This is a genomic window from Paenibacillus silagei, from assembly GCF_017874735.1.
GTDB classification, from domain to species: Bacteria; Bacillota; Bacilli; order Paenibacillales; family Paenibacillaceae; genus Paenibacillus_AQ; species Paenibacillus_AQ silagei.
The window spans coordinates 230,685-288,355 of sequence record NZ_JAGGLV010000003.1 but is presented as its reverse complement, the minus strand read 5'-3'; the positions used below and the strand labels follow the sequence as shown (position 1 = coordinate 288,355).

At 52.3% G+C, this 57,671-nt stretch carries 46 protein-coding genes and 1 pseudogene (2 of these 47 cut by a window edge); 9 read left to right on the top strand and 38 right to left on the bottom strand.

Annotated features, from left to right (window positions below):
* From J2Z70_RS06720 to J2Z70_RS06670, 11 genes are all read right to left on the bottom strand, one after another.
* A protein-coding gene (locus J2Z70_RS06720; protein ID WP_209870749.1) for an NUDIX hydrolase crosses the window boundary here: on the bottom strand, window positions 1-6 show its start. The gene continues 411 nt to the left of window position 1, outside the view; the window shows 6 of its 417 coding nt (coding positions 1-6); it begins with the start codon at window positions 4-6; the stop codon falls past the left edge of the window.
* Between the two features lie 271 nt (window positions 7-277).
* Complete coding sequence (locus tag J2Z70_RS06715; RefSeq protein WP_209870746.1) at window positions 278-1,369, bottom strand: PRK06851 family protein; 1,092 nt, start codon at window positions 1,367-1,369, stop codon at window positions 278-280.
* A gap of 119 nt (window positions 1,370-1,488) precedes the next feature.
* Complete coding sequence (locus tag J2Z70_RS06710) at window positions 1,489-2,247, bottom strand: ABC transporter ATP-binding protein (protein ID WP_209870743.1); 759 nt, start codon at window positions 2,245-2,247, stop codon at window positions 1,489-1,491.
* 3 nt (window positions 2,248-2,250) lie between these two features.
* Window positions 2,251-4,581, bottom strand: a complete 2,331-nt coding sequence (locus tag J2Z70_RS06705) for an ABC transporter permease (protein ID WP_209870741.1) — start codon at window positions 4,579-4,581, stop codon at window positions 2,251-2,253.
* 33 nt (window positions 4,582-4,614) lie between these two features.
* Window positions 4,615-5,733, bottom strand: a complete 1,119-nt coding sequence (locus tag J2Z70_RS06700; protein WP_209870739.1) for a HAMP domain-containing sensor histidine kinase — start codon at window positions 5,731-5,733, stop codon at window positions 4,615-4,617.
* Window positions 5,730-6,419, bottom strand: a complete 690-nt coding sequence (locus J2Z70_RS06695; protein ID WP_342592994.1) for a response regulator transcription factor — start codon at window positions 6,417-6,419, stop codon at window positions 5,730-5,732. Before J2Z70_RS06695 ends, J2Z70_RS06700 begins: the two co-directional genes overlap by 4 nt.
* A gap of 186 nt (window positions 6,420-6,605) precedes the next feature.
* On the bottom strand, window positions 6,606-7,316 hold the full coding sequence (locus J2Z70_RS06690; RefSeq protein ID WP_209870736.1) for a Crp/Fnr family transcriptional regulator: 711 nt from the start codon (window positions 7,314-7,316) through the stop codon (window positions 6,606-6,608).
* A gap of 40 nt (window positions 7,317-7,356) precedes the next feature.
* Window positions 7,357-7,539: a rubredoxin gene (gene rd / locus J2Z70_RS06685; protein ID WP_076075525.1), complete on the bottom strand. Its 183-nt coding sequence runs from the start codon at window positions 7,537-7,539 to the stop codon at window positions 7,357-7,359.
* 32 nt (window positions 7,540-7,571) lie between these two features.
* On the bottom strand, window positions 7,572-8,783 hold the full coding sequence (locus J2Z70_RS06680) for an NAD(P)/FAD-dependent oxidoreductase (RefSeq protein ID WP_209870733.1): 1,212 nt from the start codon (window positions 8,781-8,783) through the stop codon (window positions 7,572-7,574).
* 16 nt (window positions 8,784-8,799) lie between these two features.
* Entirely contained in the window at window positions 8,800-10,038 is a 1,239-nt protein-coding gene (locus tag J2Z70_RS06675) for an FprA family A-type flavoprotein (protein WP_209870730.1), read from the bottom strand.
* A 383-nt stretch (window positions 10,039-10,421) separates the two neighbouring features.
* On the bottom strand, window positions 10,422-11,126 hold the full coding sequence (locus J2Z70_RS06670) for a class I SAM-dependent methyltransferase (RefSeq protein WP_209870727.1): 705 nt from the start codon (window positions 11,124-11,126) through the stop codon (window positions 10,422-10,424).
* 202 nt (window positions 11,127-11,328) lie between these two features.
* Between J2Z70_RS06670 and J2Z70_RS06665 the strand changes: the two genes are divergently transcribed.
* Window positions 11,329-12,477, top strand: coding sequence for an epoxide hydrolase family protein (locus J2Z70_RS06665; RefSeq protein ID WP_209870725.1), 1,149 nt, complete (start codon window positions 11,329-11,331; stop codon window positions 12,475-12,477).
* A gap of 90 nt (window positions 12,478-12,567) precedes the next feature.
* Here the strand turns inward: J2Z70_RS06665 and J2Z70_RS06660 are convergent, their stop codons facing one another.
* From J2Z70_RS06660 to J2Z70_RS06635, 6 genes are all read right to left on the bottom strand, one after another.
* Entirely contained in the window at window positions 12,568-14,007 is a 1,440-nt protein-coding gene (locus J2Z70_RS06660; protein WP_245368056.1) for a M56 family metallopeptidase, read from the bottom strand.
* 3 nt (window positions 14,008-14,010) lie between these two features.
* Complete coding sequence (locus tag J2Z70_RS06655; protein ID WP_209870719.1) at window positions 14,011-14,385, bottom strand: BlaI/MecI/CopY family transcriptional regulator; 375 nt, start codon at window positions 14,383-14,385, stop codon at window positions 14,011-14,013.
* A gap of 185 nt (window positions 14,386-14,570) precedes the next feature.
* The gene (locus tag J2Z70_RS06650; RefSeq protein ID WP_209870716.1) at window positions 14,571-19,529 is read right to left on the bottom strand and encodes an S-layer homology domain-containing protein; all 4,959 of its coding nucleotides are present in this window, start codon (window positions 19,527-19,529) and stop codon (window positions 14,571-14,573) included.
* A gap of 25 nt (window positions 19,530-19,554) precedes the next feature.
* A complete protein-coding gene (locus J2Z70_RS06645) occupies window positions 19,555-20,661 on the bottom strand; it encodes a peptidylprolyl isomerase (protein WP_209870713.1) in 1,107 nt (368 codons plus the stop codon).
* A 211-nt stretch (window positions 20,662-20,872) separates the two neighbouring features.
* On the bottom strand, window positions 20,873-23,038 hold the full coding sequence (locus J2Z70_RS06640; RefSeq protein ID WP_209870710.1) for a GH92 family glycosyl hydrolase: 2,166 nt from the start codon (window positions 23,036-23,038) through the stop codon (window positions 20,873-20,875).
* A gap of 67 nt (window positions 23,039-23,105) precedes the next feature.
* Window positions 23,106-25,280 carry a beta-galactosidase gene (locus tag J2Z70_RS06635; RefSeq protein WP_209870708.1) on the bottom strand — a complete coding sequence of 725 codons (2,175 nt, stop codon included), beginning with the start codon at window positions 25,278-25,280 and terminating at the stop codon, window positions 23,106-23,108.
* A gap of 227 nt (window positions 25,281-25,507) precedes the next feature.
* On the opposite strand from J2Z70_RS06635, the gene J2Z70_RS06630 reads away from it, so the two are divergent.
* From J2Z70_RS06630 to J2Z70_RS06620, 3 genes are read left to right on the top strand one after another with little or no spacing between them, the layout of a single operon-like run.
* A complete protein-coding gene (locus J2Z70_RS06630) occupies window positions 25,508-26,752 on the top strand; it encodes a response regulator (protein WP_209870705.1) in 1,245 nt (414 codons plus the stop codon).
* Window positions 26,745-28,511: a cache domain-containing sensor histidine kinase gene (locus J2Z70_RS06625; protein WP_209870702.1), complete on the top strand. Its 1,767-nt coding sequence runs from the start codon at window positions 26,745-26,747 to the stop codon at window positions 28,509-28,511. Before J2Z70_RS06630 ends, J2Z70_RS06625 begins: the two co-directional genes overlap by 8 nt.
* On the top strand, window positions 28,508-28,747 hold the full coding sequence (locus J2Z70_RS06620; protein WP_209870700.1) for a class I SAM-dependent methyltransferase: 240 nt from the start codon (window positions 28,508-28,510) through the stop codon (window positions 28,745-28,747). The genes J2Z70_RS06625 and J2Z70_RS06620 overlap by 4 nt, the downstream gene beginning before the upstream one ends.
* Before the next feature lie 153 nt (window positions 28,748-28,900).
* Here J2Z70_RS06620 and J2Z70_RS06615 read toward each other — a convergent pair whose 3' ends face one another.
* The 10 genes and pseudogenes from J2Z70_RS06615 to J2Z70_RS33135 form a co-directional block, all read right to left on the bottom strand.
* The gene (locus J2Z70_RS06615; RefSeq protein WP_209870697.1) at window positions 28,901-29,836 is read right to left on the bottom strand and encodes a cysteine peptidase family C39 domain-containing protein; all 936 of its coding nucleotides are present in this window, start codon (window positions 29,834-29,836) and stop codon (window positions 28,901-28,903) included.
* A gap of 272 nt (window positions 29,837-30,108) precedes the next feature.
* A complete protein-coding gene (locus J2Z70_RS06610) occupies window positions 30,109-31,104 on the bottom strand; it encodes a hypothetical protein (RefSeq protein WP_209870695.1) in 996 nt (331 codons plus the stop codon).
* A gap of 615 nt (window positions 31,105-31,719) precedes the next feature.
* Window positions 31,720-34,254 carry an alpha-L-rhamnosidase-related protein gene (locus J2Z70_RS06605; RefSeq protein WP_209870692.1) on the bottom strand — a complete coding sequence of 845 codons (2,535 nt, stop codon included), beginning with the start codon at window positions 34,252-34,254 and terminating at the stop codon, window positions 31,720-31,722.
* A 1-nt stretch (window position 34,255) separates the two neighbouring features.
* Complete coding sequence (locus J2Z70_RS06600) at window positions 34,256-35,683, bottom strand: ABC transporter substrate-binding protein (protein WP_209870690.1); 1,428 nt, start codon at window positions 35,681-35,683, stop codon at window positions 34,256-34,258.
* A 139-nt stretch (window positions 35,684-35,822) separates the two neighbouring features.
* Complete coding sequence (locus J2Z70_RS06595; protein ID WP_036728412.1) at window positions 35,823-36,707, bottom strand: carbohydrate ABC transporter permease; 885 nt, start codon at window positions 36,705-36,707, stop codon at window positions 35,823-35,825.
* A 5-nt stretch (window positions 36,708-36,712) separates the two neighbouring features.
* Window positions 36,713-37,543, bottom strand: a complete 831-nt coding sequence (locus tag J2Z70_RS06590; RefSeq protein WP_209870687.1) for a carbohydrate ABC transporter permease — start codon at window positions 37,541-37,543, stop codon at window positions 36,713-36,715.
* A 193-nt stretch (window positions 37,544-37,736) separates the two neighbouring features.
* Window positions 37,737-39,839 carry an alpha/beta hydrolase family protein gene (locus J2Z70_RS06585; RefSeq protein WP_209870684.1) on the bottom strand — a complete coding sequence of 701 codons (2,103 nt, stop codon included), beginning with the start codon at window positions 39,837-39,839 and terminating at the stop codon, window positions 37,737-37,739.
* Entirely contained in the window at window positions 39,832-42,477 is a 2,646-nt protein-coding gene (locus J2Z70_RS06580) for a glycoside hydrolase family 2 protein (RefSeq protein WP_209870682.1), read from the bottom strand. The genes J2Z70_RS06585 and J2Z70_RS06580 overlap by 8 nt, the downstream gene beginning before the upstream one ends.
* Window positions 42,478-42,794: 317 nt before the next feature.
* Window positions 42,795-42,938 (bottom strand): hypothetical protein, encoded by a 144-nt coding sequence (locus tag J2Z70_RS06575; RefSeq protein ID WP_209870679.1) that lies wholly within the window; start codon window positions 42,936-42,938, stop codon window positions 42,795-42,797.
* Window positions 42,939-43,034: 96 nt separating this feature from the next.
* Window positions 43,035-43,241: pseudogene (locus J2Z70_RS33135) on the bottom strand (protein tyrosine phosphatase).
* On the opposite strand from J2Z70_RS33135, the gene J2Z70_RS06570 reads away from it, so the two are divergent.
* Window positions 43,224-43,529, top strand: coding sequence for a hypothetical protein (locus J2Z70_RS06570; RefSeq protein WP_209870676.1), 306 nt, complete (start codon window positions 43,224-43,226; stop codon window positions 43,527-43,529). The pseudogene J2Z70_RS33135 and the gene J2Z70_RS06570 overlap by 18 nt on opposite strands.
* A 53-nt stretch (window positions 43,530-43,582) precedes the next feature.
* Here the strand turns inward: J2Z70_RS06570 and aldA are convergent, their stop codons facing one another.
* Complete coding sequence (gene aldA, locus J2Z70_RS06565) at window positions 43,583-45,028, bottom strand: aldehyde dehydrogenase (RefSeq protein WP_342592993.1); 1,446 nt, start codon at window positions 45,026-45,028, stop codon at window positions 43,583-43,585.
* A 176-nt stretch (window positions 45,029-45,204) separates the two neighbouring features.
* On the opposite strand from aldA, the gene J2Z70_RS06560 reads away from it, so the two are divergent.
* The 3 genes from J2Z70_RS06560 to J2Z70_RS06550 are packed head-to-tail and all read left to right on the top strand — an operon-like array spanning window position 45,205 to window position 48,073.
* Window positions 45,205-45,954: a (Fe-S)-binding protein gene (locus tag J2Z70_RS06560; protein ID WP_209870673.1), complete on the top strand. Its 750-nt coding sequence runs from the start codon at window positions 45,205-45,207 to the stop codon at window positions 45,952-45,954.
* Window positions 45,951-47,378 carry a LutB/LldF family L-lactate oxidation iron-sulfur protein gene (locus tag J2Z70_RS06555; protein ID WP_209870670.1) on the top strand — a complete coding sequence of 476 codons (1,428 nt, stop codon included), beginning with the start codon at window positions 45,951-45,953 and terminating at the stop codon, window positions 47,376-47,378. Before J2Z70_RS06560 ends, J2Z70_RS06555 begins: the two co-directional genes overlap by 4 nt.
* Window positions 47,375-48,073 carry a LutC/YkgG family protein gene (locus J2Z70_RS06550; protein ID WP_209870667.1) on the top strand — a complete coding sequence of 233 codons (699 nt, stop codon included), beginning with the start codon at window positions 47,375-47,377 and terminating at the stop codon, window positions 48,071-48,073. The genes J2Z70_RS06555 and J2Z70_RS06550 overlap by 4 nt, the downstream gene beginning before the upstream one ends.
* Before the next feature lie 38 nt (window positions 48,074-48,111).
* Here the strand turns inward: J2Z70_RS06550 and J2Z70_RS06545 are convergent, their stop codons facing one another.
* The 3 genes from J2Z70_RS06545 to J2Z70_RS06535 are packed head-to-tail and all read right to left on the bottom strand — an operon-like array spanning window position 48,112 to window position 50,333.
* Window positions 48,112-48,723 (bottom strand): sugar O-acetyltransferase, encoded by a 612-nt coding sequence (locus J2Z70_RS06545; protein WP_209870664.1) that lies wholly within the window; start codon window positions 48,721-48,723, stop codon window positions 48,112-48,114.
* Between the two features lie 28 nt (window positions 48,724-48,751).
* Window positions 48,752-49,438 carry a bacillithiol biosynthesis deacetylase BshB2 gene (gene bshB2 / locus J2Z70_RS06540; RefSeq protein ID WP_209870661.1) on the bottom strand — a complete coding sequence of 229 codons (687 nt, stop codon included), beginning with the start codon at window positions 49,436-49,438 and terminating at the stop codon, window positions 48,752-48,754.
* Between the two features lie 22 nt (window positions 49,439-49,460).
* On the bottom strand, window positions 49,461-50,333 hold the full coding sequence (locus J2Z70_RS06535) for a LysR family transcriptional regulator (RefSeq protein ID WP_209870658.1): 873 nt from the start codon (window positions 50,331-50,333) through the stop codon (window positions 49,461-49,463).
* 111 nt (window positions 50,334-50,444) lie between these two features.
* Here J2Z70_RS06535 and J2Z70_RS06530 point away from each other — a divergent pair, with 111 nt between their 5' ends.
* The gene (locus J2Z70_RS06530; RefSeq protein WP_209870655.1) at window positions 50,445-51,845 is read left to right on the top strand and encodes an MFS transporter; all 1,401 of its coding nucleotides are present in this window, start codon (window positions 50,445-50,447) and stop codon (window positions 51,843-51,845) included.
* Window positions 51,846-51,883: 38 nt separating this feature from the next.
* Here the strand turns inward: J2Z70_RS06530 and J2Z70_RS06525 are convergent, their stop codons facing one another.
* The 7 genes from J2Z70_RS06525 to J2Z70_RS06495 form a co-directional block, all read right to left on the bottom strand.
* Entirely contained in the window at window positions 51,884-53,215 is a 1,332-nt protein-coding gene (locus tag J2Z70_RS06525; protein ID WP_209870653.1) for a serine hydrolase domain-containing protein, read from the bottom strand.
* Window positions 53,216-53,311: 96 nt separating this feature from the next.
* On the bottom strand, window positions 53,312-53,620 hold the full coding sequence (locus J2Z70_RS06520) for a hypothetical protein (RefSeq protein WP_209870650.1): 309 nt from the start codon (window positions 53,618-53,620) through the stop codon (window positions 53,312-53,314).
* A gap of 56 nt (window positions 53,621-53,676) precedes the next feature.
* Complete coding sequence (locus J2Z70_RS06515; protein WP_209870647.1) at window positions 53,677-54,219, bottom strand: GNAT family N-acetyltransferase; 543 nt, start codon at window positions 54,217-54,219, stop codon at window positions 53,677-53,679.
* 16 nt (window positions 54,220-54,235) lie between these two features.
* Window positions 54,236-54,952, bottom strand: a complete 717-nt coding sequence (gene bshB2, locus J2Z70_RS06510) for a bacillithiol biosynthesis deacetylase BshB2 (protein ID WP_245368026.1) — start codon at window positions 54,950-54,952, stop codon at window positions 54,236-54,238.
* Window positions 54,953-54,975: 23 nt separating this feature from the next.
* Window positions 54,976-55,320, bottom strand: coding sequence for a YojF family protein (locus J2Z70_RS06505; RefSeq protein ID WP_076075603.1), 345 nt, complete (start codon window positions 55,318-55,320; stop codon window positions 54,976-54,978).
* Between the two features lie 117 nt (window positions 55,321-55,437).
* Window positions 55,438-56,508, bottom strand: coding sequence for a hypothetical protein (locus tag J2Z70_RS06500; protein ID WP_036728437.1), 1,071 nt, complete (start codon window positions 56,506-56,508; stop codon window positions 55,438-55,440).
* A gap of 137 nt (window positions 56,509-56,645) precedes the next feature.
* Window positions 56,646-57,671, bottom strand: the 3' portion of a protein-coding gene (locus tag J2Z70_RS06495) for a sensor histidine kinase (RefSeq protein ID WP_209870644.1). It continues 399 nt past the right edge of the window; the window shows 1,026 of its 1,425 coding nt (coding positions 400-1,425); its start codon lies off the right edge, out of view — the gene reads right to left on this strand; its stop codon occupies window positions 56,646-56,648.

The following is a 57,671-nucleotide window of genomic DNA, read 5'->3' as shown; positions in this document are numbered from 1 at the left end:
CTGCATGATATCCCCCTTCCTGCAAACCCAGACCCTGCCCGGTCAATTATTCTCAAGTCTATCTATCGTATCAGACCTATGTGGCGTAAACAATCCATTGTTCTCGTACCTGAACTAAATACCCGCAGCCGTCATCCAGGCTAGCACACTCTCTCCTCTCGCTTGGTATTCTGAGCAGGAGGAGACGCTCGCTTTTCAGGCCGAAAAAGGCTTACTCTACGGATGGCAAGTGCCTCCGCCGAGTAAGCCCCAAAGCTGGTTCGGATCATTGTAAGTGCTAAGCCAGCATATTTGCCAGTTCAGCGGAAATCCGGTTCCTGGCCGCATCCACCATGCTAAAATCCATTGCGGCGATATAAATTTCCTTTAATTCATCCCGGTGCACCTTGGCCTCTGCCAGAGCGGCTATTGCCGTTTTCATTGTGGCCTTATATTGTGCGCTTATTTCCTCCAGCGGTCCGGCGAGGCGCTCATCCGTTCCCGGTGCAATAACAGCTTCATACGTATCGATGATTACGTCTCCTTCCCGCTCCGGATAATATTCATGCGGGCTGGTGCTGTCAAAGACCGCAAAATCAAGCTCACGCACAATAACCATATCCAGACTGTGGGGATCGAATCCGCAATGATAGATTTCCGTATCAAAGCCCCTCTTCTCCGCCTCGGCGGCGATTTTGCGGAGTATGGTTGATTTGCCTGTTCCGGCCCGGCCTTTGAGGAAGAAGCGTCTGGATAGCCCTTCGGTCAAATTAGGTACAAAGTCAACCGATCCTGCCGGCGTTGCTGCGCCCAAAAACCGGTGCTTCACATCAGCATGCCTCTGAAGCTGCGCTTCGCCAAACAACTGTTCCAGCATCCGGGCCGTTAATTGATCCGCCTGGCCGAAGTCCATATGCTCGAAGTACATCTTTTCCCATTCGTCATGAATGTTCAGAGCCACCGCAAATCTGCTGTACGCTGCCACATAGGCATCCGCAGCCTTCAGGTTAAGCTCCTCAATGATCTCCCTTTGGCCGATAAGCGCTGCCGAGTCCCACGCTTCCCCCAGGTTCACGTATTCCCGGGCCGCTCCGGGAGCCTTGGGCTCGATCACATGGGGCGCCGTCCCGTCAACAATGCCCACGCCAAGCGCCGGAATAATGACCCCGTCAATGGAATCCTTATCGGATGAACAATGGATCAGCTCAATAGCGTATCCCCGCTCCGCCCATTCCGCGCCGATTGCTTTCATCAGCGAGGATTTGCCGGTACCGGGACCGCCTTTCAAGATAAATATCCGCCGGAGTCCTTGAAGATTCGATTCGAACAAACTGAAGTAGCCAAGAGCCGTATTCCCATCTGCAAAATATCTTAATATCCCCGCAGCCATACACCCACTTCCTTTCCCGTTGCAGCCTGATAGGCTTATAACCATACAATATGCGTCAGGTATTTGTAAGGTTCCAGCCGCGGTGGAAATTCCGTCCATTCCACGTGAAGATGCTGAAACTAAATGTTCGCAGCCGCCATCCGTGCAACCACCTTCTCCCCTCTCGCTTCCAGCTCCCCGCCGCTGAACTTTGGCAGTATCAGTTCGGAAACGATATTCCCGTCCCTCGTAAAAAGAACCCTGTCCGCCCTGGCGGCGACTCTCGCATCATGAGTCACAAGCATTATGGCGGTGCCCGCTTGATTGATCGACACCAGCAGCCCCATGATGTCCTCTGCCGTCTTCGAGTTCAGCGCACCAGTTGGCTCATCGGCAAACAGAATCTCCGGCGTATTGATTAGTGCGCGGCAGATCCCGGCCCGCTGGAGCTGCCCGCCAGATACCTCAGTAGTATCCCTGTTTTCCAGCCCGGCAATGCCTGTCTGGATCATTAGGTCTCTCGCTTTTTGCACGAGTTCCACTGTATTTCTCTTGCTGTCCTGCACGGCGGGAAGCATGATATTATCCAGCAGATTCAGGTTCCTCAGCATCGTGGGCTGTTGAAAAATAAAGCCCATGCGGGTCCGGCGAAGATCGGCAAGCGCATTTCCCTGGAGCCCGGCTAGTTCAGTATCGCCAAATTTCACGGTTCCCTCAGTAATCTCATCCATGCCGCTGAGTGCGAACAGCAGTGTGGTTTTGCCTGAGCCTGAGGGCCCCATTACGGCAACAAATTCACCTTCTGTTATATCTACGTCTACTCCATTCAATGCCATGGCTTGCTCTGCACCCTTACCGTAAGTTTTCACTATATGGGTACCTGTAATGATGCTGTTCATCTGCTAATCCTCCTTGATATGCCCGGAAATTTGCAAAGCCTGGATGCCGGTACTGCCTAACCTGGTAGCTGCAACGACACAGCCTGCAATCAGCAGGGGCGAAAAAAGATAGACAAACCACGGATTTACCTCGAAATGGAAGGCTGACGCGCCGAAGGACGACACGATCGCCACACCGGCAAGCTCTCCGAGCGTATTTGCCAATAGCGTACCGGTGATGACACCCATCCCCAGCACGGTAACGGAGCGTGTAAGATATTGCCTCCGAATATCCCTGCTAGTGAAGCCTATGGATTTCAAGATGGCAATGGAATAACGGTCCTTCGCCACAAGCAACTTCATGAATAGCGTTGTTATCAGCAGTGTAAGCAGGACGGTTGCCAGAGTTGCGACGATGGATGCCTTTTGTATAGCCTTGCGTATAGGACCAAGCATCTGCCCGATGGTCTCGTCGATCCCGGTAATTTTGGCAAAGGGGAATTGTTCCCGGTACTGTGATATAGCCGCCTGAACACTCTGACGGTCACGGAACGTAACCGCAATTGAGGCGCTTAGAATTTCCCCGTGCTTCATCTTGAAATTAGCCTGAGCTGTACGCCCGCCGTTCGTGACATCGGAGTAAATTCCGCACACCTTCAGGTGCTTTTCCGTACCGTCAGCGATAACAACGATTTCATCTCCAACATTCATTTCAAGGTCTTCCGCATTTAGTACCGAGACGGCGATCTCCGCTTCCGCTTGCGGTGCACGGCCTTTGGAGTACGTAACCGGAAAAGCGGAATAGTCCCCGAAGGTCACCCGCAGCTTCTCTGGCGTTCCGTCATCCGTTCTCCTCTCTAGCATCCGGCTGGTGAACATAGCATATTTCTCAACGTTCTTATCTTCATCCAGCCGAGCTGCAACCACCTCCGCCTTCCCCTGAACATCCTCCACCTGCGTCCGCAGCACTCCGATATTAACATCGCTGATGCCCATCCCCATATTGGTGATGAAACCGGGTGCAGAGATAGTATTGCTCATATTGTAAGGTACAATCATAATGAATGAGGAGATGACCAGCACCATCGTCATGGTGACATACAGCTTCTTACGGGACAGCACATCCTTGATGCCTAGAAAGATATTCCGGGTGAACAGCCTGTTGTGACTCAGCTGGAAGCTTCTGCCCGGTTTCGAGGATTCCCGCGATGCGCCGAACCTCACCGCCTGCGCAGGGGAGATGTTACGGAAGCGCCGCAGCACACCATTCACATATAGCATGACCACCGCGAAGATGAGCACCGCCCCCGCAAGTCCGCTAAGCAAGCCGGGAAACCGGCTCCCACTATCACCCATATACAGACGAATATTGTGCATAAAAGGGATCTGGAGCGGGAGAGAAGCCAGAAAACCCAGCATACAAGCTACACCTGCGATTACGCCGTATTTCGCAAGGTACAGCTTTTTAATCTGCGATACCCGTATCCCGATAGCCTTCAGTACGCCTATCTCCTTGTAATCCTCTTCGATCGTTGCCAGTAGTGTAAAACGGATACACAAGAACCCTACCAGGATAACCAGCATGCCGATCAACACCAGCACAGCAATCATAATGCCGTCCGTAATGCCGTTAATCATCTTCACCTGATTGTACGTGATCGCAGGCGGACCGTTGGCCGGGAGACCCGCATCCAGATACGCTGTCTCAAAAGCGGGATAGTTAACCCCCTCAGACAGGCGGAATTCAATCAGGTGCTCCAATTGTCCGAACTCACGGACCCTCTCGAAATCCGTCTGGCTGACCAGGAACCTTTTGGAGCTTACCAGTGCCGCGTTCATAGTCGAATCCCGCAAAAACCCGGCAACGTGGAAGGAAATACCGTGGATCGTCAGTGTATCTCCTAGTGCTGCGTTTCCTTCCTGCCTGTAATAGACAGGGACATAGATTTCACCGTCTGCCGGATAAATCACCCCGCCGTTTAAGTCCAGCAGATAGTCGAATTTCTTGCCCTGTACGGAAAGACCATTGTCCTGAATGCTTCCTGCAAGCGAATCGTTCCCGATCACTATCTCTGCACCCTCAATATTTAGGAACTCCTGCACCTGATATTCCTCAACACTTCCATTCGTGTCTGCGAAGCGCCGCAACTGGTCCATATCAACATTGCCAGTATGCATCTGCATGAAATGGAGCGCCTTCGCCGATCGAAGCATGTTATCAATTGCGCCGGACAGATTCACTGTAAGCGATGCAGCGAGCGAGGTTAGCATGGCGGCAACGAGGATGAACGTCATAATCGTGCCGGTAATCAGCTTGCTTTTGCGCAGATCATTTTTAATTAATTTTAGATACATGTCACTCCTCCGTCTATTTGTGACCTTACAGGTTTAACCTTTGGGGAAAATGAGGACGAACTCCTTGGTATAGGGTGAGACTGCGTCTATTACGCTAACTCCCCCGGAATGCTGTTCCATCACCTTGTGCACAATAGCCAGTCCTAACCCGGTTCCACTGCTGGTGGTTCTTGAAGTGTCGCCGGAGACAAACGGCTCGAAGAGATTTCCGGTGATGGCCTCCGGGATCGCTGCTCCATTATCGGCAATATGGATTGTAATCCGGCTGGGCTCATCCGTCAGTCCTACGAATAACAGGCTGCCTGACGGGTTATGGCGGATTGCATTAGTCAGCAGATTGCCGATAGCCCGGCTAATTTCCAGCGGATCTGCTATATAAAATACGGGCTGGTCCGGTAACTGCAGTTCTAAGCTCATCTGTTTGCTTTCGATTTCACCAAACAAAGCAGCGCAAGATACGCGAAGCAGTTCCACAAGATCAACCTTCGCCAGCTTCAACTTGTATTCAGGCGCACCCAGCTTGGAGTAGGCCAGCAGCTGGTCAATCAATTGGTTCATCTGTCCCGATTTCGCTTGGATCGCCAGATGGTATTCCCGCTGTTTGTCCGGTTCCTCAACCAACCCGCCTGCCAATGCCCCTGCATAGCCGGAAATCGTAGTCATGGGAGTTCTCAGATCATGGGCAATATGCGAGAACAGCTGCATCCGCTCATTCTCCATGCTCATCCGCTGTTCTTCGGCATTCTTCAGCCTTTGGGCCATATAGTTGAACGCATCCCGCATTTCTGCAAATTCCGTTTCCGTCTCAAAATCCAGCCTGGTATTCAAATGGCCCGAGGTCACCGCCTTGAACCCTTCTTCCATCTTCCTTACAGGCTCCATAAGCTTCCTGTTGATCCCGTGCCCGAACAGGACAATCCCGATAAAATACACGGCGGCTGTAATAAGAATCCAGATCACGGACAGCGTGATCTGAAGCGATTCCGTTCCCTTGGCCAGCGGGGAAGAGGCCAGCTCCGCGAAGTTCATCCCGTTCTTCCATGTCAACAGACCGTACAATAGCTCCAGAACCAGGAGCGTCAGCGCAATGCCGAAGGTGCAGCCTATGAATCTGCGCATGATGACTCTTCTGAAGCTCCGCTTGTTTTTCATGGATGCACCTCCAGCCGATACCCTAATCCCCGCACAGTTCCAATGGACACCCCGCTGCCGCCGGGAAGCTTGGCGCGCAGCTTACTGATGGCCACCATCACCGTATTATCATCCACGATAGCCGTCTCCTGCCATGCCGCCTCATACAGCTGCTGTTTGGTGTAGACGCGTCCTGGACTTTGCATGAACAGCTTCATCATGTTGTATTCTGTAGCGGTAAGATGGATTGCGGCGCTGCCCAAGCGGAGACTGCAAACAGAAATATCCATACACAGTTCCCCAGCCGTCAGCACCGCCGCTGCGGAATCCGCTGCACCACCGCTATAGCGGCGTAATTGGGCTTTGATTCGGGCAAGCACCTCAAGCGGGTCAAATGGCTTAGTCACATAATCATCCGCACCAAGGTCAAGCCCCAGAATTTTCTCGTGATTCTCTGTCTTGGCACTGACAACGATAATGGGCAGATTGCTGTGCTCTCTCAAGCCCTTAATCAGCTGATAGCCATCAAGCTCCGGCATCATAATGTCGATGACAGCCAGATCAACCCGTACAGCTGCAGCCTGCTTCAGTGCTTCCCTTCCATTCCCGGCCTGGATCACGGTATATCCATCCTTTTCAACATACAGGCGCAAAAGCTCCCGGATCTCCTGCTCATCATCCACAATCAGAATCGTTTGGTTCATCATTTCACCTCTCCTCCCGCCCATCCCTCAGGGCTGTAAATCCATTATGTTGACCCTACCTTTCAGTTAAACACGGGTAACCTTAACATTGCCTTAAGATTTATCATAGGAAGCGGTTATCCATGCCAAAAAGCGGCATTCCCCATCACCGGATGGTAGAAATGCCGCTTAGCCTATATTCAACTCCCCTTATATTCCCATGAAACGCTCCACACCAGCCAGGTCCATGACGACCATCTGCTTGTTGCCGATCAGCTTGATCAGGCCGGAGTCCTCGAATCGGGAGAACTTCCTGCTGATCGTCTCGCGGGTCACTCCGACATAACTGGCCAGCTCTTCGCGGGACAGCGGCAGGTCGATATGTACGCGTCCGCCGCGCGGCTTACCGTATTTCTCACTCAGCTCCATGATCATATACGCGATCCGGATTTCCGGGTCCTTGGTCGCCAGACTCTGTGCCAGATTCTCGGTGTGGGCAAGGCGTTTGGTTACGCTTGAGAGCAGGCGCAGGGAGATGTCGGGGTTCTCGGTCATTAACTGCTCCATATCGCTGCGGGTCAGCAGGCAGATATTGGTGTCTTTCAGCGCATAGGCACTGAAGTTGCTAAGCTCATCGCTGTTGAAGATACTAAGTTCCCCGAAGAAATCCCCGTTCGTCAGGATATGTAAAATCTGTTCCTTCCCTTCGGGTGTGATCTTGGATAATTTCACATGTCCCTGCTGAATAATGTACAGCGTATCGGACGGCGCGCCTTCAAGAATTAGCGGCTGGCCCTTGGTGAATTTGCGGTGCTTAATCATGGCGCTGATCCGGGTAAGATCCTCATCGGTCAGCGCGGCAAAAATCGGTACCTTGCGTGTACAAGGTTCTGCGGCGTGCTGGCAGGAATGCTCTTTCATACCGTTCCCCCTGTAATGTGAAATGTGAAGCCTTAATCCTCTAATGGGCAATTGTGTTCTTTTCCTCAACGGGCACGAAATGGCTGGTATCCTCTCCGCAGACCGGGCAGACCCAATCTTCCGGCAGATCCTCGAATGCTGTGCCGGCAGCTACATCCTCATCGGGATCGCCTACCGCCGGGTTGTAGATGTAGCCGCAAGGGGTACAGATATATTTTTTCATCGTAATCAGCTCCTGTTATTGTGGTTAGTGAATTAATTCAATACAGACTGCGCTTCCGCTATAATCTCTTCAATGCTCTTGCCGTCAGCACTTCCGCTCAGCCGGACGCCTTGCTCAACAGCCGCCTTGTAAGCCAGCGAAGCCGCAGCACCCTGCCAGGACAACGCCCCTACAATGACATGATCCTTCACAAAAATTCGTGTATACGCCCCGTTCTCTTCACCGCATACCGACTCATCGCAATTCCGCTCATCAGTGTTGCCGATGGAGAACAAGGACACCCCGAACGCATTGAACAAGGTCACCGGAACCGCTCTGCGGTATACACTCCGGGCTTCAACCATATTGCTCCCTGCGATCTTCCCCTGTTCCATCGCTCCGCCCCACAGGCCTTCCACCAGCCCGCAGAACTCGGCAACGTCACCTGCTGCATAGATATTCGGAGCACTCGTCTGCAGATGCTCATCCACAATAATGCCGCTGCGGACCTCAATCTCCGAGCCGTCAACCAGAGCAGTATTCGGAACAATCCCAATGGAGTAGACCACATGGTCACACGGGAAGCTCGTGCCGTCATTCAGCGTAACCCCGGTGACATACTCTGTCCCCTCTATGGCAGCCACACCCGCTTGAAGAATCACCTTCACTCCGGATTGTTCGAGGGTTTCTTGCAGGCGCTTGGATGAGTAGCTGTCCAGCTGTCTGCCCATCAGGGCAGGTGCGTATTCAACCACAGTTACCTTATACCCTGCTTCGTGAAGCGCCCAGGCGGTCTCAATTCCCTGCACCCCTCCGCCAATGACGGTTACGCGGCTGCCTTCCTTAAGGCTGTTCTTCAGCCGGTCTGCGTCAGCCAGCTCCCGGATGCTGTGTACATTGGCAAGTCCGGCACCCTGGATGGTTAATGCGCGGTTCTTTGCCCCCATGCAGAGCAGCAGCTTATGGTATTCCACACACTGGCCGCTCTCTGTCTCTACCGTCTGGCGCTCCGGGTGGATGGACACGATGCGGGTGGACGACTGTACGGTGATGCGGTTATCGCGGTACCATTTCTCCTTCTTGATCAGAACCTTCTCGCTGTGCAGGTCGGTGAACAGGCCCTTGGTCAGCTTGATCCGGTTATACGGCAGGCCGCTCTCTTCCCCGATGATTGAGATTTCCGAATCCGCGTCCTGATCGCGGATCGCTTTGGCGGCATGGACGGCGGTTACACCGCCCCCAACGATTACGTAATGCTTCGTCATGTTCGCTTCCTCCTCCCTAGATTGAACTGAGCAGCAGATCCGAGACAAATTCGGTGGCATGCTTAATCTTCTGGACCTTCTCAGGCTCTCTTGGGGAGAATCTTACCCGTACGGGGAACTCCACATGGGTCATGCCTGTGGTTTTGATAACCTCGGAGGTGCTCTGTACAGTCATGTTCGTTCCGTTCAGGTAATCCTGAATGACCTCGATCGCTTCTCCGCTCCAGCCGTAGGAGCCGAACGCCGTAGCAAGCTTACCTTCCAGATTCATCTCCTGCATGCCTTTCAGCACTTCCTCCAGGTTCCCGATCATATCCGCATATTTCGTGGAGCTGCCGATGAAGACGGCGTCTGCCGATTCGATGCTGTGCAGGATGTCTGCGGTGCTGCTTTTATCTGCGTTCCAGACTTCTGTCTCAATATTGTTCTCCTTCAAGCAATTCTCAATGATCGCGGCCATCTTCTTCGTACTGTTCTTGATGGTAGTGTAGACAATGACAGCCTTCTTGCCCTGGGTGGTCTCCCGGCTCATTGTAGTGTACAGCCCGATGAACTTAGGAATGTCCTCGCGGATCAGGAACCCGTGGGATGGCGCAATCATACGGATCTCCAGATCCTTCACGGCTTCCAGCAGCGTTCTTACATATCTTCTGTGCGGGTGGATAATCGCTGCATAATAGCCTTTGTAATCTTCAGTGATATCGAAGCCTGCTTCATCGCTGAACAGGTGCTCAGCTGCCACATGCGTACTGAAAATATCGCAAGGGAACAGGATCTTGTCTTCCACACAGTATGTAATCATCGTCTCTGCGGTGTGGAGGTACGGTGTTTCTTTGAACAGCAGGGTTTTGCCGCCGATATCCAGGGTGTCTCCGTCCTTCACCACCAGGAAGTTGCGGCTGTGCAGCTTATACATCTCCTGCAGCTCCGGTACAGCGATCTCGGTGCAGACAATCGTAGCATTCAGTGCCTGTGCGGCCAGTGCCGCCAGTCCGCCGGAGTGGTCAGGCTCCGTATGGTTAATGACGATGTAATGAATATCCATGAGATCAATCATTCCGGCGAGGCACTCGGCATATTCGCGGCCGAATTCCATATCCACCGTATCGATTACGGTCGGCTTGCCGGTTTTGAGGAGATAGGAATTATAGGTGGTGCCTTTGGCGAGAATCAGGCGGTGGAACGGGACTTCACGATTGTCTATTTTGCCTACCCAGTGGATGCCTTCGGCGATTTGTCTGGTTTGTGTACTCATTTGTATTAGCCTCCAATATTTGATTGATAATCCTTATCAGCAACCTCATTCTATTACGCCAGCTGCTTAAAAAGGAGGATTCAAATCAAATTCCGGAAGTTTGTGAAAGCTTTCGTTTGGCCTACTCTTAATGTAGCCGATTCCGCAGAAGATGTGGTGCGTGTGGTCACAGGCGGGGAGGGAAAATCTAATTTAAGTGGATTTGAGCAACTGCTTGCTTCAAATTAAAACTCAAAGCTTGGTCGTCGCTGCGGTGAACATTTGGCCGGTAGAAATCCAAATACAAAGGCGGACGCTACCGCTCCTCCAGTTCCAAATTTCCTCTCCGCTTCTTTTTGCTTTTTGCTATCATAACTTATCAAAAAAAGCCGATCTCTATAAGATCAGCTTTTCTTGGCAACAAAGGTTATACAATCAGAGGTCAGCTTGACGGGCTGCCCGTTTCTGTTAATCTCAAATGCTAAGGATTTAACGATCAGTTGCTCTATCTCCCATCCGGCAAACTGCTGTTTCAAAAGGTCAATCATTCTCTCAGTAGACAGATTCACTTCAAACATGGGATCCAGCTCTTGCTTATTCTCTACAAGCATTTCCAGGATATTGGACGCGATAATAATACAAATCGCCCCGCCTGTTCTTGTCCCGGCATTCATTTCACACAGCTTCTGCTCCAGTACCTGTGCCGAGCTCACATGTTCAAGTGAAGATACGGCTACGATAATATCATATTCATTTGGTTCAATAGAGAAGTGTTCAATATCAGATAGAATGGGTACAATGTACGGCTCTACACCAAATTCCTGACTGTAACTCTTCAGCTTCTCTATGGCTGATTCCAGCAGGTCCACACATACCACTTTTCCATTCCTAGGCTTAATCGATTCGGCGATCGGAATGCTGTTCCGGCCAACCCCAGCTCCCAGATCCAGTATGCTTATGTATTCTTGATCCTTATACTGATTAATAAGATTAATAACTGTAGTAACGGGTTTGTGCAGCCAGGAGCCTGGCTCGAATAGCTTGCTGCTCTCGTAACATTGATCATGATATTTCTTCTCTTCCACTCTTATATTGGTTATTCTATCCATTCCCTCACCTCGTAATCTTTGATTCCGTCCACAAAGTAATTCTCCAGTGAGGAGTATTTTCCTCTAACAGCTTCTTCTCAAGCATTCAGCTTCACACTTTCGATGAGATATATTCCTGATTAGCTTGCTATGTCTAACATTACTCCAGGTGATATAGTTATCCCATTGGTACTGAAGTTATTCCACTTAAGGAGCGATTGTAATGACGGTTGAACGTTATCAAATTCATGTTGCCGATGAAGTCCTGGAGGATCTGAAATACAGACTGGGGCATGTCCGCTGGCCCGGCTTGTTCGAGGAAGCTGCTTGGGACAGGGGGACAGATCAGGCATATTTGAAGTCTCTTATTGCCTATTGGCGGGATCAGTTCGATTGGCGGGCCCGGGAAGCGGAGCTGAACAAGCTGGCACATTATCGCTGCAAGGTGGAGGGGCTAGATATCCATTTTGTGCATGAACGCGGCAAAGGTCCTAATCCCCACCCGCTGATCCTCACCCATGGCTGGCCGGACAGCTTCTTGCGCTACGAGAAAATCATTCCCATGCTTACCGACCCTGCGAGCTACGGCGGAAATCCCGAAGATGCCTTCGATGTCATTGTCCCTTCTGTCCCCGGGTTCGGCTTCTCAAATAGACTGCAGCGTAAAGGAATTAACAATTCCAACATAGCCGGGCTGTGGGCCACATTAATGACCGAGCATCTCGGCTACAGCAAGTTTGCTGCGGCTGGCGGAGATATCGGCTCCGGTGTGACCCGGTATCTGGCCTTCAACCATCCTGAGTTGCTAAGCGGAATCCACCTAACTGACATCGGCCTGATCAAGAATCTGCTGGCGGTGCAGGATAAGTCGGGGCTGACGGAAGAGGAGCAATTGTATATCCAAAACACCTCACAATGGATCGCCGAGGAAGGCGGATATATGCAGATTCAGTCGACGAAGCCGCAGACGATTGCTTACGGGCTTACCGACTCCCCTGTGGGTCTGGCGGCTTGGATCATCGAGAAATTCCGGGCATGGAGTGATTGTAAGGGCGATCTGCGGCAAAGCTTCAGCGAGGATGAGTTACTTACGAATATTATGATTTATTGGATTACAAATACGGCAGGCTCGTCCGCGAATTTGTATTATGAGAATACTCATACTTTGCCGCCCTTGGGACCCTTTGAGGTGCCAACAGCTGTAGCTCTATACCCTGGGGATGTCTGCCTGCCGCCCAGAGCCTGGGCTGAACGCAATCTGAATATTACACGGTGGACCACGATGCCCCGCGGCGGACATTTCACAGCGATGGAAGATCCGGGACCGCTGGCGGATGACATCCGTGAATTCTTCAGACCTTTCAGGGACTAGAACGTGCTTGTGAAAAAAAACTGGGGCAGCCTCCGCTTGGGAAGCTGCCCCTGGCTGTGATTATATACCGGCAGGTTGAATGCAGGATGTTTACTTTGCCGGTGCTGGAACGATCTCAGCAGGAGCCGGCACCAGCTCGGGAAGTGCCTCTACATTGGCCTCTTTCTGGTCAGGGACTGGTGCAGGGGCAAGCCCGGAATCAGATTGGACAGCGCTTGCTTTCGGCATCGTTACGGGAGCACCTTCAGCAGGGGCTGGTACAAGCTCAGGCAGCGGCTGGGCAATTATCTCTGCTTGAGCAGATCCTGGAGACTGCTCAGCGGGAACCGTTGCAGAATCATCAGATTCAGCTGGCCCAGCAACAAGTTGTCCTGCTTTATATTTCTGGGCGGGGATGGTGCTGCTCTCGGCAGGCTGGGTTCCAGATACTTTGGCTGGCTCGGTTATTTTACCTTCGGGCACTGTAGAAGCCGCAATCTCGGAAGCGGCATTATCAGAAGAAGTATACTCCGAGTCGGCGACTACTTGCGGTGTCATCTTGGAGGCCAATGCCGCCGTAGAGGTGCCGATCCCTGCAATTAACAGGGCTGCGGTAACCGATAGGAAGAGGGTCTGTCTGTTTAGTTTTTTGACGTTAAGCATATGGGTTAATCTCCTTTGTAATTGTTTGCCGTCACCGGATAATGAGGCGTAGAAAGCTCCGGGTTGACTGGTGGGCCCTGCCATGACATTCAGAATCGTCCCGCCGTAACGTTTGCGGTCGGCATGAGACATCTCTTGCACCACTTCCTGATCACAGGTCAGCTCGCTCCAGGTATGAAGCTCATGACGAACCGTGTGAACTAGCGGGTTGTACCAATGTAATGTACGGACTACAAGCAGTGCAGCCTTGATCCACAGATCCTTCCGCTTCAGATGAACCAATTCATGGCGCAGGACCATCTCCATATCCAGATTGGCATGACTCTGTATAGGCAAATAGATCGACGGTCTCCATAGACCGGCCAGAAAAGGACTGCGTGCGACAGAACTGTACGCGAGCTTCACGCTACATGTGAGGCCAAGCTCCTCCTTGATGCTCCTTAGCATCTTGGCTGGTTCACTATTCTCCGGTACCATGGTACGGTTACGCTTAAGTACTCTGGTAAACCTGCGGTACGCATACCCTTGCCAGGCGGCAAAAATGATAGCTCCCGCTGCCCAAATGCCCAGCAGAATATAGGCGGTACTTGTTGTTAAAGTTAATGCTGCATGCTGTAGTGATTCCGTTATAATTCCGGTTACCCTACCACTCTGAGGATTCTGTACACTTGTGACTACGCGCGGCGCGCTCAGGTGTTGGGATAACCACCGCAGGATCAGAGCTATAGGGATCAAATAAAAGACTAAGGACAGCTTAATGAGTCCGTAACGCCATCGGGCCGGGAAATGTCCGGTAGAGAACCTCCCTAGTGCGTAGATGCTGATGGTTACTACACTTCCGGCAGCGGTTAGTGAAATCAGAAGATTCAGCAGAGTGTTCATCGTCATCACCTACTTTTCCGAGAACCATTGCTTCAGCTCGTCAATATCCTGGTCCGACAGCTTGTCGCCGTCATACATGGCAGAGATCAGGTTCTTGACCGAACCCTGATACAGCCCGTCCAGGACATGCTGAGTCTCCACCAGCTTATAGTCCTCAGGCGAAATGCCGGGCACATATTTGTTCAGCCGCCCATGCCGGGTAGCCGTCAGAAACCCCTTATCCACTAACCGTGACAAAAAGGTAGATATCGTCTGCGCCTTCCAGTCCCTTCCCTTATGCGCGAACAGGTTCAACAGCTCCGTTGAAGTAACTGGCGGTGTACTCGCCCAAATGGCTTCCATTAACTCTAATTCTGTATCCGATAGCTTCTGAATCTTGTTCACCGTGAACACCTCATATGTCTGTTATGCGTCCATAACATTATTACTACACTACGTAGTAGTTATAATCTACTACAGAATGTAGTGGTTAGTCAAATGTATAGCTGCAATCCGTCTAGAGATTATCAAATTGAACTGAAGCAGTAAAAGACCGCCGGGAAATCCCGGCAGCCTCCACTAGAATGAAATCACAATCCCATGATTCTGTATATTACCGCTGCAGCCTCTTCACGCGTGGTCAAACCCTGCGGTTTGTAAGTACCGTCACCATAGCCCTTGATGATACCGGTCTGCCGCAGATAGTTAACTGCTTCCAGAGCGTACGCTCCGATTTGCTTGTGATCCGTAAAGGACGCGGCAGGGCTGGAAGCCTCCGGCTGAGGTCCGTTCAGACGCATAGCGCGGAATAGCATAACAGCGATCTCCTGGCGGGTAACCGGCTCCATTGCACCGAAGAAGTCCTCGCTCCGCCCGTTAACAACACCTAAAGCCTGAGCCGTAGTAACGGCTTGGTAGTACCAGGCACCTGGAGTGACATCCTTGAACTTCCCTTGGTTATTCCCTCCTTGAAGCTCCAGTGCGGATACCAGCAGTTGAATGAATTCTGCCCTGGTGATCTGCCGGTCAGGTTCATATTTGCCCTCCCCTGTACCGCGAACCAGGCCACGGGCAGCCAATGCCTCCAGGATGATGGAGTTACTAGAGTCCGTATCGGAGAAGTGAACCCCTGCATTGGCAGTGCCATAGAGGCCAAAGTTTGGTGTTGTAAATGTAATGCCGCCTGCTCCTGCTACATATTTAGAGTTCTTAATTACTTCGGTTTGCCCTCCACCAGTGATGGAATAGGCGATAGCTTGATGCTGCGCTTCTCCCGGCTTCAATTCGTATGCAACGGATACCTTCATGGATGCAGACCTGCGTAGTCTTTCTATTTGTTGTCCGTCCACGGCCAGAGATATCCGGTGCACAGAATCCGTTGTCCATTTCTTATTCATGTCCGCTGGCTGCTGTGAAGCATTTGCAACATGAACGGAAAGCGCAAGCTGCCGGGAACCCTCAGGAATACTATCTACCAGAGAAGCCACGGGAATCGTTAAGGTCACTCCGCCAGCTTGTATGGTCAGCGAGGTTACATGATCCTTCAGCTCTTTTACCGGTAGTTGAAAAGCACTTCCTTGGGTCATAGCATTCTCTGCTGCCAGCTTAAGCACCAGTGCTCCACTCTGCACACCATCCATGGCTTGCCGGATCTCTCCGTCCCGAAGCTGCGCGTGAATGATTCCATCGGCTCCCGGTTCAGCTTGTAGCTGAAGGAGTCCCGGTGAATGAGTAATGATCTCACCACCTACTGTGCCGGGAGTACCTTCATTACTTCCGCCGCTGTTATTATTACTGTTGCCGTTATTGTTGCCGTTATTGCTGCCGGGCGTAGGTTCAGGCGTATCCGTCCCCGCGTTGTCCCCGCTCCGAACCGCATTTACGGTGTAAGTCTTGGAAGTAGTTCCGTCGGCAGCAGTCACTTTGATATCAATCCTGTTGTCTCCTACCTGAAGCCCGCTCCCGCCTGTTACTGTCACTGTGGCCCCGGCATGAGCAGGAGTCCCCGTTACATTCACCTCAGTCTTGGAAAAGGGAAGGTTGATGGTGTAATTCAGCTTATCCTGCCCGAACCCTGTGATATCTGTACCGTCAATACTCAACCGGCTCAAATCGGCATTGCTGCTCAGCTCCGGCTCTTCTTCCCCGCCGGTATTCATCAGCTGAAAGGTGCGGAAGAGAGTCGGGTCCTTCACACCGCCAATGCCTGAGCCCCATTCGATATAACCCTTGCGGCCTGCTCCGTCATTATCATTGACCAGCATCGAGAAGCTCAACACTTCACCCGCCGCTGGCCGGACCGGGCTGACTTCGCTCCAGGGCAGTGCCAGGGCATAGGAGGTTACCTTATTCTGCTCATCTCTGGTCACCTTGAGCGTTCCTGTGGTCAATACTCCGGTGGCTGCCCCCTTCATGGACAACCAGCGGTAAATCTGCGGACCCTCCGGCGTCTGAGAGATCCCGTATTCATACCAGGACTGGCTGTCTCCCGGTACACCGGGAGCAAGGCTGAACTGGATGCTGTCATTCTGCCAGATATTAATTCCGGAAGCCTTATGAGTGAATACATCATCACGGATATCGGCTGTCAAATACAGCTGATCCTTATCCCAGCGCAGCTGCGCTGTTCCACTGAGATCATCAACACCGTTGTAATCCGTCAGTAGGGGGGTTCCGTCCGCAAGATCAATCAGCGCCGGTCTGCCTGTGTCCGACTGATTCGGCATCCGGTTAATATCTATATTCCGCTTCACGTGGACATCCTCGTACCCCTCCAGATCAACGGTCAGCTCCAGAGGATACTTCACGCCTTCAGAGAATCCCGGCAGTGGAATGGAATAAGGGAATTTGCTGCCCGGTGCGATCCCGGATAACTTCGATTCGCTGCCTGTAATCTGCTCTTTGCCTTCACCGATAGACCAGGTAATCTTCTTAATGACCAGAGGGTCTGCGGCCGAGCTGTTCGTGAATTGAAGCTGAAGCGATATCCCGCCGCCGCTTCCGTCCTTAATATGCGGGACAATCTTCAGGCCTTCATAATACAGCCGCAGATCATCTATGGGTGCTTCAGGCAGCGTTGCCGAATCAAGTCCGGGACCGTTATACGCTCCGATATTCGGCGGAGCATCCGCTGACACGGCATTGCCCCAGTAATCCAGTCCACCATTGTCGGCAATAACAGCTCCGGTCCCGAGTGCAGGCGAGTTGTCTCTCAGCTTATAGCCGTCCACCGTGATCCAGCCGGTACCGCCGCTGCCTTGGGCGACAAGAAGCGGATTCGCTGTGATGGAATTAGCATTCTCCGGCTCACTTGCAGGATGGTTGCCATACAGCAGATTATGATCGAAGGTGCCGTTCACCCCCGGCAGATTATATCCTCCCTGTCCAAGGTTGTAGACCAGATTATTCTTGAAGGAATAGGGAGCGTTGATATTGCCGCCGTCATCCCATTCATGGTCGATAATCCTGGTGTTTTGCCCTGCTCCTATATAGATCGTATTATTATAGATTTGTGTATCCGGCGTAACCCCGCCCGCGAAGTTGAAGGTGTGCGTCAGATCATTTTGGCTGATATTGTAGCGTACCACATTGTTAGAGGAGCCTGTCAGCACCCCCGGAGTCAAACGCGCATCGACGAAAAGCATGAATCCGCCTTTGTTGCCATGGCTGTAATTATATTGAACCACACTGTCTATGGTATCAATATCCAGATTGAAGCCCTGGCCGTCGCCTTCCGGCTTGTTCGTGTTGAAGGACTCATTGAACTGTACAACGTTATTCCTGCCCCGGGTCGGCCAGATCGCGGCGGAACCGTTGAACTCACCTTCCTCGGAATAGTTCCCCCCTTCCTCTGCAATGTTATGTTCAATCAATCCCCCATTCACACCAAAGGTGAGAATACCGTCACTGTCCGCCTGCTTGACATAGTTCCCGCGGATGGTGACATTGACCGTAGCATAATCCGTTCCGTTGAACCGCTGATCCCATACCACAATCCCGGTACGCCCGATCCGTTCCACCGTGTTGCCTTCGATCCATACCCCGTCGAACTTGTCAGTACCCGTTGTTCCTCCGACATAGACAGAGATGCCGCCGAACGCATGCGGACCTCCTTCGGCCCCGGATACGGTAGGATAGCGGAAGCTGCTGGATACATCATGCACATAGTTATCCTTAATGTGTATATTTCTTAAGATTCCTCCATTGGCGTTCTCTACCATAATCCCTTCGCGGTAGACCGTTCCCCTCTCGGAGGCATAGTTGGTAACCTCCAGATCGCGGATCATCCAATTCGAGGCATTGCGTAAATATATGGCCCCGCCGGCCATACCACCGCCATTAATAACCGGCTTGCTTCCGGTGCCGTATGCACCGATAGTGATCAGTTTCTCGTCCGTTCCACTGCCTTTGGGATATAATTGTTCGTTCCAGATGCCGCCCTTCTTCAGCAAGATCCGGTCCCCGGCCTCAAAGGTAGTCTGATTGACTATAGTAAAGGTCTTCCACGCCGTCTCCGGTGTTCGCCCGTCATTACTGTCGCTGCCCGTCAGTGCATCGACGTAATAATCCCCGTCTCCGCCACTGCTTCCGCCGCCTCCCTGCACTCTATTGGATAAGGAGACCGAGCCTAGCTGCATCTGCCAGGGAGCGGAATCGTCACTTAGTTCGATTTTCAGATAATGAATCCCTGGTGGAATAACCGCTGCAGGCGTATAATTGCTTCCTGTCCAAGCTCCGTCACCCGTGGACTGAGGAGCATCTTGAACAGCGGGCAGTTCCGCCCAGGCGGAGGCATCCGCTGAACCATAGAACCTGATGCTTCCGCTGGAGCCGGCAAAGGAATGCAGGCGGGCTTTGAAGGACTGCAGGTTATGCAGATGGTATACGATAAATTCAGCGGATTCGGCCGTTCTTACCGCCCGGGAAGCATCTCCGCCAAAATAATCGGGATTGCTGGTATCCATGGTCCAGTTATCACTGTATGAAGAGAGCTGTGAGACATCATCCAGCTCATCGGTCACCGTTAGCGGAGCTGTGGATACATTGGAGAGCTTAAGGCTTCCGAGCTGCGTCATCCAGGTATCGAGATCGCCGCTGACTTCAATTTTGAGATAATTGACACCATCCGGCAGTGCTCCTGACGGTGTATACATGGTTCCGTACCAGCCCGAACCGGTCGCCGCCGGGCTGTCATTGACGGCCGGAAGCTCCGTCCAGTCTGCGGCATCCTCTGATCCGTAGAACTTGACTACGGCGGTTGAGCCGGAGAAATAATACGTTTGAAGCGAGAACGACTGGATGCCTGTCATTGGATAGACTGCATATCCGGCATCCATTGAGGTCCTGACCATTCTGTCAGCATCTCCGCTGAAGAATTGAGGGTTGCTGCTGTCAATCACCCAATTCTCCGAGCGTAACTCCGCTGCCGGAAGGGCCGAGAACTCATTGGTCACCGTCTCTTCAGTATGGGCTGAGACGCCCATTGCGGGGAGCATCGCTGTGCAGATCATCACCAGCGCAAGTATGGTTATTGTCAGTTTTTTCAACATTATTGCGTAATTCCTCCTTAGATTGTTATTGAATCGCCTGCCGTGCCAGATCCTCAGCCATCTGGTTATTCCATTCCACGACGGCTTCGGACCGCTTGTGATCCACAAGAGCTCTGAACTTCTGCTGTGCCAGATCCTGTGCAATCTTATCCTTAACCTGATCGAACGGCAGAACTTCCGGCTCAGCTTCGGACAGGCAGTACAGGAGGTGGACAGCCCCGTTCTCTACAATCAAGCTACTCATCTGTCCCTGTGCAAGCTGCTCCGCAGCAAGTAACACCATTGGATTCTCCAGCGCTGCTGTCCGCCGTGAGGTGCTGGTAACGGTTAGCTCGCGGGCATAGACCCCAAGCTTGTCCGCCTGTTCACGGAGAGTTGTTCCGGTAAGTTCGGTTCCGGTCGATTCTGTTCCGGCCAGTACTGTTGCCTGGAGGTCTTTCATTCTGTCCATGGCCCCGCTCTGATTTTTGTATTCGGATTCCGGTCCGTAGGGCAGCGTAACCCATTCCAGACGGATAGTTCCCTGCCTGGAATATTTCGCAGCCAGATTAGCTTCATATTCCAGCCTCTCCTGTTCAGCAGTGATGACGATAGAGCCATTACGGCGCATCGCATCAATCGTTGCATCCTCAAGATTGCTCATGTAATAGCTGTAGTAAGCCTGTCCATCCAGATGCTTAGGACCATACACCACCTCCTTGTTCACTGCCGCCTGACTCCGCCGTATATTTTCGCGCTCCATTCCAATCAGGAATGCCTCAAAGCTGATGTCTGATATCACTCCAGCTTCCTCTGCAAGCTGCAGCTCTGCTTGCTTGGTCAATAGCTGAGTCTGAGCGTCCCTGATCCATCGTTGCAGCGGAATCTCGCCGGAATAATCGGTCAACCAGAAGTCCTCCGAATAACCGGCATTATAAGTCTGCATGAAGTAATCGGCAGTAAGCGCCCGGTTCAGCTGAAGATGCCAGTTGAACTCAGCGGTGGTGGCCTCCTGACCATTGACGATCAGAAGCGGAGCTGCTTCATCGGGCGTTGCCGTGCTCATTGCTCCAATCATTATCAGGCTTCCGGCGATCAATGCAGCCAGAACAGTGGCGAGCACTTTCCTTTTGGAATGAAACCTTTGAGCCATGGGTTGATCTCTCCTCCCCGCTTTTCTGTTAAGCGCTTTCAACACCTTCGATATTAGACAGATTGCTCATGAAAAGACAGGTGTGAAACCTGCGAAATGGTTTGCCATTTCACGATTTGACAGCAGTGTCTGGTTCTTCCTTCCTTAGCTGGAAGGGTCTATAAGGTAGAACAAAGGCAGCCTGGAATATCCGGACTGCCTTGACTGGTTCTTATAGCGGGGCAGGCCCCGGAACCATATTGAAGCTTAACACTCCGCCTCTCATAATCTCGTCATGCGGCAAGGAGTGATGCTCCCATGGCTTACCGTTCCAGTGAACCGATGCACTATATACATTGGCGGGACTATTATTCTCCGCTTCAATGACCCATTGCCGCCCGTTGTCAAGCTGGATAGTAACCTTGTCAAACAGGGGGCTGCCGAGTACGTACTCAGGAATTCCGGGACTTAACGGATACAGGCCGAGGGCACTCCAAATATACCAGGCCCCCATGCTGCCGTTATCCTCATCGCCGGGCAACCCGTCCATCCTGCTGTTGAACTGTCCGGACATGGTTTTGCGAACCCAGTACTGTGTTGTGGGCAACGCCCCGAGTCTGGAGAATAGATAAGGAATGTGAAAGCTGGGCTGATTGCTGATGGCGAATTGCCCGAGTCCGGCCGAAGCCATCTCCGACATTTCATGAATTTCCTGTCCATAGGTGCCTACTTTGAATACCGGTTCTTCAGCCATTAGCTGGTCCAGCTTGCGGACGAATGCCTGCTCTCCGCCCATCAGTCCGGCCAGCCCCGGGAAGTCATGGGGGACCGCCCAGCTCCCCTGCCAGGCACCGCCCTCACAGAAGGGATCGCCCCATTGCAGAGGATCAAAGGCCTCTTGCCAGGTCCCGTCCTCGTTACGGCCTCTCATGAATCCGACTTCCGGATCAAATAACTGCTTGTAATTCTGTGCACGGCTCATGAAGCGCTCATAGTCATCCATCTTGCCAAGTGTTCTGGCAATCTGGGCAATACAGAAATCCCCGTACACATAATCGAGTGTATTGCTTACACTTTCATGGAACCGGTCATGAGGCAGATAGCCATACTGTAAATATAATTCAAGTCCGCGTCTGCCCAGTCTCTCATCCGCAGCCGGATGGTCCGCGTGCTTCAGCAGGCCCTCATACAGCAGCTCCGCATTGAAGCCCCCGATTCCCTTGACGATGGCATCCGCCGCCGCAGCATCAATCAGTGTCCCGGGCATCGCACTGCGTTCACCCGGAGACAGCCACTTCGGCAGCCAGCCGTTCTCTTCATAAGCCAGCGTCCACGCCTGCATAATCTCGCCCAGCAAAGCTGGGAACAGAACGCTGTACAGCGGGAGGCTCGTACGGTATACATCCCACAGACCGATATCTGAATACATGGGACCTTGGCAAATGCTGCCGTTAAATGGACTGTAATGAATCTGTTCGCTATGCTCGTTATATTCATGCCATGTTCTGGGGAACAGGCAGACCCTGTACATGCAGCTGTAAAAGGTGCGGAGATTCTCTTCATCTGCGCTTTCTGCCGTAATCCGGCTGAGCCGCTCTTCCCAGCTTGCCTCTGCTGTGCTTAAGTTCTCCCCGAAGCTCCGGTCACCAATCTCCCGTTCCAGATTCAACAGAGCCTGCTCCCCGCTGATGAAGGAGGTGCCGCACTTGACCCCTGCTACGCCGGATTCCGGCAGGGCTAATCCTGCATAGGCACCCAGCCGTTCTCCTGTTCCCTCATACGTCCCTAACGGCTGATACTCTCCATCGAAGATTCCCGACTCCTCCATGATCAGGTCTGTATCGAACTGGAAGACGAAATACATGGCGAAGTTATCGGGAACCCCGGCAGTATGGCCTCTGGTATAGCCGGTAATTCTGCGCATCTCCGGCTGAAAGATAAAATGTGACTCCCCCTTCAGCGGCGCTATAATCAGCCTGTTCTGGTGCGGCTCATCATAAGTTATTCTCAGCGCTGCACAGCGTTCGGTGGGCGTCAGCTCCAGCCGGGTCCGGTAACGCTGTAAGTGTACACTGAAATAGTGGGGGGAGACCTGCATCTCCCCCGGTTTGAAGGAGGAGGAGCGTGCGCCGGGGCTGAGCAGCAGCGGCCCGCTCTGCGGCAACAGCGTCAGATGTCCATAGTCCCCGATCCAGGGACTGGGCTGATGGGTCAGGCGGATGCCCTCCAGGTGGCGGTGACGGGGATGGAAGAACCAGGTGCCGCCCGCTTCATGAGTTTGCGGGCACCAGGCTGCCATACCGAACGGCATTGCTGTAAGCGGCAGTGTGTTGCCGTTGGAATACCGGAAATCCGATTCTGTTCCCTGCATGGGATTCACATAATCTAATAACTTCATACCAATACACTCCTTAAGCCGGATCGCACCGGCCGGCTCTATAATATCTGTCAGTACCTCTGCCGCCCTAAGTTAAGCGGAATACCTGAATATCCCCGGCTTGCATCTGTACAGTCAGGCGGGTTGTTGCAGGCTCCTTCCTGTCCGTCGGCCGAATTTCCGCGTGGCCGCAGGTGAACCAGGGTTCGGCTGAGGTATACACAGCACGCAGCTTAATTTCAGTCGTGGTCTCTTCTTGCCCTTCATTGTGCACATATAGAAATGCGCCCCGGTCCGTTCCTTCGCCCCATTCGGACAGATCCGCACGGACTTTACCGCTTGCCTGCACATAAGTCTCCAGCTTCAGCTCCTGCTGCAGCAGATCCCGTACCAGTTGAAGCGTACCGGGATGCTCATCCTTCCAATAGGCAGCCGCAAGCAAGGTGCCTAACCATACAGCGCGTCCTGTGCCGTAATCAGCGCAGGTTAAGGCAGGCATGAGGTCTTCGGTAAACTGGGCCAGCACCTTCACATGTGCTTCCAGCCCGATATCCGATTTGTAATAGGAGCCATGAGCCAGATCGCTTGCGGCAGGCTCTTCTTCCCCGCTATGCCCCATCACATTCCGCAGCGGAATCTCCGTCCGGGATTCGAAGGCAACCTGATGATAGCTGTGATCCAGATTCTCGGCGGAATGAATCCAGGTCTCGCGGACGCCGAACACTTGATCGAATCCGTATCCCGGAACGTTATAGCTGTGACAGCCATTCTCTGCCTGAAGAGCACCGAAGGAGCATTCCGAGATCAGAATTCCGCCGTTCTCCACCCACACACGCAGGATGGCGCACAATTTGCGGCTCAGGTAGAGCGGATAAGGCATCCACAGGCAGCGGTATGGCTTCAGTGACTCCTCTGTAACATCAGACTCATGCAGGAACTCTACTTTATAATTAAGCTCATGCAGCAGCTTATGGGCGCCTTGTATAGAGTCGTTGTAGGTATCCAGATGATCATGCGCTGCGAAGTTGGCAATCTGATTCTCCGGGCTGAACAGAATGGCAATCCCGTCCCCGCGGCGTTTGGCCAGCATCAGCTCCCGCTTGTTGTCCTGTACCAGCTTGTTAAGCTGTGCCATGTCCTTGTACCAGGGCGTAGCGCTGCCGTCCAGATAGACACTGCCCCAGGCCGGAGCTTCCTGACCCAATATCTCTGGCCTGTATTGCCAGAACAGATATCCGGTGATGCCGCGGGCAAGCGGGGTCAGAATATGCCGTTTCATCTCCAGAAGATCCGGCTGGCGCGGCTTCATCGCTGTATTGCCCGGCAGCGCGTGAATTTCCGAGTTAATAATCGGTTTGCCCTTGGCAGCCGAGATCAGCAGATCAGCCGACCACGCCGAAGACCCCAGGCTGTTGCCTGTCAGATCACAGGGCTCTGCCAGCTTGAAGTCATCCGAACCGGCCGTAATCATATTGAAGATTGGCGCCGGTACCGTATGAGCCATAACCGGATGCTGCACATCCAGCGACTTCACCACTTGTACCCGGCTCCGCAGCTCCTCCGTCAGGGTGTCCGACATGAACAGCCGCCAATCTATCAGATCGTTGAAGACGCCTTGACCCCGCGGTGCCTCCACTTCCTCCCAGTCCCCGTAAGTCCGCTGCCACGATTCGTTGAGTGCTTCCAGAGAACCATATTTATGGATCAGCCAGTCATGAAATGCCGGAATCGAATGCTTGCAATAACAGACCTGGTTGTCAAAAGACAGCTTACGCTTAATCCCCGTAGTCAGCTCCGGCTCATTCCACAAATCCCAGACCCAAAGCGCCGGATGATCTTTGAAGGCCTTGACGGTCTCCTCCAGAAAGCGTGCTTTCTCCGCAGCGGCTGGCGCATGATGATAGCAAGGTCCGGGCGCTCCGCCAATCTGGCGGCAGTTAATCGCTCTTGGCTCCAGAATGGAACCGTCGGCCGTGACCATTTTGGAATCCGGATATTTTCTGTAGAACCAGGCCGGAGCTACGTCGAAAATCACATTCAAAATGACCTTCAGCCCCTTCCGGTGAGCTATATCCATCAGCTCCTGAATATCATCGAACACGAATGTCCCTTCCCTGGAGACGCTGGACCGCCACTGCACCCAATACTTCACACAATTGAACCCCTGCCCGGCAATGTTGCCGAGGTCTTGTTCCCATTGGTCCTTGAAGGGGGTTGGGGAACGGTAATATTGAAACCCGAATGGAATAAATGGATCTTGCATGACGTAACTCCTCCTACAGCGTTCAATTTCGATAGTCTTTCATCTATTAAAGCGCTTACTGCTTATTCACGCTTAAAGTCTATCACAGTGTATTTTACGAAAGTTAGGATAGAATCCTATGAAACGGTTTGCGATCCTGACCACCTGATTATTTACGGCTACTCTAAAAGACAATTCATGTTTATACTGACTGTAAGACACAGAAAACTACTACGGGGTGAAAGCTAATGTTGAAAGCGCTTGTAGTCGATGACGAATACCTGGTACGTATGGGCATCACACAAACTATAGATTGGGCAGAATACGGCGTTGAGATCATTGGAGAAGCCAGCAATGGCGAAGAAGGCCTGGAGCTCGCCCTCCAGCACCGCCCGGATGTGATTATTACGGATATCCGCATGCCGTTCATGAATGGTCTGGAGCTTATAGAGCAAATCCGCGAACAGGACATGCTGGTGGGCATTGTCGTCCTTAGCGGCTATGATGAATTTCAATATGCGCAGGCAGCTCTCCGTTATGGAGCTTCCACTTATTTGCTGAAGCCCATTAATATAGAAGAACTCGCAGATACGGTACGCTGTGTCGGCACAGAAATTCTGGAGAAGAAGCTGCATTCCAAGCGGTATTCCCAGCTGAACGGGGAAATCGCTTCGATCTCCAAGCAATTCTGGCAGGATCTGCTGCACGGCCAATTGCAGGATGAGGCATTTGTTGCCGGTAAGCTGAAGCTGTTGAACCTTGAGCTGGCACCTGGAGAGGCTGTCATGCCTCTATCTCTCGCCTTCCCTCCCGACAATGGCATGGATCGGACGGCCGAGGCAACGGGAGCACTGGAGGATGCCGCAGCGGACTTCGTGGAAGCGCATTCTTTGGAGCAGCTCTGCCTCTTCCGGGACAGCCATCTGGAGTGGGTTATGGTACTCAGAACCAGAGATATCAACACTGCCGGTGATGCTGCCCGCAGCTTGGGCAAACAGCTGTCCGAATGGAGCCAGCAGCACTTCGGGCAGGCGCTCAGTATAGGTATTGGCAAGCCTGAAGGAGATTGGCACAGAATCGCAGACTCGTACCGGCAGGCTGTACTTGCCGCACAGCGGGCCTTAACTGGTGTTGAACGCGTGCTGTATGCCGAGGAAGAGGCCGGGATGCGCTGCCGGCGTGAAATCAGGGAAGCGCTCGCTTTTATCCGGGAGCATTATGCCGGGAATATTAGCGTTGAGCGGGTCGCTTCGGCGGTATTCGTGAGTCCGACCCATCTGATGCATCTGTTCCGCAAGGATCTGAATAAGACCTTCTACGAGTGTCTGACGGAATACCGCATTGAGGAAGCCAAGCGAATGCTGCGTAATCCGATGTACCGGGTCTATGAGGTGGGCAATCAGGTCGGCTTTAGCGATTCCAAGTATTTCAGCCAGATCTTCAAAAAAATGACCGGTATCCCGCCAAGTGAATACGCGAAAACCTATGGTTAAGCCGAATTTGGAGAAATGGATGAACTCCCGGCTGCGGCGGTTCAAGATCAAGGGCCGGATTGTGATTGTTCTGTTAGCGGGCTTGTCTCTGCATCTGTTGCTGATGCTGGTTATTTTCAATTTCTACTCCTATACCTATCTGCAAAAAGACTTGTACCGCCATGTCGTTCAGACGCAGCGCCAGATTGGACTGAGCGTGGAGCTGATGGCCGATGACATCCAGATGCTGTTCCTGCGGTTTCTGGTGAACAGTGATATCTATCAGATCATCAATAATGACCACCTCCCGGCGGCAGACAAGGAATTGCGGATTGGAACCATTATTGACGATATGCTGGCCGATAATGACCTGGCAGGCAATGTTATCATCCATACCAATGACAATGTGCTCTATTCTTACCAGACCAAGCAGCAGATGCTGGAGGTACCCGAGGCCCTGTTCATCAAGCGTATCCAGGAGAGCAGTATGCCTGTGGTCGGTGAGATCAAACGCGATGGCGAAGGCAATGCCTACATTCCCTTCGGACAGCAGTTTCGCAACTTCAATACGGGGCAGAATATCGGTGTCGTGATTATTTATGTCAGAGAATCGGCCTTGGCGGCGCTGTATTCCTCCAGCTTCACAGGCATCGGCTACTCCTTCCTGACGTCCGGCAACCGGATTGTATCCCATCCGGACAAACGGCTGCTGGGCAATTATCTGGAGGAGAGCGCCCCGCTTCGTCCGGGTAAGGAAGAAGGCTACCGCACCTGGTCGGAGAATGGCAACACTTATATCATTGCGACTTATCCACTGAATCCCCGGCTGGCGAGCCTTGGGGTCAGCTGGGAATTCACCAGTGTGATCTCCAGCCACAAGCTGTTCGCGGGCATCGTCAAGGGTAACCGCAATGCGCTCCTGTTCGCCAGCGTAACCTTCATTGTGCTCCTCTTGCTGTCCTTTTATCTGGCAGCGCAGATTACCCGCCCGCTGCTGAATTTGAAGAAGAAGCTGGGGCTCTTTGGCAAAAAAGATCTGGCTGCTGTCTATGACCCGCGGGGACAAGTCGATGAGATCAGTCAACTGGAGAACAGCTATTACCAAATGGTGGAGCGGATCAGCCAATTGATGCTGGAGAAGGATGAGGAGAAGGAAAAGCAGCGCAAGGCCGAATTAACTGCGCTTCAGTCGCAGATTAATCCCCATTTCCTATACAATACCTTGGATGCGATTGCCTGGATTGCCCGGCTGAAGAAGCAGCCGGACATTGAGCGGCTGATTTCCTCCCTGGCTACCTTTTTTCGGATCAGCCTGCACAAAGGGGACAAGTTCGTCACGGTCGAAGAGGAAATCCGTCTGGTGCAGAGCTTCGTGACGGTCGAACAAATGCGGTTCCCGGATAAGTTCGGAGTTGAATATGAGATAGATGAATCCCTGCAAGGCGTCCGCATATTGAAGCTGATTCTCCAGCCTATTGCCGAGAATGCGATCAAACATGGCATCAGCGAGAAGCGCGGCGCAGGCCGGATCTGGATTAAGGGCGAGCTTCTGGGGGAAGAGATCCGGTTCACGGTGACCGATGACGGCGTCGGATTCGCAAATGGGGCCACACTCAGCCAGGCCAAAGAGGATGTGCTGTTTCAGAGCGGATACGGTCTGCGTAATGTGGACGAACGGATTAAGCTGGAATATGGTCCCCAATACGGGCTTAGTATCTCCAGCACTCCCGGGCAAGGCACCACCGTGACCATCCGCTTGAAGAAGGAGTTGTCTAAATGATATCAGGGCAGTGCGGCAATTTCCTGGCATTGCCGTACCTTGACGGGAAATTTGATTTTATTGTTTCGAGTTTTGCCCTGCATCATCTGACGAGTGACCAAATGCTGCTCGCTATTCAGGAGAATTATATCCTATTCCCCAAGCTCATTGATTTATTAGAGGATAGCGGCTGCATCACGAAACACCTTAAAGTGAATCAATTGTTGCATGTTGTTTTAGCCGTACCTATTCGGTAAGGGGAAAACCTTGCCCCAGCATTAAGGTTCACCACGATAGCTGAAGGGGCGAGTTTTAAGAGCCATCCCGCAAAGGATGGCTCTTTTTTAAAAGATATTTTCCAACTATCTTTGTAGATCGTCATGATTCTCAAAATTTAAATGCCTCTGGTTTTAGGTGAATATAGCTTCTTGAAACTTAATTTCTAGCTCTGCTAAATGACTTAAAGCTTCACCTATCATAAGCCAATCACTGTTTACCGCCAGCGAGTGGCACCTGCCATACACTTCTGACTGCAACAGCTTAATTTCGGCTAAACCACCATACTCACCTCGGAAGAATTCGCTAAAGTTCAATGCACGTCTTGCCCCTACCTGAAACGCAAAATGTGTCAAATGACCCAGCAAACTAGGGTTAATATCGCCACCCAGAATATATCTCTTTAACTCTGCTATGGCATCACTTCCTATTAACCAGTTACGTTCCGAGTATTGTTTTTCTATATCGTTATAAACTTGTCTGAAATACCGGATAGCCTCAACGCATATTTCCTGATGACTCGGGTGCTTAACTCGTTTGGGGGCACACCAGTAATGATAGGTCATATCATGTGGATACAATCGGTATTGAAGATGACTTGTTTTACTTGCTTTTATCAAGTCTTCCATTGGAAGCATTGCATAAGGATATCCTGCAGGGTCATGGAGTCTAACCACTCCATTCTCTATCCCAAAAGCCAGCACATAATGATCGCAGCCATGTAGATAACTATGATTAGGCATATATCTTAAATAACCCATATCCAACGGTCCTAGCAATACTGGATGTTGTTTGATTGCAGTTGTAAGTATTCCTTCAATATTTGAACTATCTATGCTTGAATGTTCGGTAATGGTGAATCCCAGTATATCCAGTGCCTTGCTTACTCCGATATGTGGAACTCCGTTCGAAAAGAATACCATGTTGTCCTCTTTGAACCAGAGCGCTCCAAGTCCAACGCCAGACAAGACTTCAATAGATTCCGCGGGTATTCTTTCACCGACAGTGTCAAGAAGCATGGAAGTGGAATTGGAATAACAATACGCACCATTTCCTATATAGGTAAACATGAATTTATCCTCCTTCCTCAATTGGCAGACAATAATTACATTTCATTTACCGCGTGAAAACATGGAGGAAGATGAAAAAACGCAATAAGCTTATTCATCCTAGTCCAACCAATCCATCGTATTCCCTCCCTTCAAGGTTATTTTATCGGAAATAAAAAATGAATACCTTGCAATTTCTGCACGAAAAAGTCAGCAAAAAACTCACCCCTACTTGCGATACGGTTCGCCGTAATGCATGTGCTTGGATCGAAGCTGGATTTCTTTTGTGTCGCCTACTCCTTCATCGTTGAATTGATCTTCAGGTACAGCTGGTTCAACGGATTCACAATACTGCTGCTCAGCATAGAGATCAGCAGCCAGAACAATATGAATACTGCGATGTTCAATGCCAGCATTATATATTTGAACGCCTGGAGCTCTGCCTTCATGCCGTCCGCAGAGATATAGGTGACAATCTGATCAGCCGAATCGGGCAGCGGGTAGAGCAGAATTAGGCCACCGGCTGTTTCGCGCACCATGAAGTCCGTTTCGTTCAGGCTGTTCTTTCCCGGTGTGGCCAGCGCTGCTCCGATTTCCTTAAGGCGCACCGGAGGCATGTCCGCTGCCATCAGCAGCTTCCCGTCTTCCTTCAGCAGGTAGACCTCATTCTCCCCGTAGATCGAATTCTTGTCTGACAGGTAGAAGCTGTACAGCTTGCCAATCTCCACTTCAAGGGAGAGCAGACCGAGGATCCGTCCTCCCGCTTCCTGAATTTTCACTTCAAGCAGCAGACGGTCACGCAGATCTGTAGGCGCATTCATCAGTTGTTCGCGGTTCAGGACTGTCCAGCGTAAGGTCTGCTCACGATCTCCCAGGAATTGCTGCATTCCCGGGTCCTTCTTAATCTCGGTGAACGGGAGCAGTCCCGACACATTGCTGGAAGAATAAGCCACGCCTGCTTCACCCCAAATGTAAATGCCGAGTATATCACTGCTGGAAGAACGTATCCCTTCCAGTATCGGGGAAATGGCCCCGTCATACGCTGGTTTCTTCAGCGCTTGCTGCACCACCTGATTATTGGAGATCAGCTTGGAGGTCTCTTCCAGCCAGTTCATGAACAGCAGTGTATTCTTATGCTGCTGGCCGGTGTACTGGACAGACAGCTGCCTGAGCATATCCATGCTCCTGTGCTCCATATTGCGGTACAGAATGAAGCTTGAAGCAGAGATATAGACCGTAATGAACAACACCAGGACCAGGCGGATGTTGCGGCCGAACGATCTGAACATAGGGCTTCCCATCCCCTTCCGGTGTAAATCAAGCTGAAATAAGACCCAATTCAACGATAGCTGTAGAATGTACAATTAAAACCAGCCAAAAGGCATAAGAGCAGCGTATACCTGTAGTCTGTGCAACTAAATCAGCCCGAAGGTGTGAGAATCAAGGTACAGTGATAATTTAAATGTACGAAATACATCTAAACGAATAATTGGTTTGAAATCAGGCGTTCTAGTTGTACGAAGTACAATTAAGCCTGCCACTAGTTTAAATCTGACCATATACTAATGCAGAGTCAGATTTAAAAAGGTGGAGTGGGCGCGATGAGGCCTGAAGGACTATAAGAGTGAAGTCATTGAGCCAGATGTATGCGAAAAATCGTGCTCATTATGCTGGAGCAAAGAAAAACCGATCACAATTGGACTGGGAGCGCTGCGTAGGCCAAATGTAATCGGAAAACCGATCACAATTGGACTGGGAGCGCCACGTAGGCCAAATGTAATCGAAAAACCGATCACAATTGGACTGGGAGCGCCACGTAAGCCAAATGTAATCGAAAAACCGAACATAATAGTAGGTGGTTCGAGCTTACTGATTCAATTTACCGTATAAAGTCTGATGCTATACTAGCAGTTAAAGCCCCTAATGTCGATCTCTATCCGGCCGATGTCACTCTTCTGAACCTCTCCATTCGGAAGAATAACAGTAATGGCTGAGCCGGGTGTCCAGACGGCTTCCATGTGGAACACTTCGATCTCCGCCTCTGTAGTGATCTCCCAGCTCACGGTGATAAGGCCCTGTTCTGTGCTTACGGCTCCGCTGGCGTATTGTAGCTCTCCGCAATGAGGCTGCAAAATAATGCCATCTATGTCCTGCCGGACCCCCAATATCCCTCTGGTGAATTCAGTAATCGGCAGTGCGCTCCAGGCATGACAGTCGCTTCTGGTGTCCGCAGAGTCGATCTCGGGAAGTGTGGTCAGACCCAGCGCCAGCTGCTTCATCCAGCGTGCCCATAGCCCGAAAGACCGGTCATACATTCCGCTAAGCTCCAGTGCGCGGAACAGATAATAGCTCATTGGCAGCGAGAGCTTAGCCATTGACGTATCGGTCAATACCGTTTGCAGCAGAGCCTCTCCCTCCGCAGCAGACACAGTACCGGCAAGCACTGCCCAGACCTGCGTGTGCTGGCTGAGCTGTACCTCTGGTCCTGCCTCCGGGCTGTCGCGGAAGAGCGGACTGTCCGCTTGGCGGCAGTTATCCAATACCGCAGCGTTAACTGCGGCCTTGCGCTGGCGCAGTTCTGCGGCAATCTGTGTCCAACCGCTCGCTTCCAGCAGCTCGGCCGCTTGCCCCAGCGTAAAGGCATACATTAGACTCATCAGAGTGGCAGGTGCCTCATTCGTGCAATCCGGAGCGCCAAGCGGCCATTCTTGTACCCAGTCGTAATAATTCCAGTACTGGCGCGGAGTCCGGTCAACCAGTCCTTGCGGCGTCAAGCGCTGATCGAACCAGTCCAGCACGGACAGCATGGCCGTCCGGTAATGCTTCACCAGCGTCAGATCCCTGAAGACCCTGTAGTGGTCATGAATCATTCCGATCCAGTACAGGGAGAAGGATGGAATGACCTGCGGCAGCACTGAGGGATAGCGGCTTTGCAGCATCCCGCTTGGCAGCTGCGAAGCTCTGTAGTCCTCCATGGCCCTGCGGGCCAGCCTGTCGTCTCCTGACAGCAGGTACGTAAATTCCATCATCAGCCTGGTATCCATTGTGTATTGCAGCTGTTCATAATAGGGAGTGTCCTCATAGGTCTCGTGCATACAGCGGCTGAGCGTCCGTACACTCAGCTCCCAGAGACGGTTATACCGTTCATCCGAGCAGTGAAAGCTCCCTTGCAGCTGGAGCGGGTAACCGGTCTCCCTGTAGCTGATTCCGGTTATCCTCAGCGGTTCGGTTCCGGCATGAACCTCCAGCCGCATATAACGGAAGGTACGGAACCAGAACGGCTCATAAACTTCGGGCTGGTCTTCTGTGCCGTAACCGGCTGGCCGGTAGCTGTCGTAACCGCCCCGCAATACCTGCTCCCTCATCTCATCGCGGACGGCTTTGCGGCGGACTTCCTCATCCCCTGTCTCTTCTTCATAGCATTCGGCGTATTGGAGTGTAATGAGACTGCCTCCTCCGCCCTGGAGCTTAAGCTGCAGATAACCTGTGGTCAGCTCGCCTGCATCCAGCTCCAGCCAGAGCTGCTGTCCCGCCTGGACAAGTACACCTTCAGCAGGAGGCCCTTCAATAGAAGGGGCAGTGCTGCTGGCTCCATCGCGCAGCTCCAGACGATGCCCGGCCGTGAAGAGGGCCTCTCCCTCCCCGCAGCTGCTGCGCATCAGCTTCCGGAAGCATTGTTCCTGCTCATACAACAGCGGAACCGGACGCCGGGCCAGCTGCCAGGGGGTCAGTTGACCATAGTCATCCCTTACCGGCTGTACTATCCGGGCAGCACTCCAGGCACTGTCATCATATTCCGGCAGCGTCCAGTCCCGGAGTACCGTGTCCCCGGCGGCCTCTTCCAATCCGCCCATCCAGCGCATCATCGGGAACGGGCGGAGCCGGTAGCTGAGATCCCGGATACCTTTCCAGGAAGTATCCGTACGCAGTTCCTGCACAAGCTGCCCGTCCGCTGTAATCTCAGCTTCTACAAGCAGACCGCCTTGCTCTGAACGCCATACAGATAAAGGACCGTCTTCCCCCATTTCAAAGGGAGCGGTCCCGGCATAATGAACCACTGTAACAGCAATTACATTGATCCCCGGCTGCAGGATGCCCTCCAGGCTGAATTCCTCATAATATTGTACATGTTCATGCCCCTTGCAAGGCCCCGCCCATTGGCGCTGCCCATTGACGAACAGCCTGTAGCGGCTGTCTCCGGTAATCGCCATATTCAAACTGTACGCCTTGCCTGTACCGGCTGGCAGCTCAAACACTCTGCGGAAATATACCCGCTCATGCCGCGCATCCTTGTCCGCATTGCCTTGCTCTTCCTGCAGCCAGATCCAGCGGGCGCTCCAGTCTCCCCATTCTTTTGCCGCCATGTTATCCGCATCTCCCTTCACCTTCATATAAACGGCATCGCCGCCCTTCAGAAGGACGGCGGTGTTTGACTGCATTTTATTTGACTTTATCGAGATAATCCCGCTGGAATTCTTCCGCCGCCTTATCCAGGATCTTCTGCGGATCTGCATTCTTGTCGGTTAGCACGGATTGCAGCACGACATCCAGCTTCTGATACAATTCCTGGGCATTGATGGGCTCCTCCGCCCGCATCCCCTTACTGCCGTTGTCCATATAATCACGGAACATGTCCAGATTCACGTTGTTGTATTTGTCGAGAATTTTCTGTTCCTCCCCAATACGCTTCTCATCGGTCCAGATCCGCAGCCCGTAAGGGCCGATGATCAGCCCCTGATCGCTGAGTGTCTTCTTCTCGATATCCCAGCCGGTCAGAGCCTCCTCTGAGGATTCGGGTGTGAATCCATAGGTCTTCAGCCATTTGAAGCCGGCATCAATCTGCTCCGGGGTTACATTCGGCGAGAACATATACAGGCCGCCCCCCAGCAGGGTAACAGGTTCTCCGATCGGACCTACAGGAAGTGCTGACATGGCAATATTGTCCTTGGACATCTTGGTCTGCTGCTGGATAACCGGAGGCCAGTCGTTGGTGCCGAAGCTCATCGCAACCTGATCGGTTCCGAGCATACGGAACATGTCATTGGTGACATCCACCAGATTGTTATCGGGCAGCACATTGTATTTCCATTTCAAATCCTTCACATATTGCAGCGCCGCAGCAGCCTCAGGAGAATTGAATACCGCCTGCCATTTGCCGTCAACCTGCTTCTCGAATTCCGCACCGTAAGCCCAGGCAATGTTCATGAACATCCAGCCGCCCTGGCCGCTCTTCGTCGGCAGGAACATTCCGGCTTTGCCGGTCTTTTGCTTGATGATCTGCGCCGTTTCCGCCAGCTCCTCATACGTCTTGGGGAACTTCGGAATCCCCTTGTCATCCAGAAGGCCCGCTTCCTTGAAGAGATTCACATTATAGAGCATGCCGATGACATAACCGTCCTTCGGAATCCCGTAATACTTGCCGTCCTTGGTCACCATTTTCAGAAGATCCGGGTTAATGGCCTTGTCATATCCATACTTCTTCATCGTGTCTGTGATATCCGCTGCGTAATTAGCTTTAATGATTTTGCTGGTTTCGGTGAAAAAGGTCTCGTATACCGTTGGGAGCTGGCCGCTCGCCGCTTTGGGCAGGAACGAGCTGACGTCATAGCCCCATTCATCCTTGTCCACCGTAATGTTCGGATAATTGGTTTTCATCTTCGCCATGAGCTGTTCATACTGGGCGATCTTGGCTTCCTCATTCGGCTTCGGCCAGTTGCTGACCTTAATCGTTACCTGTTTGCCGGCTGCTGCATTTCCGCTCCCGCCTGTTTGTCCTTCATTGGAGCCGCCGCAGCCGGCCAGTCCGGCGGCCGTAAGCAGGGTGAGCGCCAGGGTTGCGGTTAGTTTCTTGTGGTGTGCCATTCTCAATGTAATTCCCCCTATAATTATTCTTATAGCAATTCCGCATTTTGTAAAGCGCTTTCTTTAATGCTGAGATCATCTTACCATGCGTCCTTTAGAGCGCCCTACGGGGCAAAACTGTGAAATGGTTTGTGATCGGGTGACATTACCCTTTAATGCTCCCGCCGAAGGCTTGCCCGTTCATGATGTACCTTTGGAAAAAAATAAACAGCACAATCGGCGGCAGGATAGCAAATGTCAGGGCAATAAACTGAATGTCCTGCGGTAATGTCGCTTTTAAATTATAGATAGCCACAATGACCGACCAGGTCGATTTATCCTTCAATACCATGAAAGGCCAGAAGAAATCCTGCCATACACTATTCATCGTAAGAATCGTAATCGTGGCCATAACCGGGCCGCTGAGCGGAAGAATCACCCGGATGAAGATGCCGATAGTGCTCGCCCCGTCGATCTTGGCCGCTTCCAGCAGTGCCTGGGGAATGGAGTCGAAGAAGTTCTTGAAGATCAGTATCACCACCGGATTCACGGCAGCCATGAACCACATCGGCCAGAAGGTATTGGTCAGATTCACATGCAGCAGCGGGAAATCAATCAGGTTCTTGAACAGCGGCACCATGCCCACCGTATTCGGAACCATCATCGTCCATACAATCAGCACGAACAGCAGCGCGCTCCCACGCGGCTTCAGCTTGGAGAAGAAATATCCGGCCAGCCCGTTAAAGGTGAGGCAGAACAGTACAGAACCGGCAGCCAGGTAAGCTGTATTCAGATAGTAACTGAGGAAATTGAACTCCTGCCAGGTCTCCCACAGCTTGCTGAGATTAAAAGTACGGGGAATTAAGGTAGGCGGAATCGCATAGAACTCCTTAATGTCCTTAAGGCTTGAGACCATGATCCAGACTGGAGGCAGGATACAGACGGCGGCGAGCGCAATCATCAGAAGGAACAAGCTCCAGTACAACAGGCGCACCCAGGGTGATCTGTATTCAATATTGCCGATAATGCCGTAAGCTTCATTGGTTTTCATGGCTTCTACTCCCTGTTCAATTTCTTATCCAGCCTGAAATAAATAACGGTAAGCACCATCAGGACAAGAAAAGTAATAACCCCCAGCGCCATGGAATGGCCTGCCTCGAAACTGCGGAATGCATAATAATAGCTTTGCAGCATCAGCGTCATGGAAGCATTATTCGGTCCGCCCTCGGTCATGACCAGCGGTTCGTTGAAGATCTGAAATACCCCGCTGATCTGCAGAATCATCATCAGTCCGATCATGCTGGAAATTTGCGGAAGGGTAATGCTTCTGAAGCGCCGCCATACATTGGCACCGTCGATCGAAGCTGCTTCATACAGATCATGATTGATACTCTGAAGGCTTGCCAGATAGAGCAGCACCGTCCCTCCGAAATTCCGCCAGGTGATCGTGAATATGATCAGCATTATGGTCATCTTCGGGTCCTGAAGCCATTGCTGTACCGGGAATCCCAATGCACTCAGCATACTGTTCAGCAAACCGCCCTGCCCGGGCTCAAACAGGAACATCCATAACATGGAAGCCGCAATACCGGGAACCATACTGGGAAAAAAGACGGAGAAGCGGAAAAAGGACTTCCCGTGTCTGAGTTCATTAATTACAACAGCGACTACAATCGGGACGGCAAAGCCGATCAGCAGCGACCAGATCACATACATAAATGAATTGACCAGTGTCTGCTGAAATGCCGAATTCTGAATGACATCCTTGTAGTTCTGTAATCCGGCAAAGCTTACAGCATTATAACCCTCGGTGTTGAAGAAAGAGAGCACAATCCCCTTGACGAGCGGTTGCCAGGAAAAAAAGAAAAAGACTAACACCGTTGGCACTATTAATATCCAGGAGGACCAATCTCTGAGCAGTCGCCGCAGAGGATTCCCGTTCTTTTTCTTTGCGATAAAAGGCTTTGCTTCATTGATTCTTCCAATCATGCTCCTGTCCTTCCTTCCTCCCGGAACCGTAATTCACTCCGGTCAGGCGTTGTATAGTTGGTATACCTTCTGTACCGGTTAAGCTGCCTGCTCAGGCTTCAGACAGCCCGGAGCTGATGCACAGCACAGCCGCTTCCGCGCGGAAGGCCTCGCTTGCGGGATTGGGCTGCTCCTCCAGAATGCGGAGAACTGACTGCGGCTCTACACCAGGCTGTGGCACCCGGGAAGGCGAGACCTCGGTCCAGTTCAGTTCGCCCCTCAGCCTGTATGACAGTCCGTACAGATAATAACCTGCACTTAACGCGTCAGTGGATGGGCTTATCCCCTCCTGCCATGAGCAGACTTCAAGGGGATGCCGCTTGTCCGGCAATTTCCCGGCCGCAAGCGTGATGCGCTTGTTACGGATCACCTGCTTGTTCTGTTCCCATGCCTGCTGGTCCAGGCTCTCCAGCTCCAGCCGGTATTCCATGCCTTGCTCTCCATACAGTGTCCAAGCTACCGGACTGCCTGCGGTTACTAACTTAGGCGCCTCCAGAAAAACCGGCTGACGGGCCGGGATAAACCGTTCAGCCTGTTCCCATTCTCCTGCAGCCGGACTGCGTCTGCGGTAATGAACCGTCCCGGTGAAGTCAAGCTCCTGATCCTGCAGCAGAGCCTTCAGGCATAGGGCCGCCTGCTCGTAGAGATCCGTACAGTTGTTATGGCCGAAGCGGTAGCCAATCTCATGACGCAGCGGAATGCCATAGCTTCGGACCAATGCGGCAAAAGCAAAGCTGAACCGGCTGAGAGTGAAGGCATCATGTGTACCGTGATTGATCAGCAGCTTCGTACCGCTCGACTTCAGCCCTTGCAGGAAGAACCCGGATTCGAGTCCGGCAGTTTCCTTCAGAAGGCCGGAGTCACTTTCACCTGTAAGTGTCCACAGAAGAGTCTCAATTGCGGTACTTCCTGTCACCGGATGCCGCCAATTTTGCTTCCAAATATCACGGTAACCGGTGTCCACCTCTGCTACATGCCAGATCAGCGGACAGGCGCCTTCCGCATACTCTCGGATAAGTCCGTTAAGGATGAGCGGCGGTGCATAGCACAGTGTGTAACGTACCCGGTAAGGCAGCCGGTGCGGGTTGCCTCCGGCCAGCAGCGCAGTCAATCCGCCGCGGGAACCTCCCACAGCCACTACCTGGTCTGCATCACCGCCATAGCGGTCCTGGGCGCTGGCAATTGCCGCCCCGATCCCTCCATAGATTGAGCCTTGCAGGGAGCGGCTTCCGATGTAGCCTCCGCCGTTCCAGAGAATGCCAACCACGCCTTGTCCCGTGCCGGCCAGCGTCTTGCCTATGATCTCCAGAAATGAAGGTCCCACGGTACTGAAGGTGTTCTCATTAGCGTCGTAATAACCATTGAACAGCAGCGGATACCTCTTGGCGTTCGCCGGATTCCAATAAGGCGGGAGAATATAGGAAGCCAGGCTATACCGGTTCTCCGAAACCAGCAGCCTGTTGCTGATCAGCTGAAACACAGGTGCATCATATACCAGCGCCCCTTCTTCCCTGGATTCATTAATGAAGACCACAGGATATCCGAAGGTCTTGAGCATACGGTCACTCAAGGATACGGCGACCAGATCATCGACGGCATAGAGACTGTAACGGTCCCCGATGTAGTGCTCGAATTGCGGAGTTCTCAGTGTTCGCTCCAATTCACCCTCACCAAACAGCTCATAATCTTCCGTGTTATATACATAAGGGCTGTCGGTGTCGCTGTTATAGAGCCTTACATGCTCGGAAATAACCTGCTCGCCCGCTTCGTCCATGCGCAGCGTTCCAATGCCGTCTGTTCCTCCATAGCGGAACCTGCCTCCGCCCTCTGCTGAATCGTTATCCCAGTGCGATACTACCGGGAACATATTGGTAAGCAGCGGGCTGACAAGTACGAACACGCCTTCCGCTGTATTGCTGTTCCAGGCTGCTGCTTCAGCTTCAACGGTATCTTCATAAAGTGTGGACCACCGTGCATTAAGGTAGGTCACCTCGCCGCTGCGCTGACAGGCCAGCTTCAGAATGGAGCGATGCCGTCTTAGATAGTCCGCCACTGCCCGGCTTACCGGAACGGTAACGGGCTCATGCCCGCCCGCTTGAACATACCGGCTTAGCGGTACGAATGGCCCTGGAACATAACATAATGGTCTATTCACGATTCTCCTGCCCCCCGTCCGGTTTGCTTGTGCCCTGGACAGCCAGGAACGATTTGAACTGTATAACCGGCAGGTCACCGGAGATGCTGTGATTCTTCCCGGCCAGGAATCCTCCCGCCTGTCTCGGCGTGCAGGTCACCGTCACCATTCTTGCCTCACCAGGGAACAAGGTCAGGAACTGCTCGTCTGCTTCCATCCAGTAGCGGTTTCCCTTCTCTTCCGCATGTACATGCAGCAACGCTTCACTGCCTGTATTAGCTACCATGAAGCAGGCTTGCAGACTCAGCTCTCCGGTAACAGCGGGCAGCCATCTATTCTCCTGGCGCACCTGAAGATTGCCGCCTGTAAGCGCTAACGCTGGTGCGTACAGATGCTCCCTGGCGGTAGAGAATACATATACATTCTGCTGCGGTTCTTCTTCACGGTTCATAAAGGACAATCTGACGAAATATAACTGGTCCTCCAGCTCAGGTACTGTGAACTTCAGGGTCCCGGCGCAGACTGCCCGGTCTCTGTCTCCTTGGGTTATGAAATGCTGCCGGTGCAGGCTCCGGCCCGCCGAATCCAGGACCTCCGCATCAGCTTCACACGATTCCCCTTCCCAGCCATGTACGTATACATCTCCTTGGAAACCGGTACCCGGTGTGAGCAGCAGACTCCGGTAGTCCAGTGATACATGCAGTGGACGGAAGGCCTGTTTCATCCAGTGGTAAGCCATCTTCGGTTCACCATAATAATCAACCACATTGGTACAGGACACGTTCGGCCAGGGTTCGTTGAGCTGCCAGACAATACTTCCGCTGTTCCGGAACTTGCGCCGCCGGTTGGCCTCCAGCACGAAGCGGATTCCTTCCGCCTGAATCCACTGGCTGCAGGCGGAGAATTGTGCCAGGTCTGTCAGACTGCCGAATATTTCTTCATCCCGGCTCAGCGTATCCCACCACTCCCCGTGATGTCTCCAGACTGCACTGTTCTCCATGGAGACCGGCTGGCTGTGCGCTGCGCCCAGGAATTTCTCCAGACTCTTGAGTGAACTCAGACCGTCCACCCCAAATTCACTGTGCAGCAGATTATCGTTGCTGCCATATAGCTCATAATGATGCGGGTTGCCCATGTACTTCCAGTGACCGTGTACATCATGCCCCTGCCCCTTGGTCTCGCTAATATACTCCACCGGACCGGAAGCCGAGGTTGGCAGGAACAGCCGCTGCGGATCATACTGCTCAACGAGTTCCTTCAGCATTGCCAGATTGGAATCGCTTAAGTCCGAAGGCTTATTCGGCTCGCTCATTAATTCATTGCCGCCACTCCATATCGTCATGGCGACATGATTACGCTTCGCCTTGAGTGCTGAGCGGGCGGACTGGTGCAGCAGCTCAAGGAACTCCGGCTGCTTGGAAGGAATATTGTCAATCCCCGAGCTCGACTGGATGAATTCCTGCCAGACCATAATGCCGTTCGCATCGCATAGGTCGTAGAAGACCTGCTTCTCAATGATCCCCCCGCCCCATACCCGGACAAGATTGACATGAGCCGCCTTCATGAGACGGACCATAAGCTGATACTGTTCGACTGTTATATTTCCGTAGAGATGGTCCAGAGGGGTCATATTCACCCCTTTCATATAGATCCGGCGGCCGTTGATGACCACTGTATAGGGCAGCGCATTGTCAGGACTGTCAACATTTCGGATATAGTCAAGCTTGCGGATTCCGGTTCGTATAACCCGCGTATCCAGTTCCTTCCCGTCTTCATCCAGCAGCTTCAGTTCAAGACAGTAGAGCGGCTGCGCCCCGTAACCATTCGGATACCATAGCTCAGGTTCAGGGATATCCAGCGCGGTCTTGAGCATCGCTCCAGCACAGACGGGAAGCGTCTGCACCAGCAGCGGATTACCTCCGGGATCAGAGCAGGTAATATTCGCCGTCAGTGTCCGGGCAGGCTCTGCTCCAGAAGTGGATGAAACGGCGGCCTGTATTTCAATACAGCCAGCCACCTGAGTGCTGCCGTCCTCTTCAACCTCAGCATCGGTCGTGATGGACATTTCACCCCACGAATAATCCTCATGTATCCTTAGCAGCACATCATCCCAGATTCCAATGTTAACCAGCCGGGTAGAGAAATCCCACTTATAATTGAACCGGCTCTTCTGTGTGAAGGTGGCCGAGGTTTTGCCGATTTGCCCCATTTCATCGGGCGCCTGCTTCAGAAGCACGGAGATCTCAAGCTTCTCCCTAACGGATAGCAGCTCTGTAACATCGTACACAGCCGGATCAAACATTCCTTTATGCTCCCCAAGCAGGATATGATCAGCGTATACCGCTGCTTCATAATCAAGCCCCAGAAAGACCAGCTCAACTCGGGACCCCTTCAACTCCGGTCGTTTCAAGGTCATACGGTACACCCACCAGCGATTCTCTACCCATTCGCAGCTCAAGCTGTTCAAGTCCTCATAGGGATTGGCAATCCAGCCCTGTCTGTAGAGATCGTGATGAACTCCCCCCGGCACCGTTGCCGGCATCCAGTCGGTCACCCCCATTAATTCCTGGCCAAGCTCCATGCTTGTACCCTTCAGCGGCACCCAAGGCCAATATCCTTTGACTTCCCAGTTCAATTCGTTCAACAGAATTTCTCTCATCGCTTCTTCCGTTCCCCCAGACCCTGGTAATTTGGCGCTGCCACTAACCAAGAGCGGCTCTGGCGCCAGCCCGTTAATGCGCTTACAATCCATAATTCCTGCCGTTTCATTACCAATGATAGCACCGCGCTCCCGAATCCGAAGGCCCCCATATCTGTGAAATCGTTTGTAAATCTGCTCAATTGCGGATGAACATCAAACCTCATTCTATTACGTCAGCTGCTGCAACTGCTTGCTTCAGATTAAAACTCAAAGCTTGGTCGTCGCTGCGGTGAACATTTGGACTTCCGGCCGCTGCCCAGTTTGGATTTCTTGATTTAAACCGCTCTTAGCAGTAGAAATCCAAACACAAAGGCGGTCGCTACCGCTCCTCCAGTTCCAAATTTCCCCTCCGCTACTTTTTGCTTTTTGTTAATTTCTTTGGTAAGTCTTACATCAAGTGCTGCCTTACCTTCATCCATATCCAAAAAAGCCCATCTCTATGAGATCAGCTTTTTTGGCTACAAAGGTTATACAATCAGAGGTCAGCTTGACGGGCTCGTCTGTCTGCTTGTACTTCATTCCGGGACTTCTATATAATCGGATACTCTGGATTTCAATATTTCTATTAGTTCTTCATCCATAAATCTATATCAACCTTCTCAAATGCTTTTTCTCCATTACAACAAATCTGACCATCCGATATGGCCTTCATTCACCTTAATTCTTGCAGCTTCTTCTGTACCTGCCGACCTCACCACGTAACCATGAATTCCGTCAAAAATCTTCTAAGCGGTCAGACTGCGCCATTTATTACATTTGGTCCACTCGCCCCCGCCACGCTGAATGTGATCGGTTTTTCGATTACATTTGGTCCACACACCTCCGCTGTGGAGAATGTGGTCGGTTTTTCGATTACATTTGCCCCACGCGCCTCCGCCGCGCCAAATGTAGTCGGTTTTTCGATTACATTTGGTCCACGCGCCTTCGAAACACCCCTTGTAGTCGCTTTTCCGCCTACATATGCCCCTGCCGCCCCTCGCATCTGCCTCTCCGAAAAACAACAAAAATAACGGCCCCCAAAACATGGGCCGCTATCTGCAAGCAGCAAACAATCGCTGCGTATTCAGTTAACTGACTTGTCGTACTGCAAGTAGACGACATGCGTCTGGAGGTATTCGTTCAAGCCGTGCTTGCCGTCAGCGCCGCCGATGCCGGATTTTCTCCAGCCTGCATGGAAGCCCTGCATCGCTTCGAAATTCTCGCGGTTGATGTACGTCTCCCCGTATTTCAGCCGCTTGATTACTTTCATGGCGACATTCAGATTCTGGGTGTACAGCGATGAGGTTAAGCCAAATTCACTGTCATTAGCGAGTGCAATCGCCTCATCCAGGGTTGAGAATGAGATGACAGGAATAACCGGACCGAAAATTTCATCCTGCACAATCTCCATCTCATTCGTAGCGTCTGTGATCACTGTCGGCTCAAAGAAACTGCCGGTTCCTGCTACTTTTTTACCGCCTAGGGCGATTTTAGCCCCTTCTTGAACAGCCCGGTCTACCTTCTGCTGAACCGATTCCTGCGCGGCCTTGTTGATGAGCGGTCCCATCTGGATGTCTGTGTCCTTGAGCGGGTCTCCGTACTTCACGGCCTTCATCGCTTCAACCAGCCGCGTAGTGAACTCCTCCTTGATATCTTCATGGACATAGACACGCTCCGCACAGTTACAGACCTGGCCTGTATTAATGACCCGGGAAGCCACAATCGCCTGAACAGCCAGCTCCAGATCGGCATCCTTCATGACGATGGCAGGCGCTTTGCCGCCCAGCTCCAGGCTGACCTTGATGATATTCTCAGCCGCCGCCTCCATAACCTTCTGCCCTGCCGGTACGCTGCCGGTAAGACTAACCATGCCTACCTTCGCATTACTGGACAGCTCGTTGCCCACTTCTGCACCTCTTCCTGTAATAAGGTTGAATACCCCCTTAGGTAATCCGGACTGATCCACGATCCGGCTGAACGCCATGGCATTGTTCGGAGATTCCGCGCTGGGCTTCACGACAATCGTGTTGCCGGTGATGAGCGCCGGGGCCATTTTTCTAGCGATCAGGAAGAACGGGAAGTTCCAGGGCAGAATGCCCGTGGTGACGCCAATCGCTCTTTTGAATACAAAAATATGCTCATTATCACGGTCGCTCTGCACGATCTCCCCCTCATAACGCCGTGCCCATTCCGCCATATAATCCAAATAATCCGCAGTGAAATGAACCTCTACGGTGGATAATTCCAGGGTCTTGCCGACTTCCTCCGAGATCAGCCTGGCGATGCTGTCCGCCTCTGCCCGAATCCCGTCAGCAATCGCATGCAAATACTTGCCGCGCTCTACCGCCGGAGTCTCCTCCCACGCTGCCTGGGCCTGCTCTGCTGCATCAATGGCACGTATGACATCATTCCTTGTAGCCTTGGGAACCTGTGAGATCACTTCATCGGTTGCCGGATTGGTAACATCCATCCACTCTTTGCCTTCGGATTCCGTAAATTGGCCGTCGATATACATCAAATGCTTGGTCACTGTTTCTCCCCCTCAAGGTAGATTATTCCATTATCCCAATTACCCAATCATAGTGTAAACGCTATCAATATTTATTGTCAATAAGTTTCACATTTTTTATTTGTTTTTGTGTTGTTTTTCATTGACTTATTGAGTTAAGCTGTGAACATAGGTTTTCATTGATGGGAGGGGTAGGAGTGCGAGTCAGTATTTTTTCTACTTGTTTGGTAGACCTTATGAGCCCGAATGTCGGGATTGCCATGGTGGAGGTCCTGGAGCGGCTTGGCTGCGAGATCGATTATCCCGCTTCACAGATCTGCTGCGGCCAGCCTACCTACAACAGCGGTTATCTGCAGGAATCCAAGCTGGCTATGCAGAACATGATACTGGCCTTCGAGGCTTCGGATTATGTCGTAGGACCATCCGGCTCCTGCATCGCTATGTTTCATGAATATCCGAAGATCTTCCGGGGTGACCCCGATTGGGAATTGAAAGCGGTTGCTTTGAAAGAGAAATCCTACGAGCTGACCCAATTCATTGTCAAAGTACTGGGGGTAACCGATGTGGGTGCAACTCTCGAAGGCACCGCAACCTACCATCGTTCCTGTCATATGACCAGACTTCTCGGAGAGAAGGAAACCCCCTTCCAGCTGCTGGAGCAGGTGAAGGGACTGAAGCTTGAGCCGCTCAAGAACAGCGATAACTGCTGCGGGTTCGGCGGAACCTTTGCGGTGAAGATGCCTGAAATCTCGGAGCAGATGGTGGATGAGAAATGCGGCTGTGTCATGGATACGGGAGCGGATATTCTAATCAGTGCAGACATGGGCTGTCTGCTGAATATCGGGGGACGCCTGTCACGTAAGGGTGAGCCTGTAAGGATCATGCATATTGCAGAGGTATTGAATCAACATCAGCCTGTAGTTAGCAAAGGGGGAAGCCGGACTTGAGCCTGCAGACGGATTCACGTAATTTCAGCGAACGGACGACGGATGGCCTTGGGGATTCCTTCATGCGCAGTGCCGTGGGTTCGGCGCAGGACAGTCTCAAGACAAGACGTCTGTCTGCGGCCACTGCGCTCGGTGACTGGGAGCAGTGGCGGAATGTAGGCCAGCTTATCCGCCAGCACACTCTGGAGAATCTGGATTATTATCTGGAGCAGCTTGCCGGCAATATTGAGCGACAGGGCGGGCATATCTATTTTGCAGCGACCAAAGAAGAAGCCAGCTCTTATATCCGGGATGTTATTGTGCGCAAACAAGCCACGAAGATCGTCAAATCGAAATCCATGGTCACGGAAGAAATAGAGCTGAACCGCGTTCTGCTTGAAGCAGGCTGTGAGCTGACGGAGACGGATCTTGGAGAATACATCCTCCAGATGGATGATTGGGACCCACCCTCGCATATCGTGGCTCCCGCCTTGCATAAGGACCGGAGGCAAATCAAGCGGGTATTCACAGAGAAGCTTGGTTATACAGGCGATGAAACTCCAGAGAATCTGGCCGGATTTGCCCGCACGGTCCTGCGGCAGAAGTTCCTGGAAGCGGAGGTCGGAATTACAGGCTGCAACTTCGCCATAGCCAATCTCGGAGCGATTAATCTCGTCACCAATGAGGGCAATGGCGATCTTACGGCTGCCATTCCCAAGACGCATATCGCGGTAATGGGCATGGAGCGGATTGTGCCGACTCTGGAGGAGATGGAGGTACTGGATAATCTGCTCTGCCGCAGCGCCGTAGGACAGAAACTAACCAGCTATATCACGGTTATGGGTCCTTCAGCGGCGGGTGAGACAGACGGCCCTGAGGAATTCCATCTGGTAGTCGTCGATAACGGGCGGTCCGATATTCTCGGAAGTGAATTCAACGAAGCGCTGCAGTGTATCCGCTGCGGTGCATGTCTGAACGTCTGTCCGATCTACCGCCATATCGGCGGCCATGCTTACGGATCGATCTATCCGGGGCCGATTGGGGCGGTCATCACCCCGCTGCTTGGCGGTTATGACGATTATAAGGAGCTGCCGTATGCTTCCAGCCTGTGCGGGGCGTGTACAGATGTCTGTCCGGTAAAAATCCCGCTGCATGAGCAGCTCATTATGCACCGCCAGAATATTGTGAAGCAGAAGAGGACCGGCGCTGCCGACCGGATCCAGATGAAGGCCGCCGCCAAGCTACTCTCTTCCCCTGCCCTGTTCGGCAAAACCCTGCGGTTCGCCCACTCTGCAAGCCGGATGATGAGCAAGCAGGGCCGTATTGTAAGAGGACCAGCCTTGCTTCAGGGCTGGATTCGTTCCCGCGACCTGAAGCAGCCCGTCAAGCAGAAGGACAGCTTCCGGGCATGGCTGGAGCAACGGAAAGGAGGCGCAGAGCAATGACAGCAACCACCAACACGAGCACGAACAGAAACACGAATAAGGAGGCTTTTCTGAATACGATTGCCGCCAAGCTGGGCCGGGAACGGAGGACTGAGGTTCAGCGTCCTGCAATCCGGGAGTTCATTCCTGACAGCTACGGCCCGCTTACCACGGACAATCTGGTGGAGATTCTTAAGGAACAGTGCTTCTTCATCCACACCCAGGTAATTGAATCGACACGGGAGCTGTTGCAGAGAACGTTAGATGATCTGATAGAGGCAAATGGCGGCGGGAACGTGATGACATCCGGTGATCCCCGGTTCAGGGAGTACGGGCTGGCTTTCCCGGATGCTGCCGTATGGGAAGAAGCTGCGGGACGGGCGGAGAATATCAGGCGTGCTGAATCGGCGAATACAGCCATAGTCTTCGCCGACTGTGCACTTGCGGAATCTGGAACGGTTGTTCTGGAGAGCCGCCCCGATCAGGGCCGGTCGCTCCATTTCCTGCCCGCCCATTATATTGCGGTGGTTGAACGTGAGAAGCTGGTGCTCCGCTCCACGGATGCCGCCGCAGCGCTTAACCGGAGAATTCAGGACGGGGAACCGGTGGGTTCATCGATTAACTTCATCTCCGGTCCCTCCAATTCCGCCGATATCGAAATGAAGCTTGTCGTCGGGGTACATGGGCCGCTGAGGGCTACTTATGTGCTAATTTAGAACGAATCCTGTCCCTTAAGGACGGTATAGCAGCGATTCTACACGTAGTCCGTGACGTCAAATTCTCTATCCTTGTAATAGAATTTCCGGTCTTCCTCCGTGATCTCACGGACAATTCTGCACGGGCTGCCTACGGCGATCACATTATCCGGGATATCCTTGGTCACTACGCTCCCCGCTCCGATAACTACATTATTCCCGATGGTTACCCCCGGATTCACAATGACATTGCCGCCGATCCACACATTGTTGCCGATGGTGATGGCAATCCCGTATTCATAGCCTGAATTCCGGGAATCGGGATGGACAGGATGTCCTGCTGTGTAAAGCGATACATTCGGAGCGAACATGACATTCTCGCCGATGACCACCTTGCCTACATCGAGAATCGTACAGTTGAAATTGGCATAGAAATTATTCCCTACAGTGATATTCGACCCATAATCGCAGCGGAAGGGAGTCTCAATATGCACAAGCTCCCCCGTCTTGCCCAAAAGCTTGCGGATCAGCCCGTCTCTCTCCTCATGAGCGTCTGGAGAAAGTGAATTGAGCTGGTGAACCAGCAGCCTGGCGGCTGTCCGCTCTTCAGTTAATCCGTCCAGCCACGCTTTATAGGGTAATCCTGCAAGCATTCTATCTTTTTGATTCATTAGATTCATAGGTGATTCCTGCCTTCTCTTAGTGTTGTGTGTTCATGGGGTAGGTCCAGAAGGCTTCCTGCCCGAAGCGGAGCTGAATCTCCTCCGCCGTCAGCTCCTGATTGCCGACAAGCTCCGCCGCTTGGAATTGCGAACGGTGTGCCTGGATAGAAGCCATCTTCTTGTCCAAGTATGCGGTGACATCGACATGCACATCCGATAGTCCGATATGCTCCTCATGGCCGATGGAGAAGGCGCAACAGTGGACAACCGGCCGATCAGCGGCAGGCAGGCGGTGGACTGCCCGGATGACCGCCGCTCCGGTGGCATCGTGATCCGGATGCACGCTGTAGCCGGGATAGAAAGTAATCACTAGGGACGGCGTCAGCTCCCGAAGCAGGGAAAGTATTGTATACTCCAGCAGGCGCGGGTCGTCGAACTCGATCATTTTATCGTGGAAGCCCATCATTCTTAAGTCCTGTATCCCGATAGCTTGACAGGAAGCACGCAGCTCCTCCCGGCGGATCTCCGGCAAGGTTACCCGGTTCGCGAATGGAGGAATCCCCATATTCCGGCCCATCTCGCCCAGCGTCAGGCAGGCATAGGTTACTTCTGAGCCTTGCTCAATATACTTCGCCAGTGTGCCAGCCGCTGTAAAAGCCTCATCATCAGGATGCGGGAACACCACCAGTATGCGCTTGTGTTCTGTAATCTGTGTGTCGTTCATAGGTTCATTCCTCCCGGTGACATTATAGCTTAGCGAAATATTCGATAACAACCTCGCGGAAAATCAGGCCCGCCTGTGAAATATAGCGGTTCTTATGCCATAACAAGGCGATTTCCCTGACCAGTCCCTCGTCTTCCAGCGGAATCAGACGGATATGATCCTGCGCATTCCTCGCCGTACCCGGGATGAAGGCTAAGCCGATTCCGGCTTCCACCAGGTCAATCAAGCGGGCCGGTTCGTCTCCCTCATACACATAGCGTGGCAGGAATCCTGAAGCCTGGCAGACGGAATCCACCAAATCTCGAATCCCGTAACCTTGTTTGACACCCACAAACCACTCATTCTTAAGCTCTATCAAGGCGAGGCTCTTGCGCTCCGCCAGAGGGTGAGCGGCTGGAACGGCAAGGTAGATGTGATCGTTACAGACCACCTGACATTCCAGCTCTTCCCCTCTGACCGGAGGAGAGGACAAGCAGAAATCAACTTCTCCCCTCTGAAGAAGGGGAATCATCTCCTGCATGGGCAGCATTTGTACGTGAAAATGGATGTCCGGCAGCTTGAGGCGAAACTCCCGGAGAATACCGGGCAAGGTACTCGCGGTGGTTACCGCTAATTCAAGGTTGCTGGACTCCAGGCTGGACAGGTCCTTAAGCTCCTGCCTCCCCTGTTCCAATTCGAACAGCGCCTTCTCTGCACGTTGAAGAAATCGGCGTCCCGGCTCGTTCAACCGCAGCTTCCTCCCGCTCCGGTCGAACAATGGAACTCCGAGATCCTCCTCAAGCCGCTGAATGGTCTTGCTCAGTGAGGATTGGGTAACATGCAGCCTGTGTGCAGCCTCGGTCATATGCTCCAGGCGGGCAACCGCGATGAAATACTGCAATTGAAGAAGCTCCATATCCCGCCTCCATTCATTCCCTCAAGTCTATGAAATCATAACATGAAATGCGTTGGAGTAAATAACTCATATCCTGTACGATAACTGTACAGCACTTGAGGGGGAATAACAATGAATGCACGCAACTGGTGGTTAATGATATCCGTTGGGCTGGGAATCATGCTTAACCCGCTTAACTCTTCGATGGTAGCTGTGGCAATCCCCAGGTTACAGCATGTGTTCGGGCTTGAGTTCACTGTGGTTTCCTGGATCATTTTCTCGTTCTATATTGGCAGCGCTGTTGCCCAGCCTGTCATGGGCAGAGCCAGCGATATCTTCGGCCGCAGGAGAATATTCCTGGCCGGACTGGTAATCGTCTTCGCAGCCTCCCTGCTCGCCCCTTGGTCTCCGGGCTTCGGGGGACTCGTTGTTCTGCGGATTATCCAATCTATTGGAACCAGTATGGTGGTGGCTGTAGGGATGGCTATCATCCGGGTGAATATTACAGACAGGCAAGCCTCTGCTCTATCCCTGCTGTCGATGTTTACATCAGGAGCGGCAGCGGCAGGACCGTTCATCGGCGGGGTCTTGATCCATGTGTGGGGCTGGTCTTCCATTTTCTACATCAACCTGCCGTTTGTAATGGCGAGCTTCCTGTTAGCCTGGAGAACCATCCCGCAAGATAAGCCGTCCGCAGCCTTATTACCCAAGCCGTCCTTGCGGCAATGGATGAGCCGGATGGATGTGCCTGGAATCCTGTTGTTCACTGTGGGGCTGGTGGCTGTACTTGCGCAGATGCTGTCGGCCAAGTCCTCCGGTCATGTCTCCCTATTCAATGTAATCATCGGCCTGTCCGGGTTCATCCTGCTTGCGGTCTTCGTAAGGCATGAGTTAAGAACAGCCATGCCCTTCATTCCTCTGCGTACCTTCGCCGGGTATCCCGGGCTGATCCGTGTCAACGTCGAATTCATGCTGGTTAATCTATTATTTTATTCCGTCTTCTTCGGTCTTCCATCTTATTTGCAGCTCGTTCGTAAGGTCAGTGAATTCCACACCGGGCTTCTGATGTTAAGTCTGGGTCTATGCTCACTCGCCGTTTCTCCAATCGCCGGAAGATGGATCAATGCCTCAGGGCCCCGGCCCGCACAGGCAGGTTCGGCAATCCTCATGACCATCGGGTCGCTATGGATCGTGATGCTGAATCCGGCATCGCCTGTAATCAGCATCATCCTGGTCCTGGCTGCCTTCGGAATCAGCAACGGACTGAACAACGTCGCCATGCAAGCCGCCTTGTTCAACCACTCGCCAAAAGAGATCATCGGGGTAACCTCCGGCTTATTCAGCACCTCCAGATATTTCGGGACGATCCTCTCCTCCCTGCTCATCGGAATCATTATGGGCGACCAGTTCAGCTTCAGCGGATTCCGGCTGCTGGGAATGATCCTCACCGTGATTGCCTTGTGTCTGCTGTTCATATCCCGGCGGCGTTCCCGCAAGACCAAAGACTCCCATCACAGTCTTGATGACCGCTAGGGAGCGCTTGGAAGACGGGTCTTACCCCACTGAAAAATCTAGGCTTCGTCCAAAAGCTGCTGCAGCTTGTCTGCAACGGCTTCACTGTCCGGGTATATTGTAGCAGCGCAGGTAAGAATGCGTATTGCTCCCTCCCGGTGACCGCCATAACTTAAGGTATCAGCAATCCGCATAAATTCAAAATCCGCTTCATAATACTTATCCTGCTCTAAGCGCCGGATACGCTGGTATTCGTTAATGGCCTCACCTGCGCCGCTCGTGACAACAGTCTTGGCAAGATGATGTACCATCGACTGCTTAAGCTGGCGGACCTCCATGCCCAGCAGCAGATCCAGAATAGGACGGGTCACACTGCCCAGCCACACATGGTCACAGTTGGTCATTACAGAGATGCCGAGATTCTCATCCGGCAGCAGAATCAGCTCACTAAGGAATCCGGTATCCCAGCCGGAATGCGAGAGTATCCGTGAGCCATTATAGTGGCCCAGGAACCAGCCCAGCCCCACAGCTTCATGCTCCGGCCCCCAGCCTGTAGCCATAGTAGGGTTCCACATCTGATCATAACTGCCGGGCTGTAAGGCGTTATATCTATCCTTAGCTTTGCCCTGACCGAGCTGCATCAGCATATATTGGCACATCTCCTGCGCATTGGTATACAGTGTGGAGCTGGGAGCATGCGCTCTATTGTAAGGGAACACTTCACTAACATATGGCCCGTACCCTGCAGAGCTCCTCAGCACATGGGGCGCAGCCAGCACCTGTTCAACCTCCATTTTCAGAAAAGAACTCGTGCTCATCCCAGCAGGCTCCAGAAGATGCTGCCGCATATACTCCTCGAAGCTGAGGCCGCTAACCTTGGCAATCAGATCTCCAAGAATTTCATAAGCGATATTACTGTATGCAAAATGAGTACCCGGATCACTCAACAGGCCGAGATGGCAGATTCCTCTGACATACCTCTCAAGACTCTCTTCATCATATTCAGGCCGGTCCCAGGCATAATCCTCCTCATCCGGCATCCCGGAGGTGTGATTCAACAATTGTCTGACCGTAATCTGATGATAGCGTTCATCATTCATTTTGAAATACGGAAGATAGCTCACTATAGGTGAGTCCAGCTCTACCTGCCCACGCTCTGCCAATTGCATCACAGCCGTAACTACGAAGGTCTTGGAGACGGATGCCTGGTGAAAAAGAGTGCTGTTAACCACTGGCTCCCCTGTAGACACATTAGCGCTGCCATACTCTCCTGTAAAAAGAATCTTGTCCTCACTAACGATCCCCACCTGCAATCCGGTAAACGGTCCATTCTCCATAAAGCGGGTCAGCATCGTGTGAAGCTCTTGTACTCTGCTCTGATATGTATTCATTCTGGGTCCCCCAGTTCTTATATGTACTGAATCAATATAACATCCGGGGAGCGCACAGAATGTGTAAAAAACAGCTTAATCCGAACTTTACTCAGCCTATCCCTCAACCACATCGGCCCGCAGGTCCGTGGCAATCTCAAGGATCACGGGTACAATAGCCTCCGTTGACAAGGCAACGTACAGATCGCCCATATACAGACGGAACGGATACTCCGTCCCCTCATGGCTCCACATGAAAAAATCTCCATTAATCGACATCGTGCTCTCTGCACCTTGTACGGTGTAGACCCCGGAATAGCTGAAGCCGGATTTATCGACAAAGTATTGCTTGCATTCCTCTAAGGCTAGCGCCTGCTCTGCATTCTCTTCCTGCATGGAACGGGTAATTCGTAAACGCTGGCTCATTGGTGATCCTCCACAATGTTAATATTTAAGCTACTAATCCGTTAGTGTTAACTCCATTAACTAATATCAGCCGGGTTGATAATCGCGAGAATCTGGTGGTCTTTCCACACCCCGCGGATTTTCACATTCAGACGGGCAATGCCTTCCTTATGGAAGCCTGCATTCTCCAGCACACGGATGGAGCCGGGATTATCCGGTGAGGCTTCCCCAGTAATCCGGTGGAACTTCAGCTCCTCGAAGGCATAGCGCACGACCTGCTGCACCGCCTCCGTCATATAGCCTTTTCCGTTATAGTCCTTGTCCAGACTGTACCCGATCATACAGCTCTGCAGCGGTCCCCGCACCACAAAAGACAGACTGACAGTACCGATAATCCGGCGGTCAGCCTTGTGAATGACCAGGAAGTCGTATCTCTCATCCGCTGCCCTGAACTCTTCATACTGCGCAAGCTTGTCCCGCTGGTACTCCTCTGTATAGAAATCCCCGCTGATCTCCGGTGAATGTTCTTCAAAAAATTCACGGTTACGCAAATACATCCCCGTCAGCTCCGTGGCATCTCCCGCCTCAGGGTAGCGGATGTATACCCGTTGTTCTGTCATCTTTACGCCTCCATTCTTAATTGCAGCACAATGCCGCTTCCTCCGGCTGTTCCTTGCATTCTGGGAACCGGTAGGTCCAGAAGCGTTCCGTACCATACTTGCTGCGGATTGCTGCATCGGTGGGTTTAAGGCTACCAAGCACTTTATCCTCCTGGAACTGGGTGCGGTGCGCCAGAATGGAGTTGATTTTGACAGTGATAAAAGGCGTTACATCGATGACTGCATCGGCTGCTCCAATCCGCTGCTGATGGCCGTTCGAGAAGGCGACACTATGTACAACCGGACGTTCCGCTGCGGGCAGCCGGGCCATTGTACGGATCACCGCAGCACCAGTGGCATCATGATCCGGGTGCACGCTATATCCGGGGTAGAACGTAATAACCAGCGACGGGGCAAGCTCCTTCACGAGCGATTCCATCCGCTGATCCAGAAGCGCCGGGTCTTCGAACTCAATCATTTTGTCATGGAAGCCCAGCATCCTCAGGTCTTGAATCCCAATGGCCTTACAGGAAGCTTCGAGCTCCGCTTGGCGGATGGCTGGCAAGGTCGTGCGGTTCGCAATGAGCGGAACGCCCATATTCCGGCCCATCTCTCCCAGTGTCAGACAGGCATAGGTCACCTCTGCACCTGCTGCGATATACATCGCCAGCGTCCCGGATACGAAGTAGGCTTCATCGTCAGGATGGGGAAGTACCACCAGGATTCTTGCATGGTCCATAGATTTATTATTCATGTCTGCTTACTCCTCCAGTATCATTAAAAAGGGCTCCGGCTAAGCTGCAACGCCACGATCAGCTTGCCCATACTGTCATGTCCGGCCAGAATCAGCCGCTCGTTATCCTGCTCATCCACATGGGTCAGGCCTTCTGCATAGATCCAGCCCTTCTCTGTCTTCAAGCCCACCCGGTAGGGTCCTGTCCCTGAGATGGAGCCGTTCGTGTAACGGATCTCGGCATTGCTGATGAACACCGAGCCCGGAGCACGGGAGCTGTCGAAATGGCTGGCATAGGCTCCGTTTGTAAGTTCAAGATGGATATATAGATCCTCAGAGACGAAATCGTCGATCCGAGTCTGAATAGCTTGGGGTTGAATGAGCTGCATAATGTCCTCCTAGAGTGTAAAAGAATAGCTGGTTCCGGTGCATTTATTATACATGAAAAAAAGAGCCTGCCCAAGGAACTCTAAGAATTCCTTAAGCAAGCCTGGAGATGCTAAGAATTAAAGATTAACTATAGAGAAGACCTTATCATTGATGAAATAGACGTATTGGTGGCCGTACACTACATACCCGTCATAAACTTCGTCCGGGTCTCCCCAGGAGAGCAGAAGCTCTGTGATCGTCATGCCGCTGACCGCCCGCTCTTCACGGATGGCTGACCACATTTTATCGCTGATCTTGAACTTCGTTTGCGGATTCTTGAAAAACAGTACCTCTTCGACATACTCACTAGGGTCATCACGAGGTTCAATCTTGAGCGGAACCTCCTGCCCGTTGGCCCGGCGGATGATCATTTCTAAATTACCATTGGCCGGGTTCGGGCGGAAATTCGCGATGGTTGCTTTCTCAAAGTTCTTGAACGGACTATCGGTAATCATGGCGTTGCGGGTCCACACCGTTAGTCCATTATAGTAATACTTCAAATAATCAATATTCTCCATGGTGTACATGGTATTGTCCACAAAATCGTTCAAGTCCAGAACCCACTCGGTTCCGGCTTCATTTTGCATCACAAAGTTCTGGTTGTTGTCATCAACATACTGTACACTTTTCACCCAATGGCTTCCCGGATGTCCATATAAGTAGACCTTTTTGCCAAGCACAATGCCCATCGTTCCAGGCAGCTTGCTGATCGCGTACAGCATACTGTTGCTCTTATTCTTGCCATCCTCAGTGCTCCAGACGAACAACGCTATGGCGCTGGAGGCATATTTGCCGTCAATCGCTCCGAGCTTGAGCAGGGTTTTGAAGGCTACGTAATTGGTGCTTTTGTACAAAATAGAGTTATCCTTGTTCAGCTTGGCGCTTCCTTTGCTGCCTGTGAGCGTTACGCCAGTGGCATCTGCCGCCACAGTGAAGCCCGGGATCTGCCCGGCCAGCTTAACCGGAACATAGGCAGAGCCATTCACGAGTACAGATTTGGCTGGCGAAATAAGCAGGTTGCCTTCGACAAACGTAGCAATTTCCGTGTACACCGGTGCGGCTGCGGCCGCTGCCTGTCCGGCGCCTCCCGGATAGACCAGTCCGAGCGCAAGCAGCAGAGTGGTGAGCAGTAATGCAAGTTTTTTCATAGATGTTCTAATTCCTTCCCCCGATGTAAGTTAGGTGTCCCGGCAAGGTGCCGGAATCTTCCAGATCAGTACATTCGACAAGAAGTTAATTATTTCCTCTATATAAAATCACTTATCTGTACTCCTTCAGCCGTTCGCTACTTCGGAATACGGATCACAAATACCGTCGGCTCCCCTTCCCTGCTCTCCAGCAGCAAAGTGCCGCCCATTTTCTCCACATTTTTCTTGGCGATGGACAAGCCCAGACCGGTACCCCCGCTTGCCGTTGTCCGGGATTCATCTCCCCGCACAAACGGATCAAAGATCGTAGTCCACAGCTCCTTCGGAATGCCGACTCCATTGTCCGCAATCTCGATCCTGATCTGTGTATCCTCGGGAATCACGGATACCCGGATGCGCGTCCCTTCGGGATTATAGGCCAGAGCATTGCCGATCAGATTATTAATAACACTGGCGAACAGCTCTGGATCATAACGGGCATAGACCTCTTCTTCGGGCACCTGCAGGTGAAGCTCGAATTCTTTTTGCTCAATCTCGCCGTAGGTATCAGCAATAATCTCCCGCAGATGGTCGCCCAGCTCAAGGCGCTCTATACGCAGGATGAAATCCGGTGAGTCCAGCTTAAGCAGATCCAGCATATGCGTAATGAGCTTGGTGACCTGCACGGACTTGGTGTAGATGTAATTCAAATATTTCGTCTGACGTTCCGGGTCGGTAACGCGTCCTTCGATAAGGGCCTGCGCGTATCCCTGGATGCTGGTAATCGGGGTCTTCAGGTCATGCGACAGATCGACCATCAGCCGCTGCTTGCTTTTCTCGGCGAGACGCTTCTCCTCGGTGGTCTTCTCAATCACATCAGCCATGTAGTTGAAGCTGTGGCCGATCCGCAGGAACTCCGTCTCTGCATAGAGAGCGATTCGGGTATTGTAATGCCCTTCCATCATACGGTTCAAGCCTAGATTCAGCACCCGCAGCGGCTTCTTGATCCGTCTGGAGACCCAATAGCTGTACACAAAAATCAGCAGCAGAATCAACCCGCTGACCAGGAATACATAAAAGAACACCGAATGATTCAGATAGGAGACCAGAAACTCGTTGTTAATCGAGACATTGATTACATCGCGGGGAATCTTAAGTAACATCCATGCTGCCCCGCTATCCTG

Excerpts from the sequence above, each read along its gene's own strand:
- J2Z70_RS06710 (WP_209870743.1), bottom strand. The coding sequence starts at position 2,247 with ATGAACAGCATCATTACAGGTACCCATATAGTGAAAACTTACGGTAAG.
- J2Z70_RS06515 (WP_209870647.1), bottom strand. The coding sequence starts at position 54,219 with ATGACAGAACAACGGGTATACATCCGCTACCCTGAGGCGGGAGATGCC.
- J2Z70_RS06635 (WP_209870708.1), bottom strand. The coding sequence starts at position 25,280 with ATGCAAGATCCATTTATTCCATTCGGGTTTCAATATTACCGTTCCCCA.
- J2Z70_RS06505 (WP_076075603.1), bottom strand. The coding sequence starts at position 55,320 with ATGCAGCTCATTCAACCCCAAGCTATTCAGACTCGGATCGACGATTTC.
- J2Z70_RS06680 (WP_209870733.1), bottom strand. The coding sequence starts at position 8,783 with ATGACGAAGCATTACGTAATCGTTGGGGGCGGTGTAACCGCCGTCCAT.
- J2Z70_RS06535 (WP_209870658.1), bottom strand. The coding sequence starts at position 50,333 with ATGGAGCTTCTTCAATTGCAGTATTTCATCGCGGTTGCCCGCCTGGAG.
- J2Z70_RS06695 (WP_342592994.1), bottom strand. The coding sequence starts at position 6,419 with ATGATGAACCAAACGATTCTGATTGTGGATGATGAGCAGGAGATCCGG.
- J2Z70_RS06650 (WP_209870716.1), bottom strand. The coding sequence starts at position 19,529 with ATGTTGAAAAAACTGACAATAACCATACTTGCGCTGGTGATGATCTGC.
- J2Z70_RS06595 (WP_036728412.1), bottom strand. The coding sequence starts at position 36,707 with ATGAAAACCAATGAAGCTTACGGCATTATCGGCAATATTGAATACAGA.
- J2Z70_RS06530 (WP_209870655.1), top strand. The coding sequence starts at position 50,445 with ATGAATGCACGCAACTGGTGGTTAATGATATCCGTTGGGCTGGGAATC.
- J2Z70_RS06520 (WP_209870650.1), bottom strand. The coding sequence starts at position 53,620 with ATGAGCCAGCGTTTACGAATTACCCGTTCCATGCAGGAAGAGAATGCA.
- bshB2 (WP_209870661.1), bottom strand. The coding sequence starts at position 49,438 with ATGAACGACACACAGATTACAGAACACAAGCGCATACTGGTGGTGTTC.
- J2Z70_RS06575 (WP_209870679.1), bottom strand. The coding sequence starts at position 42,938 with ATGGATGAAGGTAAGGCAGCACTTGATGTAAGACTTACCAAAGAAATT.
- J2Z70_RS06615 (WP_209870697.1), bottom strand. The coding sequence starts at position 29,836 with ATGTTTACCTATATAGGAAATGGTGCGTATTGTTATTCCAATTCCACT.
- J2Z70_RS06630 (WP_209870705.1), top strand. The coding sequence starts at position 25,508 with ATGTTGAAAGCGCTTGTAGTCGATGACGAATACCTGGTACGTATGGGC.
- J2Z70_RS06640 (WP_209870710.1), bottom strand. The coding sequence starts at position 23,038 with ATGAAGTTATTAGATTATGTGAATCCCATGCAGGGAACAGAATCGGAT.
- J2Z70_RS06550 (WP_209870667.1), top strand. The coding sequence starts at position 47,375 with ATGACAGCAACCACCAACACGAGCACGAACAGAAACACGAATAAGGAG.
- J2Z70_RS06645 (WP_209870713.1), bottom strand. The coding sequence starts at position 20,661 with ATGGCTCAAAGGTTTCATTCCAAAAGGAAAGTGCTCGCCACTGTTCTG.
- J2Z70_RS06500 (WP_036728437.1), bottom strand. The coding sequence starts at position 56,508 with ATGAAAAAACTTGCATTACTGCTCACCACTCTGCTGCTTGCGCTCGGA.
- J2Z70_RS06570 (WP_209870676.1), top strand. The coding sequence starts at position 43,224 with ATGAATTCCGTCAAAAATCTTCTAAGCGGTCAGACTGCGCCATTTATT.
- J2Z70_RS06525 (WP_209870653.1), bottom strand. The coding sequence starts at position 53,215 with ATGAATACATATCAGAGCAGAGTACAAGAGCTTCACACGATGCTGACC.
- J2Z70_RS06675 (WP_209870730.1), bottom strand. The coding sequence starts at position 10,038 with ATGAGTACACAAACCAGACAAATCGCCGAAGGCATCCACTGGGTAGGC.
- J2Z70_RS06625 (WP_209870702.1), top strand. The coding sequence starts at position 26,745 with ATGGTTAAGCCGAATTTGGAGAAATGGATGAACTCCCGGCTGCGGCGG.
- J2Z70_RS06665 (WP_209870725.1), top strand. The coding sequence starts at position 11,329 with ATGACGGTTGAACGTTATCAAATTCATGTTGCCGATGAAGTCCTGGAG.
- bshB2 (WP_245368026.1), bottom strand. The coding sequence starts at position 54,952 with ATGAATAATAAATCTATGGACCATGCAAGAATCCTGGTGGTACTTCCC.
- J2Z70_RS06660 (WP_245368056.1), bottom strand. The coding sequence starts at position 14,007 with ATGACGATGAACACTCTGCTGAATCTTCTGATTTCACTAACCGCTGCC.
- J2Z70_RS06670 (WP_209870727.1), bottom strand. The coding sequence starts at position 11,126 with ATGGATAGAATAACCAATATAAGAGTGGAAGAGAAGAAATATCATGAT.
- J2Z70_RS06610 (WP_209870695.1), bottom strand. The coding sequence starts at position 31,104 with ATGTTCAGATCGTTCGGCCGCAACATCCGCCTGGTCCTGGTGTTGTTC.
- J2Z70_RS06580 (WP_209870682.1), bottom strand. The coding sequence starts at position 42,477 with ATGAGAGAAATTCTGTTGAACGAATTGAACTGGGAAGTCAAAGGATAT.
- rd (WP_076075525.1), bottom strand. The coding sequence starts at position 7,539 with ATGAAAAAATATATCTGTACCCCTTGCGGCTACATCTACAACCCGGCG.
- J2Z70_RS06545 (WP_209870664.1), bottom strand. The coding sequence starts at position 48,723 with ATGAATCAAAAAGATAGAATGCTTGCAGGATTACCCTATAAAGCGTGG.
- J2Z70_RS06715 (WP_209870746.1), bottom strand. The coding sequence starts at position 1,369 with ATGGCTGCGGGGATATTAAGATATTTTGCAGATGGGAATACGGCTCTT.
- J2Z70_RS06605 (WP_209870692.1), bottom strand. The coding sequence starts at position 34,254 with ATGCAGTCAAACACCGCCGTCCTTCTGAAGGGCGGCGATGCCGTTTAT.
- J2Z70_RS06620 (WP_209870700.1), top strand. The coding sequence starts at position 28,508 with ATGATATCAGGGCAGTGCGGCAATTTCCTGGCATTGCCGTACCTTGAC.
- J2Z70_RS06705 (WP_209870741.1), bottom strand. The coding sequence starts at position 4,581 with ATGTATCTAAAATTAATTAAAAATGATCTGCGCAAAAGCAAGCTGATT.
- J2Z70_RS06700 (WP_209870739.1), bottom strand. The coding sequence starts at position 5,733 with ATGAAAAACAAGCGGAGCTTCAGAAGAGTCATCATGCGCAGATTCATA.
- J2Z70_RS06690 (WP_209870736.1), bottom strand. The coding sequence starts at position 7,316 with ATGAAAGAGCATTCCTGCCAGCACGCCGCAGAACCTTGTACACGCAAG.